The following is a 57671-nucleotide window of genomic DNA, read 5'->3' on the forward strand; positions in this document are numbered from 1 at the left end:
CCTGTCGATCAGGTCGCGGGTCTCGCGCAGCGCCTGGGCCAGGTACCGGCGCGGCACGGCGTACTCCATCTCCAGGAAACGCACGTCGCGGCGGGCCGTGAACACCTTGTACGAGGTGTCCACCGCCTCGGAGTCGCCCAGCGCCGCCGCGCTGATCGCGTTGATCCGCGGGATCAGCGCCGGACGCCGCCCGCCGACGGCGCACGCGGCGCCGAAGACGGTGTTCTCCAGGAACACGTTGTCCAGCCAGTGCTTGAGCGCGCTCGGCGGCCTGGCCGGGCCCGCGTCCCGGTTGTTGGTCTTGACCAGGCAGGCGTCGGTGTGCGGCAGCCAGAAGAAGTCGAGGTGCTCGTTGGCCGAGGTCATCGAGTCGAGCGAGGCGAGCATGTCGGTGAGCGTCATCCTGCGCCGCCGGTTGCGCAGCAGGAACGCGGGCTCCACCCGGAACGTCACGGCCGTCAGCACGCCGAGCGCCCCGAGCCCGACCCGGGCCGCGTCGAACAGGTCCTCGCCGGGCACGGCCGTGACGACCGAGCCGTCGGCGAGCACCAGCTCCAGCTCGGTGACCTGGTCGGCCAGGCCGCCGCTGTCGCGGCCGGTGCCGTGGGTGCCGGTCTGGATCGCGCCGGCGACGGTCTGCTCGGTGATGTCGCCCATGTTGGCCAGGGCCAGGCCGCGCTGGTCGAGCAGCTCGTTCAGCACCTTGAGCGGCGTGCCGGCCTGGACGGTGACGCGGTCCTCGGCGGCGGACCTGATGCCGCTCAGCCTCTCGGGACGCAGCATGATCCCGTCGGTGAGGGCCACCCCGGTGAAGGAGTGGCCCGTGCCCACCATGCGCAGGCGCCGCCCGGCGGCCGAGGCGTCCCGTACGGCCTGGACGACGTCCGCCACGCTCGTGGGGGTGCGCACCTCGGCAGGGGCGCCCGTCTGATTCCCGGCCCAGTTAGTGAAGACCATGAGGCGCCCCTCCGAGCGTCGTTCCGATTAAACGTGAACGATACTCACTTCTGCCAGCCTTCGGGAACCGGGAAAATCTGGCCGGGCTCAAGGTTCTGCCGCTTGATCACGTCGGAGACCGTCACCAGCTGGTACCCCTTGGCCTGCAGGGACTTGATGATGGACGGCATGGCGTCCACGGTCTGCTTGACCCAGTCGTGCATGAGGATGATGCCGTCGCGCTGGGCCACCTCAAGGGTCTTCTTCTTGATGGCCTCGACGTTCTTGCTCTCCCAGTCGTGCGAGCCGGCCGTCCAGAGGACCATCGGCATGCCGAACTCGGTCGCGACGTCGGACACCTGGATGTCGGCCAGCCCGTACGGCGGGCGCAGCAGCTTGGGCTCGACGCCCGCCGCCTTCTTGACCGCGTCCTGGGTCTTCTTGATCTCGCTTCTGATCTCCCCGGCTTCGATCTTGGTGAAGTCCGGGTGCTTGTAGCTGTGGTTGCCCACCTCGTGGCCCTCGGCGACCATGCGCTTGACGAAGGCCGGACGGCTGGTGACGTACTGGCCCTCCAGGAAGAACGTCGCCTTGGCGCCGGTCTTCTTGAGGGTGTCGAGCAGAGTTCCCGCGTACTGGCCGGGCCCGTCGTCGAAGGTCAGCGCGAGGCACTTGACCTGCTCGCAATCGACCTCGGCCTTCTTCGGCGTCTGGGCGAACGCGGGCGCGGGAGCCAGAGTGACGCAAACTGCAGCGATAGCTAGAAGTGAAGTGATTTGTCGGGACATAGCAGAGCTTCCGGTGTGATGGGTGTTGCGAGGGATAACTCCCGACCGTAGCGGATCAACTCTTCACGGGTGAAGGCGCTTCCGGAAGTCTCAGCAAACCCGAACCTCCGACGCCCACGACCGCCGCCAGCAGCGCCGCGCACACCGCGAAACCGAACGCGCTGGACGCGCCGAACAGGTCGGTGAGCCGCCCGCCCGCCCACGCGCCGATCGCCACGCCGAACCCGATCGAGGTGGAGATCCACGCCATGCCCTCGGTGAGCAGGGGCGGCGGCACCAGCCGCTCGGTGAGTGAGAACCCGGTGATGAGCGTCGGCGAGATGGCCAGACCGGCCACGAACGCCACGGCGGCCATGACCCACGGGTCGTCCACGAGCAGGATCGGCACCAGGCCGACCACGAACACGCCCAGCGCGCGGACGAACCGGGCGCGCAACGAGATCCGCCACTGCCGCGAGCCGAACCACAGCCCCGACACCATTGACCCGCCCGCGAACGAGGCCAGCAGGAACCCGGAGACGCCCTTCACGCCGTGCTCCTCGGCGAAGGCGACCATGATCAGGTCCACCGAGCCGAACACCGAGCCGAGCCCGAGGTAGACGCACGCCAGCAGGGCGATGCCGGGGATCAGGATGGGCGTGCCGCCGCCCGTCCTGACCAGCTGCACGGGCGGCTGCGTACGCCGCTGCGCCGCCAGGGCCAGGCAGCCGCCGAGCATGCACACCAGCGCCACCACCAGTCCCGCGTACGGGTTGACCGCCGTGGCGAGCACCGTGACGAGCGCGGGCCCGGTGACGAAGACCACCTCGTCGGCCACGGACTCGAACGCGAAGGCGGTGTGCAGCGTTCCCGTGCCGCCGTGGATGGTGGACCAGCGGGCGCGCACCATCGACCCGATGGACAGGGAGGAGGCGCCGATCAGCAGGCCGGAGACGTACAGGGTCCATTCGGGCAGGCGGAGCGCGGCGCTGAGCATCAGCGCGGCCATCGCCAGCGCGTTGACCACGGAGAAGGGGGCGATCACCCGGTTCTGCCCGAACCTGTCCACGAGCCGCCCCGACAGCGGAGCCGCGATCGCGAAGGCCACGTTGGTGGTCGCGCCGACCGCGCCGGCGGTGGCGAAGGACCCGGTGACGGTGGAGATCAGCAGCACGACCCCGATGCCGAGCATGGACATCGGCATCCGGCCGACGAACCCGGCCAGCACGAATCCTTTGACGCCGGGCCCGTTGAACAAACCCCGGTAAGGCCCGACCACGCTGTTTCCCCCTTACTTGGCGACCCAACGATCGCGCACTGTCTGTCCGGATGGCAACTGAAATTTCCGGCGAGTGGGTTAACGTGTGCCTGATGTCCGGTCTTCCCTCTCTCCGCGCGGTCCTGCTCATGGTCCTCGGCGTGCTCGTGGTCACCGCCGTGGCCGGGGGAGTCGTCGTGCTCGTGGGCGATGACCTGGTCAGAACCGCCCAGGAGCCGGTGCGCAGGCCGATCACCCGCGTGACCCCGGAGGCCGCTCCGCGCCTCGACAAGCTCGTACCCACGACGGCGCCGGTCAAGGATTTCGGACAGGGCGGACCGGGCGTCACCGTGACGCCGCCGCGCGTGCTGGCGATCGCGCCCGGCACGGTCTCCAGGCGGACCAGGCTCGCCCTCGGCGCGCTCAGGCACGTGCAGAAGGCGGCCGTCGTGGACGCCGGCGCGGTCAAGGTCTCCGGCACGTCGCTGAACCTGCTGGCCGTCGACCCCGCCGACTTCCGCTCCTGGACGCCGCAGCCCGTCGCCGACCAGCCGGCCGTCTGGAGCGCGCTGGCCAGGGGCGAGCTGGTCGCCGAGGCCGGCACGATGCGCAAGTACAGCATGATCCTCGGCGCGATGTACCAGGTGGACGGTGGCCCGAGGCTCCGGGTCGCGGCCTCGGCCACGCTCGGGCTCTCCGGCGTGGACGGCCTGGTCAGCGTCGAGGTGGGCAGGTCGCTCGGCTTCGCGAAGGGCGTCGCGGTGCTGCTGCACGGCAAACCGGGCACCATCGGCGAGAGCGGGGTGCGCAAGCTGCTGGGCAAGGGCGCGCAGGTCGTCGTGCTCGACGCGGCCAGCCGCGCCCAGCAGCGGCGGCGGCAGCAGCAACAACAGCAGCAGCCGGTCAACGTCGGCCGGCCGGGCAGCTATCTGGAGCTCTACCAGGCCGCCGCCACCCGCTGCCCCGGCCTGTCATGGACGGTGCTGGCGGCCATCGGCCAGGTCGAGAGCAGTCACGGCCGCAACAACGGGCCCTCCAGCGCCGGCGCCCTGGGACCGATGCAGTTCATGCCCGCCACCTGGAAGCACTACGGCGTGGACGGCGACGGCGACGGCAAGGCCGACATCTGGAGCCCGTACGACGCGGTGCCCGGCGCCGCCAACTACCTGTGCGCCAACGGCGCGGGCAAGGGCCCCGAGAAGCTGCGCAAGGCGATCTGGTTCTACAACCACTCGTGGGACTACGTGAACAAGGTCATGGGCATCGCCGAGGCGTACGCCCGCACCTACGCCTGAGGCCGCCCGCCGGGACGGACCGGACGCGGGCAGCAGGTGAGCGGGCACGGGACGGGCTCGGGCTCGTCCATCAGCTCCCTGACCATGCGGACGAACGCCGGATGGGTGCCGGCCGTGGCCGCGCGCTCCATCGGCAGGCCCAGCTCGGCGGCCACCTGCCGGGCCTCGGTGTCGAGGTCGTAGACGACCTCCATGTGGTCGGAGACGAACCCGATCGGGACCAGCACGACCGAGCCGGCGTCCGTCTTGCGCAGGAAGTCGCACACGTCGGGTTCCAGCCACGGCACCTGCGGGGGGCCGCTGCGCGACTGCCACACCAGGTCCCATGGCTCGTCACGGCCCAGGGCCCGGTTGACCAGCTCGGCGCTCCTGCGGAGCTGGGACTCGTACAGGCCGCCCGAGGGGCCGGCGGTCTCGGCCATCGACACCGGGATGCTGTGGGCGGTGAACACCAGCCTGGCGTCGTCGCGGCCGAGCCGTTCCAGCGCCGCGCGCGTGTGGTCGGCCATCGCCGCGACGAACCCCGGGTGATCGCCGAAGTGCCGCATCTTGATCAGCTCGGGGCCGCCCTCGACGGAGATCCTGGCGATGTCCTCGTAGTACTGGCGGCAGCTCGAATACCCGGCGAACGCCGAGGTGGCGAAGACGGCGGCCCGGCGCACGCCGTCGGCCGCCATGCGCCGCACGGTCTCCTCGCCGAAGGGGTGCCAGTTGCGGTTGCCCCAGTAGACCGGCACGCCCACGACCGGGCGCAGCGCCTCGACCAGCTCGCGGTTCTGCTGGTTGATCGGGCTGACGCCGCCGAAGCCCTGGTAGTGCTCGGCCACCGCGAGCAGCCGCTCGCGCGGGACGCCGCGCCCCCGCACGACGTTCTCCAGGAACGGCAGCACGTCGTCGGGCCCCTCGGGGCCGCCGAACGACAGGAGGAGGAGAGCGTCGTAATCAGCCACGTGTCAAGCCTAGTCAGGAGGCCCGGTGGTCCGCGCCCGAGGGAGCACCGAGCGCGCCGCCTCCCGTGGAGCGGCGGTGACCAGGTAGGTTCGATCGAGTGAGCGCATTCGATGACATTCGTGACTATGTGGCCATTCCCCGGGTCCTCTCCCTGAAGCTCTCGCCTGACGGCTCCCGCCTGATCTCGGTCGTGCAGGCGCTCGAACCCGACGGCAAGTCGTACGGCACCGCGCTCTGGGCGATCCCCGTCGACGGTGAGCCGTACCGCCTGACCCGTTCCGCCAAGGGCGAGTCGGCCGCCGTCTTCACCGACGCGGGGGACGTGCTGTTCACCTCCGCGCGCCCCGACCCCACCGTCAAGGACGCGGCCGACGAGGTGCCCGCGCTGTGGCTGCTGCCGCGCGCCGGCGGCGAGGCCCGCCAGATCGCCACCCGTCCCGGCGGCATCGGCGTCGCCCGCACGGCGGGCGACGTGGTGGTGTTCGCCTCCGACGTGCTCGACGGCGAGGAGGCGACCGAGGACGAGCGGCGCAAGGCCCGCAAGGACGCCGGCATCAGCGCGATCCTGCACGAGGGCTACCCGGTCCGCTACTGGGACCACGACCTCGGCCCGGCCCGCACCCGGCTGTTCGCCGGCCGGCTCGGCGCCGACCGTCTGGAGGACGTGCGCGAGCTGACCCCCGACGCGGGCGAGGCGCTGCGCGACACCACCTTCGAGCTCACCCCCGACGGCTCCACCGTGATCGCCTCCTGGCGCCGGTACCTGCCCGGCGGCGACAACCGCACGGACCTGGTCGCCATCGACGTGGCCACCGGCGAGCGGCGCACCCTGCTCACCGACGAGGCCCACGACTTCGGCGGCCCGATCGCCGTCTCGCCCGACGGCACGCGGGTGGCCTGCGCGCGCGAGCGCATCACGAGCGTGGACGTCTCCGTCCGCGTGGAGCTGTGGATCGCCGACCTGGCCACCGGCGAGGGCCGGGCCTACGCCCCCGGCCTGTTCCCGACGGACGTCGCCTGGGCCCCCGACTCCTCGGCCCTCTATCTGGTCGCCGACCACCAGGGCCGCCGTCCGGTCTTCCGCGTCCCGCTGGCCGGCGAGCACACCAGGCTCACCGCCGACGACGCCGCCTACCTCGGGGTCAACGCCAGCGCCGACGGCACGTACGTCTACGCCCTGCGCAGCAACATCGCGCTCGCCCCCGCCCCCGCCAGGATCGACGTGGCCACCGGCGAGATCGCCGACCTGCCCTCGCCGGCCCCGCGTCCCGAGGTGCCGGGCACGCTGACCGAGATCTCGGCCACCGCCGACGACGGCGCGACCGTGCGCGGCTGGCTCGTGCTGCCCGAGGGCGCCTCCGCCGACAGCCCCGCGCCGTTCCTGCTGTGGATCCACGGCGGCCCGGTCGCGTCCTGGAACGACTGGCAGTGGCGCTGGCAGTCGTGGATCATGGCCCAGCGCGGGTACGCCGTCCTCATGCCCGACCCTTGCCTGTCCACCGGCTACGGCCAGGAGATGATCGACCGCGGCTGGGGCGACTGGGGCCCCCGCACCCAGGCCGACCTCGACGCCATCGTGGACGTCGCCCTGGCCAGGGACGACATCGACAACGAGCGCGTGGCGGCGATGGGCGGCTCGTTCGGCGGCTACATGGCCAACTGGCTGGCCGGGCACACCGACCGCTACCAGGCCATCGTCACCCACGCCGCGCTGTGGAACCTCGACCAGTTCGCCGGCACCACCGACTCCTCCCTGTACTGGCAGCGCGAGTTCGGCGAGCCGGGCTCGGAGCGCTACGACCGGCTCTCCCCGCACCTGGCGATCGGCAAGATCACCACCCCGATGCTCGTCATCCACGGCGACAAGGACTACCGGGTGCCGATCGGCGAGTCCCTGCGCCTGTGGTGGGACCTCCAGCGCTCCGACGTCGAGTCGAAGTTCCTGTACTTCCCCGACGAGAACCACTGGATCCTCAAGCCGGGCAACGTCATCGCCTGGTACGAGACCGTTCTCGCCTTCCTCGCCCAGCACGTGCTCGGCGAGGAGTGGAAGCGCCCGGACTCGGTGGCCTGATGACCGACTTCCTGCGGCTGGCCGAGGACATCGCCCGGGAGGCCGGCGACATGCTGCTGGCCAAGCGGCCCACGATGTCGGCGGACGTCGAGACCAAGTCCAGCCCCACCGACGTCGTCACCGTCCTGGACAAGGCGTCGGAGGAGCTGATCCGCGAGCGCGTCCTGGCGGTCCGCCCGGACGACCGCTTCCTCGGCGAGGAGGGCGGCGAGGCGCCGGGCGTGTCCGACGTGCGGTGGATCGTCGACCCCGTGGACGGCACCGTCAACTTCCTGTACGGCCTGCCGGACTGGGCGGTGTCGATCGCCGTCGAGGTGGCCGGGCAGGTCGTGGCGGGGGTGGTCAACGTGCCGGCGCGGGGAGAGGTGTTCACCGCCGCGCTTGGCGAGGGCGCCTGGCTGGGCGGCGCGCGGCTGCGCTGCAACAGAGAGGTGCCGATGGCCAGGGCTCTGGTCGCGACCGGGTTCGGCTATTCGGCGCCGCGCCGCGAGGTCCAGGGGCGGGTCGTGGCGTCGGTGCTGCCGCGGGTTCGTGACATCCGGCGCGGCGGCTCGTGCGCCATCGACCTGTGCTCGGTGGCGGCCGGGCGGGTGGACGCGTACTACGAGCGCGGCACCAACGCGTGGGACTTCGCCGCGGCCGGGCTGGTGGCGACCGAGTCGGGAGCCCGGCTCGGCGGGCTGCGCGGCCGTCCGGCCGGGCCCGAGTTCGTGCTGTGCGCGGCGCCCGGCCTGTTCGAGGAGCTGCACGACCTGCTCGTGCCGCTGGACCCCGAACGCGACTCCTGACGGATCGGCGCGCATGACGGGACGGCCGGGACCCCATGGGCCCCGGCCGTCGCACACGTCTGTCTAACGCGGCAGCGGGATGCCGTGATCGTCGGCCAGGCGGCGCAGGTCCTCGATCTCGGCGGTGAGGGTGTCGGCGAGGTAGTCGTCGCCGGTGCAACGGGCCTCGGTGAGGCCCTTGTAAGCCTGGTCGAGGCGGCGTTCGATCGTGGTGGTGAACTCGCCCATCTCACCTACTCTCTCAGGGGTTCGATCCGTGCGGGGTGAAGTGGACCCCATTGCCAGTGGATGTCCGGGCAATGGGTGTCCCGACGGCATACCCCGGGTTATCGCCCTCTGAAACATGAATTTCCGCGGCCCCTGCCCGGTCCACCCCTGGACATGCCTTACCGTGCGCTTATCGAGCCTGTAGGCAGAATGAGGCACCGGAACCGGAAAGAGGTGTACCAGGCGTGCGAGTGCTGGTTGTAGAGGACGAGCGGGTGCTCGCCGACGCGATCGCGACCGGGCTGAGGCGTGAGGCCATGGCCGTCGACGTCGCCTACGACGGCGGCGGCGCCCTTGAGCGCACCTCCTACATCGACTACGACGTCATCGTGCTCGATCGCGACCTGCCGGTCGTGCACGGCGACGAGGTGTGCCGCAGGCTGGTCGAGCAGCGTTCGGCCTCGCGGATCCTCATGCTGACCGCCTCCGGCGACGTGGACGACAAGGTGGAGGGGCTCGGCCTCGGGGCCGACGACTACCTGGCCAAGCCGTTCGTGTTCATCGAGCTGGTGGCCCGGGTGCGCGCGCTCGGCCGGCGTTCCGCGCCCGCGCTGCCGCCCGTGCTGGAGCGGGCCGGCATCCGCCTCGACCCGGGCAAGCGGCTGGTCGAGCGCGAGGGCAAGGAGATCGTGCTCACCAAGAAGGAGTTCGCGGTCCTGGAGGAGCTGATGCGCGCCGAGGGCGCGGTGGTCAGCCAGGAGGACCTGCTGGACAAGGCGTGGGACGAGAACATCGACCCGTTCACGAACGTGGTCCGGGTGACCATGATGACGTTGCGGAAGAAGCTGGGCGAGCCTCAGGTGATCGAGACCGTGCCCGGGGTTGGGTACAAGTTGTGAGTGAACGGCCAGAGGGCGGGGCGGGGCCGACGCATCCGATGATCAGCCCCCATTCGGCCAGGAAGGCGACGCGCGTGCAGGAGGCGCCACCCCCGAGCGGGCCGCCGGCCTGGGACGGCCCGCCCCCGCCCGGCTCCGAGACGCCCGTCCGCAGCCCCCTGGAACGTGTCAAGGGGTTGCCGGCCAAGGTCAGCATCCGGTGGCGGCTCACGCTCACCTACAGCGCCCTGGTGTTCGCCGCCGCGGCCGTGCTGCTGTTCGTCGTCTACTCGATCGTGGGCAGGTCGATCGAGAACGCCTGGCCCGACCTGATCACCGACGACCTCGACCCCCTCGACGCCGCCATCATGCAGAACCGGTGGACCCTGGCCAAGGGGCGGGCCGTCAGCAGCGCCCGCGACGCGTTGTTCAGCAGCTCGTTCATGGCGCTGGCCGGGGTCGGCATCCTCGCGCTCATCATCGGCTACTTCGTGGCCGACCGGGCTCTGCGGCCGGTCGCCCAGATGACCAGCGCGGCCCGCAAGCTGTCGGAGAGCACGCTGGCCCATCAGCGCATCGCCCTGCGCGGCCCCAACGACGAGCTGAAGGAGCTGGCCGACACCTTCGACGCCATGCTGACCCGGCTCAACGTCGCCTTCGACACCCAGCGCAGATTCGTGGCCAACGCCTCCCACGAATTGCGCACGCCGTTGACGATTAACCGGACCGTCCTGGAGATCGCGCTGTCGGATCCGGAGGCGTCGGAGGATCTCAAAGCGCTCGGCCGTACGTTGCTGGAAGTCAACGCGCGTAACGAGAAGCTCATCGAGGGGTTGCTGTTGCTCGCCAGGAGCGAACGCGAACTCGCGGTGCGCAAACCGCTCGACGTTCAGGAAGTCGCGCAGACGGCCATGGAACAGCTCGCGCCCTTCGCCGCGGAACAGGGCGTGACCGTTGTGGCCGAACTGGTCAGCGCGCCTACCGTGGGCGACCCGGTGCTTCTGGAGCGGTCGGTCGGCAACCTGCTGGAGAACGCCCTCAAGTACAACCTTCCCGAAAGCGGAAAAGTCTGGATCCGAACGGGAATGGCGGACGGGGGGCTGGTTGTTCAGGTGGCCAACACGGGGCAGCACGTCCCGGCGTACGAGGTGAACAGCCTGTTCGAGCCGTTCAGGAGGCTCCACGCCGACCGCGTGGAATCGGCCAAGGGCTCGGGGCTGGGGCTGTCCATCGTCCGTGCGGTCGTGCAGGCACACGGTGGGAACGTGACCGCTGTGCCACGAGATGGCGGAGGACTTGTGGTGACGATTCGGCTTCCGACACGTTGATCGAGCGCCCCTGTGTGGGCCATGGGGCGCTGACGGGGTGACGTTCCGGTGTGTTCGTCCGCGTGTTGATGTAGTGGGGGCGTCTCGTTCTCGCCGTACATGTGGTTGGATGTGCCGTCGAACACGGTGGTGCATGACGCCAAGGCTGTGGGTTTCGCCATATTTGGCTAACCATTGCCGTCGGCGGCAGGCCCGGACGTGTTGGGAGGTTCGTTGTCCGTTCGTGCGGGGTACCGATGGAAAATCTCCCCGACGGAACGGGCACAAGATGGGCCTCCCGGACGTTAGAAGACGCGCGATGAGCGCGAAGACATATAGATGAGGGGGATGGAGTAAGCACAATGGCTACCGACTACGACAGCCCGCGAAAGACAGACGACGACCTGGGGGAGGACAGCCTCCAAGAACTCCAGGCACGGCGTACCGACAAGTCGTCCGGCAGCATCGACATCGACGAGACCGACCTCGCCGAGTCGCTGGAGCTGCCCGGCGCGGATCTGTCGAACGAAGAGCTCTCCCTGCGGGTGATTCCCCGCCAGGCCGACGAGTTCACCTGCTCACGCTGCTTCCTGGTGCACCACCGCAGCCAGCTGGCCTCCGAGAAGAACGGCCAGCAGGTCTGCCGGGAGTGCGCCGCCTGACCGCTGGAGCGAAGGAGCTCAGGGTGAGGGACCCAAGGAACGACCGAGCCCGCCTGCCCTGAGCGGTCGTGACCAAGTGGACGGAGGCATCGCGTGGCCGAACCTGATAAGGACGACCGGCAAGTTGACGACGGGAGCGCCGACCCCGAGAAGGAGGTCGGCGAGCTCGTCGTACGGCTCACCCAGCCGGGTGAGCTGGAGCCGGCCGAGCGGCGCAGGCTGCTCGGCCGACTGGCGAAGTCCCTGGCCACAGGGGCGAAGAAGGCACGAGCGAGCGGCGCGGGCCGCGGTCGCTGGCTGGCCGAGGTCTTCCTGAGCATCGCGCCCCGCATCCCCATCCGCGACCTGCACACGCTGTCGGAGCACCATCACGGCCTCACCGGCGAGGAGCTCGCCGACGACCTGGTGCGCACCGCCCAGAAGGCCACCATGACGGTCGGGGCCATCGGCGGAGCACTCGCGGCGGCCCAGTTCGCCGCACCACCCCTCCTGCTCTCAGCGCCCGCGCAGCTCGTGGCGGAGACCATCGTCGTCGCCGCGATCGAGGTCAAGCTCCTGGCCGAGCTGCACGAGGTCTACGGCGTCCGCGTCCAGGGCACCGGCACCCAGCGGGCCTTCGCCTTCACCTCCGCCTGGGCCAAACAGCGCGGCATCGACCCCCTCGCCCCCGCATCCGTCTCGCTCGCGCTCGGCGCGGCGTCCAAGGCCGCTCTTCGCAACCGCCTCATGCGTACGCTCGGGCGTCATCTGACCACCTTCGGCCCCTTCCTCACCGGGGCCGTCGCCGGCGGCGCGCTCAACCGCGGCGCGACCGGCAAGCTCGGCAAGGCCATCCGCGCCGACCTGCGCCTCAAGGGCCCGTCGTTGCCGCCGCAGGCTCCCCCTGACGAGCTGACGCCGTAGTCCGGCGCACCGGGACGGCTCAGACGTCCCGGTCGTCCACCACGCGCTTGAGCTTGCCCACCGACCGCTCCAGCGTCTCCGGGTCCACGACCTCGACCTCGACGCTCACCCCGACGCCCGCCTTGACCGCGTGGCGCAGCGCGCGCCCGGCCTCCTCACGAGCGGTCGCGCCCGGCCGCGCCTCGACCCTGACGGTGAGCACGTCGAGCCGGTCCGGCCGGGTCAGGTGGAGCTGGAAGTGCGGCGACAGGCCGGGCACGCGCAGCACGAGCTCCTCGATCTGAGTCGGGAACACGTTCACGCCACGCAGGATGATCATGTCGTCGGTGCGGCCGGTGACCTTCTCCATGCGGCGGAAGGCGGGCCTGGCCGTGCCGGGCAGCAGCCTGGTCAGGTCGCGGGTGCGGTAGCGGATGACCGGCATGGCCTCCTTGGTGAGGCTGGTGAACACCAGCTCGCCGCCGTCCGGGGCCGGTTCGCCGGTGAAGGGGTCGACGGTCTCGGGGTAGAAGTGGTCCTCCCAGACGTGCAGGCCGTCCTTGGTCTCGACGCACTCGTTGGCCACGCCGGGGCCCATGACCTCCGACAGGCCGTAGATGTCGACGGCGTGCAGGTCGAAGCGCTCCTCGATCTCGGCGCGCATGCGCTCGGTCCAGGGCTCGGCGCCGAAGATGCCGATCTCCAGCGAGCTCTCGCGCGGGTCGAGGCCCTGCGCGGCGAACTCGTCGAGCAGCGCCAGCAGGTACGACGGCGTGACCATGATGACCCTGGGCCGGAAGTCGGTGATGAGCTGGACCTGCCGGGCCGTCATGCCGCCGGAGACCGGCACGACGGTGCAGCCCAGCCGCTCGGCCCCGTAATGGGCGCCGAGGCCGCCGGTGAACAGCCCGTAGCCGTAGGCCACGTGCACCACGTCGCCGGGACGCCCGCCGGACGCCCGGATCGACCGGGCCATCACCTGCGCCCAGACGTCGAGGTCGGCCCGCGTGTACCCCACGACCGTGGGCTTGCCCGTGGTGCCCGAGGAGGCGTGGATCCGCGCCACCTGCTCGCGCGGCACGGCGAACATGCCGAACGGGTAGGACTCGCGCAGGTCCTCCTTGGTGGTGAACGGGAAGTGCGCGAGGTCGTCCAGGCTCCGGCAGTCGTCAGGGCGGACGCCGTGCTCGTCGAACTTGCGCCGGTAGAGCGGCACGTTGTCGTAGGCGTGCGCCAACGTCCAGCGCAGGCGTCGCAGTTGCAGGGCCATGAGCTCGTCCCTGGAGACGCGCTCGACCGGGTCGAGCTCCTCGGGGGACGGCGGGGGGACGGGCCTCATCTCAGCTCCCTGCTGCGCCCGCGGAACTCCGCGACCACCCGGCCGCCGGCCCCGCGCACGGTGATGTCGTAGATGCCGCTGCGGCCGTAGCTGGTGCGCTCGGCCGCCTCGGCCACCAGCACGTCGCCCTCGTGGGCGGGGGCGACGAAGGTGATCTCGGCCCCGGCCGCCACGGTCACCGGGCCACGGGTGTTGCACGCGCAGGCGAAGGCGGTGTCGGCCAGCAGGAAGACGTAGCCGCCGTGGCAGAGGGAGTGTCCATTGATCATCTGGCCGGTCACCGCCATCCGGCACACCGCGCGGCCCTCGGCCAGCTCCACCAGCTCGATGCCCAGGGCGGCGGAGGCGGTGTCGGCGTCCATCATGCGACGCGCGCTCTCCACACAGGTCTCCCTTGCTTACTGACCGAATGTTCGGTAAACACTTCACCGTCCTGCCGAGCACTGTCAAGGGAGGGCCGGCGCGGTGGAGCGGTAAGGGCCGTTTGTGGGGTATGTCCTGGTTCATCAGCGGGTCGGCCTCGGCGCGTGAGGAGAGACGATGAGCAAGCCGTTCGCCTCGTCGGCGGATCTCGGTGAGAAGCGGCAGTCCCTTGAGGTGCTGGCGGACGGCGTCTACGCGCTCACCGCCGAGGGCGATCCCAACGTGGGCGCGATCGAGGGCGAGGACTTCCTGGTCTGCTTCGAGGCCCTGGCCACGCCCACGGCCGCCGCCGACTGGCTGGCCAGGCTGCGCGAGCACACCGGCAAACCGGTCAGATACCTCGTGCTCTCGCACTACCACGCGGTCCGGGTGCTGGGCGCCTCGGCGTTCGGCGCCGACGTCATCGTGGCCCACGACAAGACCCGCGAGCTGATCGCCGAGCGCGGCGAGCAGGACTGGGCCAGCGAGTACGCCCGGATGCCCCGCCTGTTCAAGGACCCCGCCTCGATCCCCGGCCTGACCTGGCCCAGTGCCACGTTCAGCGACACCTTCACCATCGACCTCGGCGGCGGCCGGGGCGACCTGGTGCTGGCCCACTGCGGGCGCGGCCACACCGAGGGCGACCTGGTGGCCTGGCTGCCCGAACAGCGCATCCTGTTCGCCGGCGACCTGGTCGAGTCGCAGGCCGCGCTCTACACCGGCGACGCCTTCCACCGCGAATGGGCCGCCGGCACGCTCGACCGCGTCGCCTCGTTCGGGGCCGAGACGCTGGTGGGCGGCAGGGGAGCGGTGGCCCACGGCAAGACCGCGGTCGAGGCGGCCATCACCCAGAGCCGCGACTTCCTGACCGTGATGCTGCGCGAGGTCGGCGCGGCGGGCGGGCTGAAGGAGGCGTTCGAGCGCACCCACCGGGCCCTCGCGCCCCGCTACGGCGGCTGGCCCATCTTCGAGCACTGCCTGCCCTTCAACGTCTCCCGCCTCTGGGACGAGCTCCACGGCGTCGAACGTCCGCGCATCTGGACCGCCGAACGCGACCGCGAAGTGTGGGACGAGCTCCAGTCATGAGACCCGGGGAGTCCGTGCCGCAGGTGATCGTCGTCGGCGCGGGCCCGGTCGGCCAGACCGCCGCGCTGCTGCTGGCCAGATGGGGCATCCGGGTGCTGGTGCTGGACCGGCGCCAGGCCCGCGACGGCGGCGGCTCGAAGTCGATCTGCCAGCAGCGCGACGTGCTCGACATCTGGGCCGCGGCGGGCGCGGGCCGGGTGGCGGAGGAGGGGCTGGCCTGGACCACGGCCCGCACCTACTACCGTGACCGCGAGCTGTTCTCCTGGTCCTTCGACGGCCAGGGCCCGCTGCCGCCCTGCGTGAACATCTCCCAGGCCCGCACCGAGCAGCTGCTCGACGAGGTCATCGCCGACCAGCCGCTGATCGAGGTGCGCTGGAACCACGAGGTCACCGGGCTGGTCCAGGACCCGGCCGGGGTCGAGGTCCAGTGCGGGCAGCGGCTGCTGCGCGCCCCCTACGTGCTGGTCTGCGCGGGCGCGCGGGCCCAGCAGGTACGCCGGTCGCTCGGCGTCTCCTTCGACGGCGAGGCGTTCGACGACCAGTTCCTGATCTGCGACATCCGAGCGGAGCTGCCCGGCTGGGAGAACGAGCGGCGCTTCTACTTCGACCCGGTGTGGAACCCGGGCCGCCAGGTCCTCATCCATCCCTGCCCGAACGGGACGTACCGGATCGACTGGCAGATCGCGCCGGACTTCATCCCAACAAAAGATGATATTTCGCAGAAAATCCGGCAAATCATTGGGGATCGGCCGTACGAGGTGATCTGGCACAGCACGTACCGGTTCCACTCGCGGGTCGCGTCCCGGATGCGGGTCGGGCGGGTGCTGCTGGCGGGCGACTGCGCCCATCTGGTGGCGCCCTTCGGGGCCCGCGGGCTCAACTCCGGCGTACCCGACGCCGAGAACGCGGCCTGGAAGCTGGCCTTCGCGCTCAACGGCTGGGCCGGGCCCGAGCTGCTGGAGTCGTACCACGTCGAGCGGCACGCGGCGGCGCTGGAGAACCTGGAGGTCACCGCCGCCACCATGCGCTTCCTCGCGCCGCGGACGGTCCGGGACCGGGCCAGACGGCGGGAGGTGCTGGAGGGCGGCCTGGTCGCCGAGGTCGATTCGGGACGCTTCGCCGAGCCCTACTGGTACGTCGACTCGCCGCTCACCACGCCCGAGCCGGAACGGCCGTTCCGGGGCCGTCCGCCCAAGGGCGCGCTGTGCGAGCCGGCCCCCGGGGTGATCCTGCCGGACGTGCCGCTGGCGAAGGGCAGACTGCGCGAGTTCTGCCGGGACGGTTTCCTCGTTCTGTTGGGCGATATGTGCGATTCGCGTTTGTTTGTGCAGGTCTTGGGCAAGGTCATTACGGCACCGCTCGCCGTCCGCGAGCTCACGGAGATGGATGCGTCCGGCTCGCTCGCCGAAAGACTGGGCGCGCGGCCGGACGAAGCATGGGTGATCAGGCCAGATGCCCACATCGCCGCGATCATTCCCCGCGGGGGGCCGGACGAGGTCGCGGCCGCCGTGAGCCGCGCCTGCGGCTCTCCTCTACCTGAGCCCTAGGAGGACTGCGTGACCGGCCGTAGCTCGTTTCTTATCGTCGCGAACCGCTTGCCGGTCGATCGCGCGATCGAGCCAGACGGAACGGCCTCGTGGCGCAGGAGCCCGGGGGGGCTCGTGACGGCCATAGCGCCCGTGATGAAGCGCCGCCACGGCGCCTGGGCCGGTTGGCACGGCGCGCCGGACGAGCAGCTCGAACCGTTCGAGCAGGACGGCATGAGCCTCATCCCGATCCCGTTGTCGGCCCGCGAGGTCGAGCTCTACTACGAGGGTTTCTCCAACGCCACGCTCTGGCCGCTCTACCACGACGTGGTGGCGCCGCCGGTGTTCGAGCGGGAGATGTGGGAGACCTACCGCTCGGTCAACGAACGCTTCGCCGCGGCCGCCGCCGAGGCCGCCGAGGAGGGGGCCGTCGTCTGGGTGCAGGACTACCAGCTCCAGCTCGTGCCCGCGATGCTCCGACGGCTCCGGCCCGACCTGCGGATCGGCTTCTTCCTGCACATCCCGTTCCCGCCCGTGGAGCTGTTCTGGCGGCTGCCCTGGCGCAAGGAACTGGTCGAGGGGCTGCTCGGCGCGGACCTCGTCGGCTTCCAGCTTCCCGGCGGTGCCTCGAACTTCCGCAGGCTGTGCCGGCGGCTGCTCGGGCTGCCGTACAAGGGGAACGAGATCTTCCTCGACGACCGGGTGGTGACCACGCAGGCGTTCCCGATCTCGGTGGACTTCGGGCAGCTCGACTCGCTGGTGCGCGAGCCGCAGGTGGTGGCGCGGGCCAAGGAGATCAGGGGCGAGCTGGGCGATCCGGAGCACGTGCTGCTCGGCGTGGACCGGCTCGACTACACCAAGGGCATCGGCCAGCGCCTGGAGGCGTTCGGCGAGCTGCTCAAGGACGGCAGCCTGCGCCCGAACGAGGCGGTCTTCGTGCAGATCGCCACCCCGAGCCGCGAGCGCGTGGACGAGTACCGCAAACTACGCGACGACATCGAGCTGCAGGTGGGCCGGATCAACGGCGAGCACGCCCAGATCGGGGTGCAGCCGATCCAGTACTTCCACCAGTCCTACGGCCACGACGAGCTGGCCGCGCTCTACCTGGCGGCCGACGTCATGGTGGTCACGCCCCTGCGCGACGGGATGAACCTGGTGGCCAAGGAGTACGTCTCCTGCCACCACGACCTCCAGGGCGCCCTGGTGCTCAGCGAGTTCACCGGGGCGGCCGACGAGCTGCGGCAGGCGTACCTGGTCAACCCGTACGACATCGAGGACGTCAAGCGCCAGATGATCGCCGCCATGCGGGCCACGCCGCACGAGCTGGCCCGCCGGATGCGCACGATGCGCCGCCGGGTGGCCACCTACGACGTGGACCGCTGGGCGAGCGAGTTCCTCAGTGCCCTTGAGACACCTGCTTCACAGACTTCCACGCGTCGTAACGCTTCTTGGCGGTCCGGTTGACCACGATCTGCGCCACGGACATCCCGACGCCGGTGAGGATCGCGTAACCGATCGCCTCACCCATGCTGACCTCGGGCGAGTCGTCGTCGAGTGGCGGCTCCTTGCCGGTCGCCTTGACCCAGACGAACCCGAGCAGCTTTCTCATCCCCCAAGCGGTCGCCATGCCCACCAGACCACCGATGACACGCCAGGCGATGTCGGGTTTGTCCTCCGCCATGCCAACTCCCTTCCCCTATGTAACGAACACTAGTCTCTAACGCTTGCCGTCCCCCCGAAGCCGTACCATAAGGAGGCATGACTCAACAGCGACTACGCCATGCATCCATGCCGGAAAAGCCGACCCTCGACGGCTTGGAGCAGGTATGGGTAGCTCGCTGGCAGGAGGAGGGCACCTACCGCTTCGACCGCACCCGGCCGCGCGAGCAGGTCTACTCCATCGACACGCCGCCGCCCACGGTGTCCGGCTCCCTCCACGTCGGTCATGTCTTCTCCTTCACCCACACCGACATCATGGCCCGCTACCAGCGGATGATCGGCAAGTCGGTGTTCTACCCCATCGGCTGGGACGACAACGGCCTGCCCACCGAACGGCGGGTGCAGAACGTCTACGGGGTGCGCTGCGATCCGTCGCTGCCGTACGACCCCGACTTCGTTCCACCGGACAAGCCCGGCAAACGTGAGATCTCCATTTCGCGGCGCAACTTCGTGGAGCTGTGTCACCAGCTCACCGCCATCGACGAGAAGGCGTTCGAGGAGGTCTGGCGGCGGGTCGGCCTGTCGGTCGACTGGGACCTGCTCTACACCACGATCAGCGACGAGTCGCGCGCGGTGTCCCAGCGGGCGTTCCTGCGCAACCTCGGCCGCGGCGAGGCCTACCTCGCCGAGGCGCCCACGCTGTGGGACGTCACCTACCGCACCGCGGTGGCCCAGGCCGAGCTGGAGGACCGCGAGTGGCCCGGCTCCTTCCACCGCGTCTCCTTCTACGGCGAGCGCGGGCCCGTCTGGATCGAGACGACCCGGCCCGAGCTGATCCCGGCCTGCGTCGCGCTGGTCGCCCACCCCGACGACGAGCGCTACAAGCCGCTGTTCGGCACGTCCGCGCTCACGCCGCTGTTCGGCGTCGAGGTGCCGATCCTGGCCCACCACCTGGCCGAGCCCGACAAGGGGTCCGGCATCGCGATGATCTGCACGTTCGGCGACATCACCGACGTCACCTGGTGGCGTGAGCTGCACCTGCCCACCCGGCCGGTCATCGGCTGGGACGGCCGGCTGCTGCCCGAGCCGCCCGACGGCGTGGACGCCGAGCCGTACAAGGAGCTGGCCGGCAAGACCGTCCACAGCGCCCGCGAGCGCATCGTGGAGCTGCTGCGCGAGTCCGGCGACCTCGACGGCGACCCGCGCCCGGTGCAGCGCGCGGTGAAGTTCTACGAACGCGGCGACAAGCCGCTGGAGATCGTCACCACCCGCCAGTGGTACATCCGCAACGGCGGGCGCGAGCAGGCGCTGCGCGCCCGGCTGCTGGAGCGCGGCAGCGAGCTGGCCTGGCACCCGCCGCACATGCGGGTGCGCTACGACAACTGGGTCGAGGGCCTGACCAGCGACTGGCTGATCTCCCGCCAGCGGTTCTTCGGCGTGCCGTTCCCGGTGTGGTATCCGCTGGACGAGTCCGGCAACCCGGTCCACGACGCGCCGATCCTGCCGGTCGAGGAGTCGCTGCCGGTCGACCCGTCCTCCGACGTGCCGCCCGGCTACACCGAGGAGCAGCGGGGGGTGCCCGGCGGCTTCATGGCCGACCCCGACGTCATGGACACCTGGGCGACCTCGTCCCTGACGCCGCAGATCGCCGGCCGCTGGGCGACCGACGACGACCTCTACCGGCGTGTGTCCCCCTACGACCTGCGGCCGCAGGCGCACGAGATCATCCGCACCTGGCTGTTCTCGACGGTGGTCCGCTCCCACCTGGAGTTCGACGCGCTGCCGTGGAGCGACGTGGCGATCTCCGGCTGGATCCTCGACCCCGACCGCAAGAAGATGTCCAAGTCCAAGGGCAACGTGGTCACCCCGCTCGACCTGCTGGAGCAGCACGGCTCCGACGCGGTCCGCTACTGGGCCGCGAACGGCCGCTACGGCGTGGACACCACGTTCGACGTGGGCCAGCTCAAGATCGGCCGGCGGCTGGCGATCAAGATCCTCAACGCCTCGAAGTTCGTGCTCGGCCTGGCCGGCAGCGAGGGCGAGGTCACCGAGCCGATCGACCTGTCAATGCTGGCCGCCCTGTCCGACATGGCCCGCGAGGCCACGCAGGCGTTCGAGTCCTACGACCACACCCGCGCCCTGGAGGCCGTCGAGCGGTTCTTCTGGTCCTTCTGCGACGACTACCTGGAGCTGGTCAAGGCGCGGGCCTACGAGTCCGGGCCGGCCGCCGCCTCGGCGCACGCGGCGCTGCGGCAGGCCCTCGACACGCTGCTGCGGCTGTTCGCGCCGGTGCTGCCGTTCGTGACCGAGGAGGTCTGGTCGTGGTGGCGCGAGGGCTCGGTGCACCGCGCCGCCTGGCCGGCCCCCGAGCGCGGCACGGGCGATCCGGCGGTGCTGACCGTGGCCTCGGAGGTGCTGCGGCGGATGCGCAAGGCCAAGTCGGAGGCCAAGTCGTCGATGCGGGCCGAGGTGTCCAGGCTGACCGTCTCCGGTCCCGAGGCCGACCTCGTCCGGCAGGCCCAGGACGACCTGTGCGCGGCGGGCAACGTCGAGGAGTTCGTCCTGACCGGCGGCGACGAGCTGACGGTCGAGGTGCACCTGGGCTGAACCGCGGCGGCGCCCGCCTCGGACGGTGAGGGGCCAGGTCCCTCACCGTCCCGGCGGGCGTCGCCGGGCCCGGTGTGTCGCCGCCTGGGCGGGCCACTTCGGTACCCGGGCGTTTTATCGGTGCGCATCCTCGGCGCGGACGTGCCAGTCTTGAACACGTGCAGATCGACCGCCCCACCACACTCGTACCGCCCGTGCTGGCCAAGATGGCCGCATGGTGCGGGTGCCTGATCCTCGTCGGCGTGGTCGTCTACTTCTTCGTCCAGGCGATCGCCCGGCTCACGTTCGTGGCGCTGCCCGTGGCGATCGCGCTGCTGCTGACCGCGCTGCTGTTCCCGCTGACCAAGAGCCTGCGACGGGCGGGCCTGCGGCCCATCTACGCCACCTGGCTGACCATGCTGGTCGCGCTGGCCGTCCTGGCCGGCACCGGCTGGCTGGTCGGGGCGCGGGCCAGCGAGGAGTTCCCCAACCTGGTCACGCAGGTGCAGGCCACCGCGCGCTCGGTCCAGGAGTGGCTGATCACCGGCCCGCTGCACCTGAAGCAGGCCCAGATCACCGGGTACGTCGACGAGATCGCCACGATGGTCAACGCCCAGCGCACCGCCATCACCGGCACCGTGCTGTCGGCCAGCGCCGTCGCGATCGAGGTGCTCGCGTCCATCGTGCTGCTGCTCTTCGTCACGTTCTTCCTGCTCAAGGACGGCGACCGCATCTGGTCGTGGTTCCTGCGCGCCTTCGGCTCGATGTCGCCGCGGGTCGACCGGGCGGGCCGGGCGGCCTGGACCACGCTCTCCCACTACGTCCAGGGCACCGTGGCCGTGGCCGCCGTGCACGGCCTGATCATGGGCATCGTGCTGGCCGGCATGGGGGTGCCGCTGTGGGCGCCGCTGGCCGTGCTGATCTTCTTCGCCAGCTTCATCCCGATCGTCGGCATCTTCTTCGCCGGCACCGTCGCCACCCTCGTCACCCTCGGCGCCAAGGGCCTGGTCTACGCGCTGATCTTCCTGGGCATCCTCATCGTCGAGCAGCAGCTGGAGAACCACGTGCTCCAGCCGCTGATCGTGGGCCGGGCGCTCAACTTCCACCCGCTGGCGATCATCCTGGTGCTGTCCGTGGGCGGCATCCTGGCGGGCATCGCCGGAGCGGCCGTGGCCGTGCCGGTCGCGGCGGTGATCTACCGGGCGCTGCCGGAGCTGCGCCACAAACCGCCCGCCCTCCCGCCCCCGCCCGAGCACGGGCCCCCGGCAGGGGAGCCGCCGTCCGGCGACGCGCCGGCGGGCGGGCGTCCCGCCGAGGAGCCGCCGTCCGCGCCCGGCGGGCCGTCGGAGGGTGATGACGTGGGGCAGGCCGGGCGGTACCGATCCGGTGTCGAGGGCGAGTCCGGGGGCCGCAGCGAGTAACCTCGTCACCCGTGACGCGTTCCTCCCTCACCACCCCGCCGCCGGACGCCTCGGCGCCCGCGGCCCATCCCGGCGCCCCGGCGCCGGGCAGCTCCCTCGGCTCCCACTACAGCCGCTGCTTCGGCTGCGGCCACGGCCACCCGACCGGCCTGCACCTGAAGGCGGCCACGCCCGACGGCGTCACGGTCGAGGCCGAGTTCACCGTGGGGGAGGCCCACCAGGGCGCGCCGATGCTCGCCCACGGCGGCGTGCTGGCCGCGGCGATGGACGAGGTCATCGGAATGTCCGTCTACCTGTTCCACAAGCCCTATGTGACGGCACGGCTGGAGACCGACTACCTTCTCCCCGTTCCCGTGGGCACGACACTCCACCTGCGCGCCTGGTGCAACGGGATCACGGGCAGGAAGGCGTACCTTGAGGCTGAGGGGCGCATCGGCGCTCCCGACGGACCGGTCGCCGTCCGCGCGGCAGCGCTGTTCATCGAGGTGAGCATGGAACACTTCGCCGAGCACGGCGATCTCGCGGCGATCGCCGCCGAACACCAGGACTTCGAGGTGAACCCGTGAGCGACGTGGAGGTCCTCATCCAGCGGCTCGACACCGGGCTGCCGGTGCCGTCCTACGCCCACCCGGGCGACGCCGGCGCCGACCTCTACGCGGCCGAGGACGTCGAGCTGCTGCCGGGCGAGCGGGCCGTGGTCGGCACCGGCGTCGCGATCGCGCTGCCCGACGGCTACGCCGCGTTCGTGCACCCGCGCTCCGGCCTGGCGGCCCGCCACGGCGTCACGCTCGTCAACGCCCCCGGCACGGTCGACGCCGGCTACCGGGGCGAGATCAAGGTGACGCTGATCAACACCGACGCCAAGGAGCCGTTCCGCCTGCGGCGAGGTGACCGGGTGGCCCAGCTCGTGGTCCAGCGGGTCGAGCGCGCGGCCTTCTACGAGGTCGAACGCCTGCCCGGCTCGGTGCGCGGCGCCAACGGATTCGGATCGACGGGCCGCTGAAGCGGCGGTCCGGGAAGAAGCCTGGGGCCACGGCCCCGCGAACAGGGAGAGTGAGGAACGTGTTCCGACGTCGTCGTCGTGAGCAGCCGGAAGCGGTGGCCGAGCAGGAGTCGGCGGCCCCCACCCGTGAGTCCGGCCCGTGGGACGCCGACGAGCCCCACCCCGACACCGACAGGATCGACCTCGGCGGCCTGCGGCTGCCGCACAACCCCGACTTCGACGTGCGCCTGGCCTCGCTCGGCGACCAGCACGTCGGCGTCGTCGTCCTGTACGAGGACAGCTCGCTGCAGCTCCAGGCCCTGGCCGCGCCACGCTCGGCCGGCCTGTGGGACGAGGTCAGGACCAAGATCATGGCCCAGGCCCAGACCCTGGAGGAGCGGGAGGGCCCGTTCGGCGTCGAGCTGGCCGGGGAGGTCGCCATGGAAGGCGGCACCAGGGCGGCGCGCTACATCGGCGTCGACGGCCCGCGCTGGTTCCTCCTGGCGGCCATCACCGGCCCGGGAGCCTTCGACGAACGGGTCTCCGGGGCGTTCATCGACTTCGTCAAGGACGTCGTGGTCGTGCGCGGCGACGAGCCGATGACCCGCGAGGAGCCCATCACGCTGAGCCGTCCGCAGGAGCGGCAGGCCGGGGAGCAGGAGGAACGGCCGGCGTTCAGCCCCTTCAAGCGCGGTCCGGAAATCAGCGAGACCCGCTGAGTGTTACATTTGCGGGCACTCGCCCGGGCCCGTCCGGCGACATTCCCAAGACCCCCCATCGGCTATTCGCTGACGGCTTACCATCACATAGGCTGAACCATCATGAGTACGGCAGAGCCTCCGAAACGCGGGGGATTGCGGGGCTTCTTCAGTCGGCTGGCCACGACCCAGTCCGAGATCGAGGCCCAGGAACTGCGGGAAGACGCCGACGAGGTCGGCGCGACGCCCATCGTGTCGTGTGGCGGGCGCCGCAGATTCTGTGTAGCGGGTACGCTACGTACGGTGACACTGCGTCCGAGGGGCGGCGCTCCCGCCCTGGAGGCCGAGCTGTACGACGGGTCCGACGTGATCGACCTGGTGTGGCTCGGCCGCCGCAAGATCGTCGGCATCGAGCCGGGCCGCACGGTCAAGGCCGAGGGCCTGGTCAGCATGCAGGACGGGCGCAAAGTGATGTTCAATCCGCGATACGAACTGCGCCCAGGGAGTTGATCAGGTGAGTGCTGAGGCGGAAGAGGTCGCGCACGAGACCGTCGAGGCGGCGGTGCGAGCCCAGCTCGCCAAGGCTTTCGGTGGCGTCCGCGGCATCATCGAGGCCGCGGTGCCGACGATCGCCTTCACATTGTCGTGGATCTTCACCGAAGACCTGAAGAAGTCGCTCATCATCAGCATCTCGCTGTCGGTGCTGCTCCTGCTGGCCCGGGTGATCCAGCGGTCCACGCCGCAGTTCGTGATCAACAGCCTGATCGGCATCGCGATCGGCGCGTTCTTCGCCAGCCGCTCCGGCGACGCGAAAGACTACTTCCTGCCCGGCATCCTGTGGAACGGCGCGTACTCGGTGGGCATGCTGCTGTCCATCGTCACCCGCTGGCCGGTCGTGGGCTTCCTCATCGGCTCGGTCACCAACGACCCGGTGGGCTGGCACAAAGACGCGGGCATCGTCCGTCTCTGCACGCGGCTGACCTGGCTGCTCATGCTGCCGTGCGTGGTGCGGGTGGCGGTGCAGGGCCCGGTCTACCTGTTCGGCGGCGGCGACCAGGCGGTGGCCGCGCTCGGCCTCGCCAAGATCGTGATGGGCTGGCCCCTGCAGGTGGCGGCCCTGGCCGCGATGCTCTGGCTCCTCGGCCGCGGCCGCACCCCCATCAAGCCCCCGGTCGCCCCGGCCTGACCCGCCGGGGCTTGCTCCCGGTCACCGAACCAGGCACCTGGCACCTTACGAGCGTTGACGCACGACAGCCGAAGCAGTGAGCCTGGAGATGACCACGTCCTCGCTGCCCGACTGGGTCTTCCCGCCGCCGGGAGGCTTCGTCGCAGAAGACCTCGATGACCTTCCGGATCTGCCTGCGCACACCGAGTTGATCGACGGAAGCCTGGTCTTCGCCCGTGCTCAAGCGTCCTTTCACGCGGTGATCGTCGACCTTCTCGCTGCCGGCCTGCGCGGAGCCGCTCCCCCGGTGAGCCCGTCGTCTACGTCTACGAGCGCGACCCCGCCACCCGCGCCTACGCGCTCACCGGCATCCACCACGACAGGCTCAAGCTGACCGTCCCCTTCGACCTGGACGTCGACCAGAGCGGGATCCACCGCCTCTGACCTCTTGGCCCGCCAGGATGCTCGCAGCTCCACGGGCAAGGGCGCCTGCGTGCTGCTAAGGCGAGGGGCCGTGCGGACCTCCATCCCATCCGAAGCGCCGCTGAAGGTCGCCGCAGGGGGGCGAAAAGGGCGGGGCGGCCACGTTCGTTCTCACCGCGACCGAGCTGGGGCTGGTGGCCACCATCAACACCGCGGGCCGGCCGGGCAGGGGCCAGGTCGTGGGGGTTGTGGGCGGCAGGAGGGTTCGGGGGGTTCGGGGGCGTGGGAGCCTGGATGGGGTGAGGGGGAACTGGGTGGGTCGGGTGGTGGCGTGGGTGTGGAAGGCGCTGGGCGGGCGTGTTCGCTGGCGGGTGTTGTGGCTGACCCATGCCACCTTCATGGTCGGCGTCACCGGCCTCGTACGCGACGCCGACGGACGCGTGCTCGTGCTGCGCCACCGCCTGTGGCAGGAAGGGCGGCAATGGGGCTTCCCCACGGGGTTCGCCAAGAGGGGCGAGACCTTCGAGGGCACGGTGGAGCGCGAGGTGTTCGAGGAGACCGGCCTGAGTGTGCGCACGGGCCGGTTGTTGCGCGTGCGCAGCGGGTTCGGGCTGCGGGCCGAGGTGGCCTACGAGGCCGTGCTCGTCGGCGGCACGCTCAGGATCGACCCGCTGGAGATCCTCGAAGCCCGCTGGGTCGCCCCCGACGACCTGCCCGAGGGCCTGCAGGCCGCCCACCGCGACCTGCTCATCCCGAGTACGCCCACCCCGACCACCGACTGACCGCGACCACGATCACGGGCCCCTCGGGCGGCCGGTCGCGGTACTGGTGGTACTTGTCGGCCAGGGATTCCAAGGCCCACAAGCCGTCCTCGTGCACGGTCGCCGTGCCGTCGGCGCGGGCCCACCACAGCCTGGTCCAGTCGTCCTCGTAGTGGTCGGCGAGCAGGCTGACCCGCGGGTTCGCCCGGATGTCGCGCAGCCGTCTCAGGTCGTACGTGCTCTTCGGCTTGTGGTCGACGGCGGACACCACGGTGTCACCCAGGACGGCGAAGGTGACGGGCACCAGACGCGGCACCCCACCCGCGTCGGCCGTCGCCAGGCGGGCGACGCGGGCGCCGGCGAACAGCGAGCGGGCGCGGGCGGCGTCCAAGACCGGGCTCAGCGCTGGGAGAGCAGGTGGGCGAGCTCCTCCTCGACCTCCTGGCTGGCCACGAACAGCAGCTCGTCGCCGGCCTCCAGGGGGTCGTCGGCGGTCGGCACCAGCACCCGGCCCTCGCGCAGGATCGCCACCAGCGCGGAGTCGACCGGCCACGGCACCGACCCGGCGCGCTGGCCCACGACCGGCGCGTCCTCGGCGAGGGTCAGCTCGACCAGGTTGGCCTGGCCCTGGCGGAACGTCATCAGCCGCACCAGGTCGCCGACGCTGACCGCCTCCTCCACCAGGGCGCTCAGCAGCCGCGGCGTCGAGACGGCGACGTCGACGCCCCACGACTCGTTGAACAGCCACTCGTTGTTGGGGTGGTTGATGCGGGCCACCACGCGCGGCACGCCGTACTCGGTCTTGGCCAGCAGCGAGACCACGAGGTTGACCTTGTCGTCGCCGGAGGAGGCCACCACGACGTGGCAGTTGCTGAGCCCGGCCTCGTCGAGCGAGGCGATCTCGCACGCGTCGGCGAGCAGCCACTCGGCGCGCGGCACGCTGTCGATCTTGATCGCCCGCGGGTCGACGTCGATGAGCAGGACCTCGTGGCCGTTCTCCAGCAGCTCGGAGGCGATGGAACGGCCCACGGCGCCCGCGCCGGCGATGGCGATGCGCATCAGTCGTCCTCTTCCGGCGCCGCGGCGAGCACCTTGTTGATCCGGTCCATGTCGTTCTCCGCCGCGATGACGTGGAGCAGGTCGCCCTCCTGGACCACGGTCTCGTCCGTGATGGTCAGGGCCTCGCCCATGCGGTTGATGAAGGCCACGCGGGCGCCGGCCCGGCTCTCCAGGTCGACGACGCGGGTGGCGATCCAGGCCGGGTTGGTGGCGACCTCGGCGAGAACGACCGTGCCCGTGGGGTCGCGCCACAGCGGCTCGGCGCCCTCGGGCAGGATGCGGCGCAGGATCTGGTCGGCCGTCCAGCGGACGGTGGCCACCGTGGGGATGCCCAGCCGCTGGTAGACCTCGGCCCGCCGGGGATCGTAGATGCGGGCCACCACGTTGTCGACGCCGAACGTCTCGCGGGCCACCCGCGCGGAGATGATGTTGGAGTTGTCGCCGCTGGAGACGGCGACGTACGCGGTCGCCGACTCGATCCCGGCCTCGGTGAGCACGTCGCGATCGAAGCCGACGCCGGTCACCCGCCGCCCCCGGAACCCCGCGCGCAGGCGGCGGAACGCCTGCGGGTCGCGGTCGATGATGGCGACGGAATGGCCGCTGTCCTCGAGGATGTGGGCGAGGGTCGAACCGACCCTGCCGCATCCCATGATCACTATATGCATACTCCCCCGCACTTCGCGGTCGGCCGGTTGCTCGACACCAGTATGGCCCGATGGGGGAGCGCCGCGTTTAGGGCATCGGCATGCGGCTAGCATCTCGTTACGTGGCGAAGGTAACGGATCTTGTCAAACGCGTGCTCGTGGGGCGCGCCCTGCGAAGCGGGCAGCTCCACGAGCAACTCCTGCCCAAACGCATCGCCCTGCCGGTCTTCGCCAGTGACGCTCTGTCCTCGGTGGCCTACGCCCCGCAGGAGATTTTGGTCATCCTGTCGCTGGCGGGCGTCTCGTTCTATTCCTACAGTCCCTGGATCGCCGTCGCCGTCGTGGTGGTGATGCTGACGGTCGTGGCGTCGTACCGGCAGAACGTGCACGCCTACCCCAGCGGCGGCGGCGACTACGAGGTGGCCACCACCAACCTCGGCAAGAACGCGGGGCTCACCGTCGCCAGCGCCCTCATGGTCGACTACGTGCTGACCGTCGCCGTGTCGGTGGCCAACGGCGTCGACTACGTCGGCGCGACCATCCCGTTCGTGGCCGACCACCGGCCCGCGATCGCCATCATCATCGTGATCCTGCTCACCGTGGTGAACCTGCGCGGCATCCGCGAGTCCGGCGCCGCCTTCGCCGTCCCCACGTACGCGTTCATGTTCGCGGTGATCGGCCTGGTCGCCTGGGGCGGCATCCGGCTGCTGGTGTTTGGCGACGAGCTTCGGGCGCCCAGCGCCGGGTTCTCCATCCGGCCCGAGCAGGCGAACCTGGCCTCCTTCGCCGCGGCCTTCCTGATCCTGCGCGCCTTCTCCTCCGGCTGCGCCGCGCTGACCGGCGTCGAGGCCATCAGCAACGGCGTGCCCGCCTTCCGCAAGCCCAAGAGCAAGAACGCCGCCACGACCCTGCTCATGATGGGCCTGATCGCCATCACCATGTTCGGCGGCATCATCGCGCTCGGGCTGGCCTCCGGCGTGCGGGTGGCCGAGCCGAGCGTCGTCGCCCACGACCTGCTCAGGCCCGACGGCACGCCGGTCGGCGACGGCTACTACCAGCAGCCGATCATCTCCCAGGTGGCCGACGCGGTGTTCGGCGGCGGCTCGCTGCCGTTCGTGGTGATCTCCGCGGTGACCGCGCTCATCCTGTTCCTGGCCGCGAACACCGCCTTCAACGGCTTCCCCGTGCTCGGCTCGATCCTCGCCCAGGACCGCTACCTGCCGCGCCAGCTTCACACCCGCGGCGACCGGCTGGCCTTCTCCAACGGCATCATCATCCTGGCGCTCGGCGCCTGCCTGCTGCTGTGGGGCTTCCAGGCCGACGTCAGCCGGCTGCTCAACCTCTACATCGTCGGCGTGTTCGTCTCCTTCACGCTCAGCCAGATCGGCATGGTCATCCACTGGACCCGTCATCTGAAGACCGAGACCGACCGCCAGGTCCGCCACCAGATGCACCGCTCCCGTGTGATCAACTTCTTCGGCGCCATCATGACCGGCCTGGTGCTGATCGTCGTGCTGCTGACCAAGTTCCTGGTCGGGGCGTGGATCGTGGTCATCGCGATGCCGGTGCTGTTCCTCATGATGAAGGGCATCCGCCGCCACTACGACAAGGTCGCGGCCGAGCTGGAGATCACCGACGACTACGAGCCCGCCATGCTGCCGGCCCGCAACCACGCGATCGTGCTCGTCTCCAAGATCCACAAGCCCACCATGCGCGCGCTCGCCTACGCCCGCGCCACCCGTCCCTCCTCGCTGGAGGCGATCACCGTGGGCGTCGAGGGCGACGAGGCGCGCCGGCTCCAGGAGGAGTGGGAGCGGCTGGGCATCCCGGTGCCGCTCAAGATGCTCGACTCGCCCTACCGCGAGATCACCCAGCCCATCCTCGACTACGTCAAGACCCTGCGCCGCCGCTCGCCGCGCGACGTGGTCACCGTCTTCATCCCCGAGTACGTCGTCGGCCACTGGTGGGAGCACCTGCTGCACAACCAGAGCGCGTTGCGGCTGAAGGCCAGGCTGCTGTTCAAGCCGGGCGTCATGGTGACCAGCGTGCCCTGGCAGCTCCACTCCTCCGACCGGCTCAAGGGCCGCCCCGAGCCGTACGCGCCGGGCGCGGTGCGCCGTCCCTGGCACCAGACCGTCAAGGACGAAGGCGAGATCAAGGCGCGCTGACCAGCGTCCGCAGCCGCCAGGTGTCGGACGCCGTCCAGCCGCGCGGCGCGGCGACGGCGGCCCACCCGTCCACGATGTTGGCGCCGTAGCGGTGGCCGTGGCCGGGCGGCACGGACATCGCCGCCGTCATGTCCACCAGCACCTGCCAGAACGTCACCAGCGGGAACCAGTTCATCTGCGGGTTCACCCCGGGCCCGCGCTCGCCCTCCAGCCAGGCGGGACGGTGGTAGATGAGCGTGGGCGACCACCACACGACGGGATCGGTGGCGTTCTGCAGGTAGACCACGCGGGGGAGCGGCCACGGGCCCTTGGGACGTGACAGGTCGGCCGGGTGCTGGGCGAAGCGGGCCGTCCTGCCGTCCTGGTAGACGGGCCGCCAGATGGGGGTTCCGGGGTCGCGGTGGGCGGTGAGGTGGTTCCAGACGGGGTTGGCGTTCGGCGGGCCGACGAACAGCGCGCCGTCGGTCCGGGTGGCCAGGTCGGCCAGGTCGCGGAAGGAGTTCTCCAGCTCGTAGGAGCCCAGGCTCTCGCCGGCGACCAGCAGCCGGGGCCGGTGGGCGGGCGGGAGCCGGTCCCACCTGGCGCGCACCGCCTCGAACAGGGCCCGGCCCGCGGCCGCCGCCTTGTGCCTGTCGGCCAGGAACGACACCCAGCTCGGCAGGTAGGAGTACTGCACCGCGACCATGGCGGTGTCGCCGTTGTACATGAACTCCAGCGAGTCGGCGATGTGCTGGTCGACCCAGCCGGTGCCGGTCGTGCCGAGCACCGCGAGCACCGGACGGCCGAAGCCGCCCGTCCGCTCCAGCTCCCGTACGGCCACCGCGGCCTGCTCCTGGGGCGAGGTGGTGGCGTCGAGCCCGACGTACACGCGGATGGGCTCGGCGGCCGGACGGCCGGAGAAGGCGGCCAGCTCCGTGACCGTGGAGGCGGTGGCGGTGAAGCGGCGGCCCTCGCGGCCCAGGGAGTCCCAGGTCACCAGCGAGCCGGGGCCGCCGGACACCTTGGCCGAGTCCGGCCTGCGCACGCCCGGGTGGGTGCCCTCGTTGGCGACCGAGGAGACGTCGCTCATCTTGCTGAGGAAGCCGGAGAACAGCACGTCGTCGGCGAACAGCGCGACCATCGAGGCGACGATCAGCACGCCGACGACGTGGCCCACGTACGCGGGGACGTACCGGTCGAGCCAGTCGATCAGCTTGCGGCCGGCCAGCCGTACGAGACGGGACAGCAGCAGGAACAGGGCGAACAGCGTGACCGCCACCGCCAGGATCACCGGCGGGAACCAGGTGATGCGGGTGTCCATGCCCATGAGCGCCCGCACGTCGCGCTGCCAGTCGATGCTGTACCACAGCGCCACGACCGTCAGCCCGCAACAGCCGCCGACCATGATCTGCCAGGCGGCCCGCCGCCCCCGCTCCGGCAGCCGGTACGGGATCACCGCCCGCCCGAGCGCGCCCGCCGCGGCCCCCACCCCGTAGCCGAGGATGCCGGTGACCGCGCCCATCACGCCCTGGAACAGCCACGTGCGCGGCAGCAGCGAGGGTGTCAGCGAGGCGCAGGCGAACAGCACGGCCAGCAGCGTGCCCCCGAATCCGAGCCGCCGGCGCACCACCCGAGTCCTGTCCATCATCACCCACAGTAGTGACTCAAGTCCGGAAAGTGGTCGTCCGGGGCGCGAGGCGGGGCACGCGGACGCCGCCCGTGGCGGCTCACCATAGGGTGGGGGTGTGGAACAGGCATCTCTGGAGTTGACGGTCGGTCCGGTCGCGCATGGCGGCTGGTGTGTGGCGCGCCATGAAGGGCGGGTGGTCTTCGTCCGGCACGCGTTGCCCGGCGAGCGGGTGATCGCCGACGTGACCGAGGAGACGAGCCGGTTCCTGCGCGCCGACGCCGTGGAGATCCTGGAGCCCTCGCCCGACCGCGTCGTCCCGCCCTGCCAGTACGCCGGCCCCGGCCGGTGCGGCGGCTGCGACTGGCAGCACGCCACGCTGGAGGCGCAGCGCCGGCTCAAGGCCCAGGTCGTGGCCGAGCAGCTGCACCGCCTGGCGGGCATCGAGCGCGAGATCCTCGTGGAGGAGGTGCCCGGCGCCAAGGACGGGCTCGGCTGGCGCACCCGCGTGCAGTTCGCCGCCACCCCCGCAGGCGAGCTGGGCTTCCGCCGGCACCGCTCGCACGAGATCGAGGTCGTCGACGCCTGCCTGATCGCCCACCCCGAGGTCGAGGCGGTCGCGGCCGAAGACCACGACTGGCCCGGCGCGGCGGGCGTCGAGGTCATCGCCTCCGCAGGCGGCGACCGTGCCGTGGTGGTCTCCCCGCGTCCGCGGCGCAGCGTGAGCGTGCCCGACCTCGACGCGCCCGCCTCGATCCTGCTCGACCAGGGCAAGGGCCGCTCGGTGCCGCGCCGCGGCTCCGGCGTGCTCCACGAGCACGTGGGCGACCGCGAGTTCCGGGTGGCCGGCAGCGGCTTCTGGCAGATCCACCCGGGGGCGGCCGAGACGCTGCTCGACGCGGTGCTCGCCTACGCCGCGCCCGAGCCGGGGGAGTGGGCCCTCGACCTCTACTGCGGGGTCGGCCTGTTCGCGGCCGGGCTGGCCGAGGCGGTCGGGCCGGAGGGCGCGGTGTTCGGGCTGGAGTCCGACGCGGCGGCCGTCCGCGACGCCCGTGCCAACCTGCGCGACCTCCCGCAGGCCAGGGTCGAGCGCGGCCGGGTCGAGGAGGCGCTCGACCGGTTCCAGATCGAGCGCGCCGACCTCGTGGTGGTCGACCCGCCGCGGTCGGGCCTCGGGCGCGAGGTGGTGGAGCGCGTCGCGGGGCTGGAGGCGCTACGCATCGTCTACGTCTCCTGCGACCCCGCGACGCTGGCCCGAGACCTCAAGTGGCTGGGCGAGCTGGGCTACGATCTGACCGATCTGCGGGCCTTCGACGCCTTCCCGATGACCCACCACGTCGAGTGCGTCGCGCTGCTGGTGAAGCGCTGATCTGTGGCCCTGACCAGCGCCTGGTCAAGAAACGCCCGGTCACCGGTTCTCGGTGGCCGGGGCGTCTGTCCGAGTCGATGCCCGGCTCGGCTTCGGTCGCGGTCATTTTTTCGCACGGAACATGATCGCCTGCACGAACTTTCCTAGCTGGAATGTGACGGTGGACATCATGGTCGATATCTCCGCCATCATCTCAAGTGTGCTGCCGCTTATTGCCGGCTGAGAATACAGAGTCATTCGATAGCGAGAACTGCACTTGTAACACATGCCGGATTTTGCTCTCCCGCCCCAGCCGATGGTGCTCAGATTGGGATATGACTCGCAGTACAGGGTGACCGAGGAGCCCGTTCCCTTCCTTCCGTCGTACAGGCGGCCGTTCGCATAGGGGTGGCAGCCCGACGGGAGAGAGGCTTTTGACGCGACATGCGGTGCCGTGGAGGCGCCCCAGCGCTGGGCCGTCGTCGTTGCGGTGCGCGAGAAACCTCCCTTGGCGAGGAGGTCGAGGTCCGCTTCGCGTTCGGTGGCGAAGCAGGTCAGTGGCCCGCCGGCGAAGTCGTGGCAGTGTGTTTGGCCTAGCGTCTGTTCGAGGCGTTTGAGGGTGAACTGTCGTCCTCGGTAGAGAACCATGGTCTGCTCTGCGCCACTGGCGCGCCAGGCCTTCGCCTCCTTGGAGGACGACGCGGAAACGGGGGCCTGACCCGTGAGAATTGTTGCGAGCAGCGGCATGATGCTTACCGAAATGATGAATTGTAATCGCCTTTGCACGACTCTCCCCTTCGGTCTCACGATAATGGGAGCGTAACCAGCGATGGAGACGCGGACAAGGGCTGCTCTTCTATATTCTAGCTATATAACAATCGGGTCGGGCTGTGCGGGTGGACTGTTGGAATTTGATCTCAACAACCCGCCTCGGAGGGCTGTGACGGCGTAAAAACGTCAATAGATCATTTTGCGCGGGTGTCTTCATAGCGATGGTGTTGCTGAGGCCACCGGAGCTCGGCGGCCGCCCATTCGGCTGCGTGAACGTGAAGCCCCATTCGCCGGCAGTGTCCTTCCGTGGGGCTGTCGCTCAGTGCAGCGAAGAGTGGCACTCCACCGTGAGGACCAACCGGATGTCCCCGTACGTCGCTCCCGGCCGGCCTCGAACCGCCGGGCGAGCCCGGGTCCCTTCCATGTGTCGCCGCGCCCTTTATGACGATTTCCGCAATCGGCTGTGCACTCTCCGTGAACTAGATGCATACCTGGAACGTCACACGAAGGTCTCGCTCGCTTCCCCCTGGAGTTGATCAATGGGCTACCCGACCCAGCCGCCGCACGACCCGTACGGCCAGAACCCCCGGCAGCCCCACGGCTCGGGCCCGCAACACCCTCAGCAGCCGCACGGGTACGGCTACCAGCAGCCGACCCAGCCGCCTCCGCCCAGGCGCAGCAACATCGGCCTCATCCTCGCACTGGTCATCGGGGTGCCCCTGCTGCTGCTCGGCGGATGCGCCGCCATCGTCGCCGTGCTGGGCGACAGCACCAGCAGGGACAGGATCGTCACCGAGGCCGACTCGCCCAACGCCGGCACGCCGGCGCCAAGCACCGCCTCGCCGAAGAAGGCCGAGCCGTCCACTGCGAGCCTCGGCGAGGCGATCACCCTGGAGGGGTTCGAGGGGTTGAAGATGGCCGTCACGCTCACCAGGCTGGTCGATCCGGCGACAGCGGGCCAGTATCAGGCCCCGAGGGCAGGCCACCGGCTCGTCGCCGTCCAGCTCACCCTCAAGAACGTAGGGCCCACGGTCTACAGCGACTCGCCGACGAACGGCGCGGTTCTGATCGATGCCGATGATCAGCAATACCAGTCGTCGTTCCAGGACGTGCGGGAGGGGCAGGGCTTCGGTGGCCTGGCCACGATCGACAACGGCGACAGCCGGAAGGGCATGATCGTGTACGAGGTGCCGAAGTCGGCGAAGGTGGTCAGGTTCCAGTTCGCGCTCGACAGCGGCTTCGCCGATCAGAAGGGCGAGTGGACCCTCAGCTGACCCGACATGCCGCTCGCGGGGCGCTGACGGCAGTCGCCCGGCCAAGGCGTGACCTCATCGTGACGGTTTGTCGGAACCTCGGGAGGGTGAAGCTGTCTATCGTGCATCCATGGTCGCCTCCGGAGGCACGGGCCGCTCAGGATCGGACAGGCCGCCGATGACACCGCTCGCGATGAGCCATCGGCACCTGCCCGGCGTGACCGTGATCGAGGTGCGCGGTGAGGTCGACGCCACCAACCACACACGATTACGGGAACACGTCCGGCAGGCCAGGGCGCGTCCGGGCGACCACGTGGTGTTCGACCTGAGCGCGATGACGTTCATGGACAGCTCGGGGCTGCACGTCCTGCTCGCCTGTCACCAGGAGGCGCTGGAGCACGACGCGCGCGTCCACCTCGCCGCCCCGCAGGGTGCTCCCGCCCGGCTGCTGGAGATCACCGGGGTCGACGCGCACCTGCCGGTCCACACGACCGTCGACGCCGCCGTGGCCGCCGCGGTCACGGCCGGTCCGCCCTCCTGAGCCTCTGGTCCGAGCCTTTGGTCGCGTCCGGCGAGACCAAGGACGGACGCGCCGCGCGGGGAGGCGTCCCTAGCGTCGGGGCATGACGCACACCACCCTCGCCGGGCGCGTGCAGGAGATCGACGCCGTACGCGGTTTCGCGCTGGCGGGCATCCTGGTCGCGAACATCGGCTTCCTGGCCGACCCCGGGTACGCGCTGTCGGGCGCCATGCCCGCCCCTGACGGGCCCGTGGCCCTGGCCGTCACCGCCTTCGTGCTGACGAAGTTCTACATCATCTTCTCGTTCCTGTTCGGCTACTCCTTCACGCTCCAGATGCGGGCGGCCGAGCGGGCGGGGGCGAGCGTACGGGCCAGGACGCTGCGCCGGTGCCTGGCCCTGTTCGTCATCGGCGTGGCTCACGGCCTGTTGTTGTGGATCGGCGACATCCTCACCCTGTACGCCGCGCTCGGCGTGGTCCTGCTGGCCCTGCGCGGGCTGAAGCCCAGGACGGCCGTCATCGCCGGTTCCTCGATCATCGGCGTGCTGACCCTGTTCTGGCTGGCGCTCGCCTGGCTGTCGACCCTCGACCCGGCCGCCGGGCAGCCCGTACCGGCCGATCCGGCCGAGGCGGCCCGCGTGCTGGGCCTGGCGACCGGCGGCCCGCTGGACTTCCTGACGATGCAGACCGAGCTGTACCCGCCGCTGGTGACCATGATCTGGCTCTTCCAGGGGCCGGCCGCGCTGGCCATGTTCCTGTTCGGGCTCGCGGCCGGCAAGTCCAGGCTGCTGGAGGACCTCGGGCGCTGGTCGCACCTGCTGCCCCGCGTCCAGTGGGTGGGCTTCGGCGTCGGCCTGCCCGGCGGCCTCCTGTACGCCTGGACGTCGGGCCGGAACGGCGCGGTGGAGCTGGTCGGCGGCGCGGTCAACACGATCACCTCGATCCTGCTGGCCGCCGCGTACGTCGCCACCCTGCTCCGGGTGATCGGCCGGTACCCGGCGGTGGGCCGCGTCCTGGCCGCCCCGGGACGGGTGGCCGCCTCCAACTACGTCGGCCAGTCCCTGCTCATCGCCCTGGTCTTCACCGGGTACGGCCTCGCGCTGGCGGGCCGGCTGTCGCCGATCGCGGTGATGGGCGTCGCCCTGGTGATCTACACCCTGCTGGTGTGGGCGAGCGGACGCTGGCTGCGCACCCACCGCCACGGCCCGGTGGAGTACGTGCTGCGCCGGGTCACCAACTGGCGCTGAGGGTCAGAGCCAGCCCATGCGCTGGGCGGTGCGGATCGCCTCCAGCCGGTTCTGGGCGTTGAGCTTGGTCATCGCGCTGGACAGGTAGTTGCGCACGGTGCCCTCGGTGAGATGGAGCTCGCCGGCGATCCTGGAGATCGTCGCCCCGTCGCCCGCCAGGCGCAGCGCGTCGCGCTCCCGCTCGGTCAGCGGGCTGTCGCCGGCCGCCATCGCGGCGGCTGCCAGCTCGGCGTCCAGGTAGCGGCCGCCGGCCATGACCTTGCGGATCGCCATCGCCAGCTCCTCGGCGGAGGCGTCCTTGCCGAGGAATCCGCTCACGCCGGCGGCCATCGCCCTGCGCAGGTAGCCGGGGCGGCCCAGGCTGGTCAGGATGACGATCTTGCACTGCGCGCTGATGTGCTCGGCGGCGCTCAGGCCGTCCATGCCGGGCATCTCGATGTCCAGCACGGCCACGTCGGGGCGGTGCTCGGCGACCGCGGCCACGACCTCGTCGCCCCGGCCCACCTGCGCCACGACCTCGATGCCGTCCTCCAGGTCGAGCAGGGCGGCGATCGCGCCGCGGATCAGGTGCTCGTCGTCGGCGAGCAGCACGCGGGTGGTCATGCCGGCACCGCCGCGCGCAGCAGGTAGCCGCCGTCGCCCGTCGGCTCGGCCCGCAGCACGCCGCCCGCCGCGCCGACCCGCTGGGCCAGGCCCGCCAGCCCGATGGCCGCGTGCTCGCCCACCGGGCCGCTCACCCCGTCGTTGGACATCTCCAGAACCCCGTTCTCGATCGTGATCGTGCAGCGCTCGGCCTTGCTGTGCTTGAGCACGTTGGTGGCGCCCTCGCGGACGACCGTGGCGAGCAGGGTGCGCGCCTCCGGGGCCAGCGCCGCGGTCTCGGCCCGTACCGTGCAGCGGACCTCGGCGGCCTCCAGCACCGCCCGGACGCTGGACAGCACCTCGTCCAGGTCGAGCGCCCGGTAGTTCTGCACCACCGCGCGCACCTCGCGCAGCGACCGCCTGGCCAGGTCGCGCACCTCGAACATGGTGCGCTCGGCGGCGGCCGGGTCGGCCGGCAGCGACCCGGCGGCCTGGGCGGTCCTGGCCGAGACGTCGGCCAGGCTCTGCCCGAGCAGGTCGTTGAGGTCGCGGGCGAAGCGCAGCCGCTCCTCCGAGACCGCCAGCCTGGCCCTGGCCTCCTGCCCTTCGTGCGCCTCCTTGGCCACCCGCCACAACCACAGGTTCGCCAGCACGCCGCCCACGCCGATCGCGGTGAACATCGCCAGGACCACGACCGCCATCAGCATCTCCATGGGCATGCCCATGGTCAGCGCGAGGACGAGCGCGAGCACGGCGATCCAGCCGACGGACAACCAGACGATCGTCCGCCGGCGGACATAGGGGGCGAGCATGGCCAGCCACACCGGTATGGCGTACAGGACCGTGCAGGCCGAGAGGACCAGGGCGAGCACCCCGGAGACGGCCAGCAGCGCCGTCGGACGCGGGCCGCCGCGCACGGCGATCCGGAACGGCCGCGTGGCCAGCGCCATGAAGACCAGCAGCAGCACCCCGGCGACCACGAACGCCTGCCAGGGCAGGTCGACCGACTGGGCGAGGATGTACAGGTTGTAGAAGCCGGTCGCGGAGACCAGCAGGATGATGTCGGTGGAGTAGACGATCAGCCAGCGGACCTTGTCCAGCCGGGTCGGCCGCCTCATGCGGGCACCGCCGCGCGCAGCAGGAACTCGCCGGTGGGCGTCGGGGCGGCCGAGAACGAGCCGCCCGCCGTGGTCAGGCGCTCCGACAGGCCGCGCAGGCCACTGCCGGGGGCCACGGGGAGATCCTTGACGCCGTCGTTGCGCATCTCCAGCACGCCGCCGTCGATCGTGATCGCGCAGGTGGTGGCCGAGCTGTGCTTGAGCACGTTCGTGCCGCCCTCGCGCACGACCCACGCCAGCAGCGCCCGTCCTGCGGGGGACAGGTCGGCGGCCCTGGTCTCGATCAGGCAGCGCGCGCCGGCCGCCTCCAGCGCGGCCCGTACGCCGGCGAGCTCCGCGTCCAGGTCGAGCGTGTGGTAGCCGTCCACGGCCAGTTGCACCTCGGCCAGCGAGCCCTGGGCCAGCCGGCGCACCTCGTCCATCTCGGCGAGGGCTCTGGCCTGGTCCTTGGCCGACAGTTTGGCCGCCAGCTCGCTCTTCAGCGTGATCACCGACAGGCTGCGGCCGAGCAGGTCGTGCAGGTCGCGGGCGAAGCGCAGGCGTTCCTCCGCGATGGCCAGGCGGGCCTTGGCCTCCTGGCCGTCGTGGGCGTCCCTGATCGTCCACCAGAGCCAGCGCCACAGCAGCGTGGCCGCGACCAGCAGGACGCAACTGACCACCTCGGTGATCAGCGTGCCGACCCAGGACCGGTCGGTGATCAGTGTGACGTACGCGCTGACCAGGCCGGTCACGGCGGCGCCCAGGCAGGCCGTGGCCCACAGCGGCAGGTAGAGCGCGGCCACCGACACCCACAGGACGCCGGCCTCCAGCCAGGTGCTCATGTCGGCCAGCTCCTGGTGCGGCAGCAGCAGCACCGAGCCGGCCGCGAACGCGCCGGACAGCAGCAGCCTGGCCGTGGGCCGCGGCCGGCCGTCGAAGGCGGCCCGCAGCAGCAGGGGGAACAGCGTGAACTGGCCCACCAGGCAGGCGATCGTGAGCAGCGCCCGCGGGACGGTGATGACGCCCCGCGCCGCGAAGATGACGACCAGGGTCACGAACACCACGCCCAGGAGGGTGATCATGGCGTCCATCCAGTAGATGAGGATCTTGCGCGCGCCCTCGGCCCGGTTCGCCACCGTCTCCCTCACCCCCTGGATTTGTGCGAAATCCTATGTCAGGAGTGGGTAAGCCAGAGAATTCGAGATACGTCCGGTTTGGGAGGTTTGCCGCGCAGCGACAGCCAGGCCAGCCCGTGCCGGACGGCGTAGTCCGACAGTTTGCGGGCCTCGGTCTCGTCCAGATCGCCGGCCCTGGAGAGCACCGGGGTCAGGGCCAGCCGCTCCCACACCTGCTCATCGGCGGGCCCCTTGTCTGGCAGGGCGTAGGCCCGTGCGAGCTGACCGGCCGCCGCCCGCACGGCCGATCCCAGCCTGCGCAGCCGCCCCTCCGGCCCGCCGCGCGGCTCCATCTCGGCCAGCAGCTCGACCGTGTCCACCCGGGCGCCCTCCCGCCGGGTCGTGCGCAGCATCGCCAGGTCGGCCGCGTCCAGCCCGTCCGGCTTCAGACGCAGGGTGAAGCTCACCCGCAGCGGCCGTTCGCCTTGCAGGGCGCGCAGCGCCCGCGCCCTGCGCAGCACGGCGGCCGGGTCGGCGGCGTCGCGGATCTCGAAGCCCGCCGCGGCGGCCCCGAGCGCGCCGACCGCCCTGCGGTAGGCGGTGGCCAGGCCGCCGGGCCTGGTGCAGGTGGCGGCCGGATCCTGCCCATCGGGGCCGCCGAACACCGGGAAGGCGTCGCCGCCCGCCGCCCGCAGCCGCCCGAGCCCGGCGGCCACCGGATCGCCGCCCGGTCCGTCCCACCGGACGAGGCAGCCGTCGCCGCCCGCGACGAGATGGCCGAGCGCGTACCGGCGGACGCCGCTGCCGCGCGACTCGGCGGCCAGGTCGAACTCCGGTTCGCGGGCGGTGTCGACGAACCCCACGAACGAGCGCGGCGGCTCCCGCACGGCCACAGGCGGCCGCGGCGGCGCGAAGCGGGCGGCGGCGGCGGACGGCGGCGCCGGGCTGGCGCCCGCGGGCAACATCCGGATCGCCAGGCACGTGGCCCCGGCCAGCGCCAGCGCGGCCAGCACCGCCAGGGGACGGGGGAGTGTGCCGGACTCTCTTGCCTTCCGCGACATATGCCACCCATCGTGATTGATCGGCTACTTTCAGCGGTTGATGGTGAAGGTAGCAAGCCTTCGCCGGGTGGCGGGGGGCTTTTCCGGCCGCCGTCCGATGTGGGCGGATAATGAGCCTCATGAAGCTGCGGATCTTCACCGAGCCCCAGCAGGGCGCCACCTATGACGACCTGCTCGCCGTCGCCCAGGCCGCGGAACGCCTGGGGTTCGACGCCTTCTTCCGGTCCGACCACTACCAGCGCATCGGCCCCGGCGACCCCGGCGCCGGCTCGACCGACGCCTGGGTGACGCTCGGCGCCCTGGCCAGGGAGACGTCCACGATCAGGCTCGGCACGCTGGTGACGCCGGCCACGTTCCGGCTGCCCGGCCCGCTGGCGATCACCGTGGCCCAGGTCGACCAGATGAGCGGCGGCCGGGTCGAGCTGGGCTTCGGCACCGGCTGGTTCGACGGGGAGCACTCCGCGTACGGCATCCCGTTCCCGCCGCTCGGCGAGCGGTTCGGCCGCTTCGAGGAGCAGCTTGAGATCGTCACCGGCCTGTGGACGGCGAAGGACTCCTACTCCTTCGAGGGCCGCTACTACCGGCTGGTCGACTCGCCGGCGCTGCCCAAGCCGGTCCAGCGGCCCCGTCCGCCGGTGATCATCGGCGGCTTCGGCGCCAAGCGCACGCCCCGGCTGGCGGCCGAGTACGCCGACGAGTACAACGTGCCGTTCCGCACCCTGGCCGACACCGGGCAGGCGTTCGCGCGGGTGCGCGAGGCGGCCGACGCGGCGGGCCGCGGCCTGATCCTTTCGGCGGCGCAGACCGTCGTCGTCGGCGCCGACCAGGCCGAGATCGAGCGGCGCGCCGCCGCCATCGGCCAGGACCCCGGCCTGCTGCGCGAGGGCGGGCTGTGCGGCACCCCCGACGAGGTGGTGGCCAAGCTCGGCGCGTTCGCCAAGCTCGGGGCCGAGCGGGTCTACCTCCAGGTCCTCGACCTGGCCGACCTCGAACACCTGGAGCTGATCGCCGCAGAGGTGTTGCCGCACGTGTAATTCCGTTGGCGGTGCTTCGTCCAGCTACGGCACACTTGGGGCGTGCTGTTGACGATCACGACCACCGCCACGCCGGCCACCGACCTGGGCTTTCTCCTGCACAAGCATCCTGAGCGCGTGCAGGAGTTCGGCCAATCGTTCGGCACGGCCACGGTGTTCTACCCGGAGGCGGGCGAGGAGCGCTGCACGGCGGCCCTCCTGCTGGAGGTCGACCCGATCGCGCTGGTCCGGTCGCGCGGCCGCAACTCGCCCGACTTCAGCCTGTCGCAGTACGTCAACGACCGCCCGTACGCGGCCTCGTCGCTGCTGGCCGTCGCGCTCGCCGACGTCTTCCGCACCGCGCGGGCGGGCCGCTGCAAGGCCCGTCCCGAGCTGCCGGGCACCGCGTTGCCGCTGGAGATCCGGGTGCCCGCGCTGCCCTGCCGGGGCGGCCCCGAGCTGGCCCGGCGGCTGTTCGAGCCGCTGGGCTGGACGGTGGAGGCGCAGCCACTGCCGCTGGACGAGGGCTTCCCCGAGTGGGGCGAGTCCCGGTACGTGCGGCTCACCCTGAGCGGCACCGTGCTCCTGGCCGACGCGCTCAACCACCTCTACGTGCTGCTCCCCGTGCTGGACGACGGCAAGCACTACTGGATCGCGTCCGACGAGATCGACAAGCTCGTCAAGGCGGGGGCGGGCTGGCTCGGCGAGCATCCTGAGCGCGGCCTGATCACCCGGCGCTACTTCGGGCGGCGCTGGTCGCTGGCCCGCGCCGCGCTGGCCAGGCTGGCCGAGCTGGGCGACGAGACCGAGGAGGAGCTGGAGCCGGCGCTCGCCGAGGAGGCCCCCGCCGAGGAGACCGCCGCCGACGAGGCCGCCGCCGCCTTCACCGCCGACGCCGCCGCTTCCGACCCTGCCGCTGCCGACGTTCCGGAAGCCGGACCCGAGGGGGAGGCCGCGCCCGGAGGGCCGCCGGAGCCGAAGGCGCGGCCGCTCAACACGCTGCGGCGCGAGGCCGTGCTGCGCAGGCTCGAAGAGCTCGGCGCGACGAGCGTGATCGACCTGGGCTGCGGGCAGGGCGAGCTGGTCGCCGCGCTGCTGGCCAGGCCCAGGTTCGCCCGCGTCGCCGGCATGGACGTCTCCTCCATCGCGCTCACCATCGCCGCCCGCAAGCTGCGCCTGGACCGCATGCCCGACGCCAAGCGGGCCCGGCTCACCCTGTTCCAGGGCGCGCTGACGTACACCGACAAGCGGCTGGCCGGCTACGACGCCGCCGTGCTCATGGAGGTCGTCGAGCACGTCGACCCGCCGCGGCTGGCCGCGCTCGAACGCGTCGTGTTCGGCCGCGCCCGGCCGGAGCACGTGCTCGTCACCACGCCCAACATCGAGCACAACGTGCGTTACGAGTTCCTGACCGGCCTGCGCCACCCCGACCACCGCTTCGAGTGGACCCGGGCCGAGTTCGCCGCCTGGGCCGACCGGGTGGCCGCCCAGTACGGCTACCACGTCGCCTTCGAACCCGTCGGCGAGGACGACCCCGAGGTCGGCCCGCCCACCCAGATGGGAGTCTTCACCCGTGATCAGCGTTCCTGAGCTGTCCCTCGTGGTGCTCGTCGGCGTCTCCGGCAGCGGCAAGTCCACCTTCGCGCGCCGCCACTTCAAGCCCACGCAGGTCATCTCCTCCGACTTCTGCCGCGGCCTGGTGTCCGACGACGAGAACGACCAGGCCGCCACGCCCGCCGCGTTCGACCTGCTGCACCACATCGTCGGCGTCCGCCTGTCCAGGGGCCTGTTCACCGTCGTGGACGCCACCAACGTCCAGTACCCGGCCCGCAAGAGCCTCATCGAGCTGGCCAGGCAGCACGACGTGCTGGCCGACGCCATCGTGCTGGACACGCCGGAGGAGGTCGCCGTCGAGCGCAACGCCGCGCGTCCCGACCGCGACTTCGGCCCCGGCGTCGTGATCCGCCAGCGCAAGGAGCTGCGCCGCTCGCTGTCCAAGATCTCCGCCGACGGCTTCCGGCGGGTGCACGTGCTGCGCGGCCTGGAGGAGATCGACAACGCCGAGATCACGTACGAGAAGGCGTGGTCGGACCGGACCGAGCTGACCGGCCCGTTCGACATCATCGGCGACGTGCACGGCTGCCGCTCGGAGCTGGAGACGCTGCTGCGGAAGCTGGGCTGGCAGGGCCTGGCCCACCCCGAGGGCCGTATCGCCGTGTTCGTCGGCGACCTGGTCGACCGCGGGCCCGACACGCCGGGCGTGCTGCGCCTGGTCATGGACATGGTCGAGGCGGGCACCGCCATCTGCGTGGCCGGCAACCACGAGCAGAAGCTCGTGCGCGCGCTGAACGGCCGCAAGGTCACGGTCGCCCACGGCCTGCGCGAGTCGCTGGACCAGCTCGCCGCCGAGCCGCCCGAGTTCGGCGAGCGGGCCAGGACGTTCATGGACGGCCTGCTCAGCCACTACCGCCTGGACGGCGGCCGGCTCGTCGTCGCGCACGCCGGGCTGAAGGAGTCCTACCACGGCCGCGCCTCCAAGCGCGTACGCGCCTTCGCCCTGTACGGCGACACCACCGGCGAGACCGACGAGTACGGCCTCCCGGTCCGCTACCCGTGGGCCGACGAGTACCGCGGCCGGGCCATGGTCGTCTACGGCCACACGCCCACGGTCACCCCGGAGTGGGTCAACAACACGATCTGCCTGGACACCGGCTGCGTCTTCGGCGGCCACCTGACCGCGCTGCGCTACCCCGAGCGCGAGATCGTCCAGGTCCCGGCCGAGCAGGTCTGGTACGAGCCGGTCAAGCCGCTCGGCGGGCCCGCCCGCGAGCCCGGCATGCTCGACGTCGGCGACGTGATCGGCACCCGGCACGTCGAGACCCGCTTCGGCGGCCGGGTCAAGGTGCTGGAGGAGAACGCGGCCGCCGCGCTGGAGGTCATGAGCCGGTTCGCCGTCGACCCGAGCTGGCTGGTCTACCTGCCGCCGACCATGGCGCCGCCGGAGACGTCCAGGCTCGACGGCTATCTGGAGCACCCGCACGAGGCGTTCGAGGAGTTCGCCGCAGCGGGGGTGAGCGAGGTCGTGTGCGAGGAGAAGCACATGGGCTCGCGGGCGGTCGCCGTGCTGGCCAGGACGCCCGAGGTCGCCGCCGCCCGGTTCGGCGTGGCCGACGGCAGCGCGGGGGCGGTGTTCACGCGTACCGGGCGGCCGTTCTTCCGGGACATGACGCCGCTGGTCGAGGCGCTGCGCGCGGCCTGCGAGCCGCTGTGGGAGGAACTGCGCTCGGACTGGGTCGTGCTCGACTGCGAGCTGCTGCCCTGGTCGGCCAAGGCGGGCGAGCTGATCAGGTCGCAGTACGCCTCCGTCGGCGCCGCCGCGCGGGCCGCGCTGCCCGAGGCCGTCACGGCCCTGGAGGCGGCGGCCGGACGCGGGCTCGACGTGGGCGGGTTGCTGACCCGCACCCGGCGCCGCTCCGCCAACGCCGCCCTGTTCCGCGACGCGTACGCGCGCTACTGCTGGCCGGTCGACGGGCTCGACGGGATCAGGCTGGCGCCGTTCCAGATCCTGGCCTGCGAGGGGCGGGCCACGGCGCTGGAGCCGCACGCCTGGCACCTGTCCACGCTGGCGCTGCTCGACTCGCCGCTGATCGCCCCGACCAGGAACGTGACCGTCACGCTCGGCTCGCCGGAGTCCAGGGACGCGGCCACCGCCTGGTGGGAGTCGCTGACCGCCGCCGGGGGAGAGGGCATGGTGGTCAAGCCCGCCACGTACGTGCCCGGCCGGGTGCAGCCCGGCGTGAAGGTACGCGGCCGGGAGTACCTGCGGATCATCTACGGGCCCGACTACACCGAGTCCCTCGACGTGCTGCGCCGGCGCTTCCTCGGCAAGAAGCGCTCCCTGGCGCTGCGCGAGTACGCCCTCGGCCTGGAGGCGTTGTCGCGCCTGGCGGACGGCGAGGCGGGCTGGCGGGTGCACGAGCCGGTCTTCGCGGTGCTGGCCCTGGAGTCCGAGCCGGTGGACCCGCGCCTGTGACCGCCCGGGCCCTCTCCAAGGAGACGACATGACCGCCGACCGTCACCGTCCGGGTTACGTCCGGCGCAGGCTCGGGCGTGCGCTGCTGGGGTACGCCCTGGCGCTGGTGGCGGCGGTCGTCGTGATCGCGGTCTTCTGGCTGACCCGGTCCTGATGCCCGGTTTGCGGCAAGGTTGGGTAAGCGCCGCGCTACACAGGTGATCTCCGGGTAGGTCCCCGATCACGGGGAAGGGACCTGTATGGCAACTCGGTACACCCATCAGGAGCATCTGGGCCACGTCGTCTTCATCACCGCGGCGGCGGCCATCGGCGGCTTCCTGTTCGGATACGACAGCTCGGTCATCAACGGCGCGGTCACCGGCATCCAGCGGCACTTCCAGGTGGGCGCGGTCCAGATCGGCTTCGTCGTGGCCATCGCGCTGCTCGGGTCCGCGCTCGGGGCCTGGATCGGGGGCGGGCTGGCCGACCGGTGGGGGCGTACCCGGTCGATGCAGGTGGCCGCGGGCCTGTTCACCGTCAGCTCGATCGGGCAGATGTTGCCGTTCGCGATCTGGGACCTGGGGTTGTGGCGGGTCATCGCGGGCTTCGCGATCGGCATGGCCTCGGTGCTCGGTCCGGCCTACATCGCCGAGGTCGCGCCGCCCGCCTACCGGGGGAGGCTGGGCTCGTTCCAGCAGCTCGCCATCGTGCTCGGCATCGCGGTCTCGCAGCTCGTCAACTACCTGATCGCCGAGCTCGCGGGCGGCGACGTCAACAACCACCTGTGGGGGCTGCAGGCGTGGCAGTGGATGCTGGGCGCCTGTGCCGTTCCGGCCCTGCTGTACCTGCTGTTCGCCTCCACCATCCCCGAGTCGCCGCGCTACCTGATCATGTCGGGGCGGTCGAGGAAGGCCCGCGAGGTGCTGGCCGAGGTCGAGGGCGACGACGTGGACCTCGACGCCCGGATCGCCGAGATCCAGCACGTGCTGCGGACCGAGCGCGTGCCGGGGCTGAAGGACCTGCGCGGGAGCGCGCTCGGCCTGCTGCCGATCGTCTGGATCGGCATCATCCTGTCGGCGTTCCAGCAGCTCGTCGGCATCAACGTGATCTTCTACTACTCGTCCGTGTTGTGGCAGTCGGTGGGCATCAACCAGAGCGACTCGCTGCTGATCAGCTTCTCCAGCTCGATCATCAACATCATCGGCACGTTCATCGCCATCGCGCTGGTCGACCGGATCGGGCGCCGGCCGCTGCTGCTGATCGGCTCGGCCGGCATGACGATCGCGCTGGGCACGGCGGCCTGGGCGTTCAGCGCGTCGCGGGAGATCGGCGGCGTGGTCTCGCTGCCGAGCCCGCAGGGGCCGATCGCGCTCATCGCGGCCAACGTGTTCGTGCTGTTCTTCGCCCTGTCGTGGGGGGTGGTGGTCTGGGTCCTGCTCGGCGAGATGTTCCCGAACCGCATCCGCGCCGCCGCCCTCGGCGTCGCCGCGGCCGCGCAGTGGATCGCCAACTGGCTGATCACGGTCTCGTTCCCGGCGCTGTCGGAGTGGAACCTGCCGCTCACCTACGCCATGTACGCCCTGTTCGCCCTGCTGTCATTCCTCTTCGTCACCAAATGGGTCAAGGAAACCAAGGGCCGCAGACTCGAAGAGATGGGCTGACCACGCCGCGGAGTGGACTAACCTCCGGCACGTGCTTGTCGACGTGCTCGGCCCCCGCCTGAACGTGCTCTTCTGCGGCATCAACCCCGGCCTGATGTCCGAGGCCACCGGCCACCACTTCGCCCGGCCCGGCAACAGGTTCTGGCCCGCGCTGCACCTGTCCGGCTTCACGCCGCGCCTGCTGGCCCCCGCCGAGCAGCACCTGCTCCCCTCGTACGGGCTGGGCATCACGAACATCGTCCCCCGGGCCAGTGCCAAGGCGTCGCAGTTGAGCAGGGACGAACTGGTGGAGGGTGGCCGGGCGCTGGCGGAGAAGGTGGCGGAATCGGGGCCGCGGGTGCTGGCCGTCCTGGGCATCTCGGCGTACCGGACGGCCTTCGAGCGGCGCAAGGCGGTCATCGGACCCCAGCCCGAGCAGGTCGGCGAGGCCCGCGTGTGGGTGCTGCCGAACCCGAGCGGGCTCAACGCCCACTGGACCGTGACCACGATCGCGGAGGAGATGGCCCGCCTGCGGGCCTCGCTGGACCGGCCGCACTCCGGATAGGCCCGGCGAGCGCCGCACGGCCGGTCGCTGAACTGCGCTTGCGGACGGATCCAAGTGACGCACAAGCGTTGATCGCTAGACACGTGCCCGGTTCGTTGCGTCTTCGCACTGGGGGGTCTGGTGGCAAGCCGGCGATTGTCGCGTGTCTCATGCGCATTGGCGTTACTCACGGGTCTGGTGGCGGCCGTGCCGCCGCCGGCCGTCGCGTCCGCACAACCGGACGCCGAGACGGCGGCCTTGTTGTCCGCGGTGGAACGCTTCTCCACCGCGAGCGGCGGCCTGGCCGCGGTCGGGCCGATGGGCGAGCAACTGCCGCTCGTCGGCCTGGTGCCCGGCGGCGAGGACGCCCTGGGCCTGGGCGACCTGTTCCAGGTGGCCGTCCACGACAAGCTCAAGAACCTGACGGCCCTGGACGACCTCCAGGACGAGTACGAGCTGTCCGGCCCCCGCGCCGGCAAGCTGCTGGCCAAGGCGAGCACCCAGGGCGGGATCAGGCGGCTCGACCTGACCCTCGACGTCACCAGGACGGTCGCCGGCCGCCCGATCTCCATCGCCAGCGCCCAGCCGAAGGTCTCACTGACCACCTCGGGCGGCGTGGACGTCACGCTGAAGCTCACCGCGAAGCTGCCCTTCGCCTACGACCCCGCCACGAAGTCCGCCTGGCTGGGCAAGGACGCCACGGTCACCGTGCGGGCCGACGGCAAGCTCGCCGCCGGGGCCAGGCCGACCGCCGCCTTCGGCATCCTCGGCGTCGACCTTTCGGCGGCCTCGGCGCTCTCCTTCACCGCCGAGTTCACCGCCACCGCCGCCGACCCGGACGGCAACGGCAGGCTGGACCCGGGCGAGCTGGGCTCCGAGAGCCTGTTCACCTTCGCCCGCAAGGGCTCGGCGACCGCCAAGCTCCAGGTCACCGCGCAGCCGTTCGCCGGCGCCCCGGTCGAGGGGGCCACCGCGACCATCGACGTGAGCTGGCCCGACCTCGCGACCGGCGGCCCGGCCGTCACCGTCACCCAGGCCGACCTGGACCGGCTCGACCGCTTCCAGACGCTCACCCCGAAGGACCTGCTCGACGGGCTGACCCACCTGGCCAACGCGATCACCGCCGCCCAGCGCGCCCGCTGGGACGGGCAGGGCGACCTCGACCTGCCGTTCATGCGCGGGTCCCTGGCCGACGCCGTGCAGGTGTCGGAGGCGATCCACGCTTTCGCCGCGGCCAGCGTGGACCGGAACACCGGCCGGCCCACCTTCACCTCGATCCAGGACCTGTTCGCCGCGCTCGGCAAGGCCCGCGGCCTGCCCGGAGGCGCGATCATCAAGGTCGCCGACGCCGGCTACGACGACGCCGCCAAGAAGATCGCCTTCACCCTCGTCGTGGACCGGACCGTGAACCCCACGCCCGAGCCGCTCAACCCCGCGGGGCAGACCGTCAGCGGGACGGGCACGGGCGTGACGTACACGGCCAAGACGCTCAAGCACGCCGGGCAGAAGTGGACGCCGGGGCAGTTCGCCGGGCGTACGGTCACCGCGGGCGCGTCCAGCGGCATCGTGGCCGACAACACCGCCGACACCGTCACCCTCGCCGAGCAGGGGTGGCGCGGTGGTGTGCCCGCCGCGGGCGCGCCGTACCGGATCTCCGCGAGCGACCCGATGATCGGGCAGGTCGCCTTCGGCGACACCTTCAAGACCGCCGCGGGGCTCGACCGCGCCAACGCGACCGCCGCGGTGGCGGGTGTCATGCGCGGCTACCACGCCTCGGCCACGGTCGTGCTCGACCTCGGCGACCCGGTGACCGGCCAGGGGTGCGCGCAGCGGCCGGACGGGCAGCAGAAGGCGTGCCCGTACAAGCACGTCAACGCCGACGGCAGCGCCACCGTGGTGAACGAGCTGCCCAGGGCCGCCGACCGGATCATGTTGCGGACCGGCCGCGACCTGTTCGGCGCCCGCGTGTCGGTGCTCTCCTCGGTGAACGTCAACGCCGTCGCCGGCTACCTGGGCGTCCAGATCACCGGCGACCTCACCATGGGCAGCAGGAACGACGGCGACCTGGTCAAGGTCGGCCTCAAGGACCTCGGCGACGTGCCGCTGACCCGGCTGTTCGAGCGGCTGGCGAGCAAGCCGGGCGACGTCCTGACCTCCCAGGTGGACGCGGTCGCCAAGGCGCGGCTCACCCTGGGCGTGCCGGGCCTGGCCGACTTCTTCGGCGGCAAGGTCTCCGGCGAGGTGGAGATGCCGGACATCGGCAAGCCCACCACCGTCACGTTCAGCGGCTTCGACCAGATCGGCAGGGTCAAGGACTTCGCCTTCGATCCCGACAACCCGCAGGCGCTGTTCGGCGCGCTGATCAAGTCGCTGGGCGCGGTGGCCGCGTACCTCGACAGTGTCAAGGGCAGCGGGCCGGTCGGCGAGGCGATGACGGCGAAGGTGCCGCTGCTCGGGCGTTCGCTGTCCGAACTGGTGGCCTCCGAGGAGATGGGCTCGGGCCCCGGCGTCGTCTACGGCGACGGCGCCTGCGGCAACGAGAACGCCTACGTCACCGACCCCTCGCGCACGTTCACGCAGGCGCACATCGGCCGTCGGGTGGCCGTCGGCACCCGCGTGCTGACCGTCGCGACCGCGTGCGGCGAGCACACGCTGTCCTTCGCCGAGAAGTTCGGCCAGGCCGTTCCCGAGGCGGGCGCCGCCTACGCGCTGCGCTCGCCGCTCAGGGACGCGATCGACCGCCTGACCGCCGCCCCGCCGGACACCGTCCAGGCGCTGGTGGCCGAGCTGAACAAGGCGCTGGGCGGCCAGGCGCACATCGGCTACGAGGACGGCGCGCTGCGGCTGTCGCTGGCCTACGACAAGAAGGCGGCCGTGAAGGAGCCGCTGCGCTTCGCGTTCGGCGAGAGCAGCCTGGTCGCCGCCAAGGGCTCGGCCACGCTCGACGCCGCCGTCGAGGGCGAGGTGCGCCTCGGCCTGCGCGTGGCGCTCAAGCGCGACTTCGACCCGGCCCGCGACCTGCTCATCGAGACCGACTCCGGCCTCGAACTCCAGGCGAAGGCGCAGCTCGACGGCACGGTCAAGGCCGACGTCGGGCCGCTGCCGCTGGCCGTGGGCAAGGAGGGCGACGACCCGCTTCAGGCCAGGCTCGGTTACGGCGTCAGCCTGCGCTACGGCGGCGAGGCGCAGGACGCCGTCACCCCCGCCGCGTTCTTCTCCGGGCTCGACCTGGCCCTGAACGAGACGAGCGAGCCGGTCGCCTGCGACCGCGACCCGCACCGCGACGACACCGACCTGGCGCTGTGCGCCGTCCTGCCCGCCTACCTCAACGGCGCCCCGCTGACCGCGGACGGCAAGCACGCGCTCGTGCTGCGGCTGCCCAGGTCCGCCCCGCTGGCCGAGATGTTCGACCTGACCAGGAAGCTGCCCGGCGACGTGAACCGGCTGGAGCTGCCCTCCTTCGACTTCTCGACCCTGCCTCCCGGCCTGGAGCTGGACTGGACCAACCTCGGCGACGGCATCGACCGATACCTCACCGCGCTGGAGACCGGCATGCGCATGGCCTCCGGCCAGGGCCGGCTGCCCATGGTCGGCGCCGACCTCCAGCAGGGGGCCGACTTCGTCGGCGCCAAGCGTCAGGAGATCAAGGCCGCCCTCGCGAAGCTGCCCAACGGCGGCAAGGTGCCCACCGGCGGCGACCTGCGCAAGTGGTACAACGACGAACTCGCGCCCAAGGTCGGGCCCGGCGTGCAGCCCGTGATCACCTGCGTGCAGGCGCCCGTCCCCGACCCCGCCAAGCCCGAGGCGTGCGACGCGGCCAAGGGCGCCGAGCTGACCGGCATCGCGTTCAAGGTCAGCATCGGCAGGGGCGACGTCGATCCCGAGCAGGGCTGCGTCAAGGACTGCCTGGGCGTGGAGCGGCCGCTCGACATCGGCGTCCCGGGCCTCGCGCTGCGGCAGGGGGCGGGCAAGGGCGTACGGGCCGAGCTCGGCTGGCACGCCGAGGCCATGGTGGGCCTGGACCGGACCAGCGGCTTCTACCTCGACGCCGGCGAGGCCAACCGCCCGCGGGCGACCGTCGGCGTGAACGTCTCGCTGCCCGAGGAGATCAACGCCAGGCTGGCGATCCTCGACGTCACGCTCAAGAACCGCGAGCAGAACGCTCCCGACCTGTTCGCGGGCGCCTTCACCATCGGGCTCAAGCCCGTCGGCCGGATCGGGCTGGACCAGCTCGCCGACGCCACCGGCCTGGTGGAGACCTCCGTGCACGCCAAGGTCGCGGTGGACTGGCGTTTCAAGGTGACGGCCGGCTCGGCCATGTTCCCCGGCCTGTTCGGCGACTTCGACCTGGACTGGGACCTCACCAAGGGCGGCTCCCCCGACCCGGCGAACCTGAACATCGCCTTCAACAACGTGAACCTGGAGGCCGGCGACTTCTTCCGCAGCGTCCTCGGCCCGGTGGTGACCCAGGTCAAGAAGGTCACGGACCCGGTCAGACCGGTGATCGACCAGCTCTACGCGCCCATCCCCGTGCTGTCGGACCTGAGCAAGGCCGCGGGCGGCGGCGAGGTGAACCTGATGACGATCGCCAAGAAGTACAACACGGTGGCGGGCGGCGGCACGACCAAGTTCATCGAGCGGATGATCGAGGTCGGCAGGCTGGTCTCGGCGCTGCCCGACTGCCAGGGCGAGCTGCACATCCCCATCGGCAGCTTCACCGTGGCCGGCGACCGCGCGCTGAACACCGAGAACTCGCCCGACGTCGCGGACTCGCTGATCAAGGACATGGCCCCCGCCACGGACGACCTGTTCGCGGCGCTCGACCAGGGCGCCAGAACGTGCGGGAAGGGCAAGGCCGCCGTCGCCGACGCGCAGGGGCCCATGGAGCACTCCGCCAAGGCGGGCTTCAGCTTCCCCGTGCTGCAGAACGCCGGACGGTCGATCTTCAGCCTGCTCATGGGCAAGGACGTCGAGCTGGTCGCGTTCGACTCCGGGCCGCTGCGGCTCGGTTTCTCCTACAGCCAGTCCTTCGGCCCGGTCTGGTCGCCGCCGCCCATCATGGTGGTCATCTCCGGCACCGCCGCGGTCGAGGCTCACATCAGGGCGGGCTTCGACACGTACGGCATCCGCAAGGCGATCGAGCAGCGCAAGCTCGACCTCCAGGTCCTGGACAGCCTGTACCTGAAGACCACCGACGACCAGGGCAGACCCCTGCCCGCGATCACCCTGACCGGACGGCTGGAGGCGGGCGCGGCGGTCGACGTGGTGCTGGTCAAGGCGGGGGTGAGCGGCGGCGTCTTCCTCACCGTCGCCATGAACTGGCTCGATCCCACCAACGACGGCAAGTTCAGGTTCTCCGAGTTCGCCGACGTTCTGCTGCGCAACCCGCTGTGCCTGTTCTCCCTGGACGGCGAGCTGAAGGTCTACCTGAAGGCCTGGGTCGAGGTGGGCATCTCGATCTTCAAGAAACGGTTCGACTGGACGATCGTCGAGGCCAAGCTCCTCGACTTCTCGGTCAGGCCGAAGTGCGACGAGGACCCGCCGAAGCTCGCGACCGTCGCAGGCGACGCCCTGGTGCTGCACGTCGGACCGATGCGCAAGGCCAGGGGCGGCAGCACGGCCAAGCCGGGCGACGACGCCGAGCAGTGGACCGTCAGCCAGCTCCCCGGCGACGAGGGTTTCGTGGTCAGCGCGCTGGGAGTGCGCGAGGAGCACCGCAACGCGGGCCTGACGCGGGTGCTGGCCGACGGCCGCGGCGCGAAGGGCGCGCTGCGGCTGGTCTTCCAGGGGTACGGCGACGACACCGCCGGGCCGCGCCCGTTCGACCGGACCGTCGTGGCGTTCGGCGGTGACGGCGACGACATGATCCTGGCCGGCGCCGGCCGGAACGTGATCGACGGCGGCAAGGGCGACGACCAGATCACCAGCGGCGACCAGTACGACGGTCCCGCCGCGATCGTGGCCGGCGGCCCCGGCGACGACTACGTCACCATGGGCGGCGCGGGCGGCTGGGTGGCCGGTGACGGCCACCTGACCCCCGCCACCCGCAAGGTCGGTGACGTGCAGGTCGCCGACTGGACCGCCGAGGATCTGCCCGGCACGCCCGCCGACGGCTCGTCCGACGGCGCCGACCGCATCGCGGCCGGGCTCGGCGAGAACCGGCTCTATGGCAACGGCGGGAACGACACCATCGCCGTGGCCTCCGACAGTCCGCTGGCGACGACGGACGGTTCGCCGCGTTTCCGGGCGCAGCCGAGCCTGTTGGTCGGTGGACCCGGTGCGGACACGTTGACCGGTGGTTCGGCGGCTGACGAGATCTACACCGGGCCGCGTGAGGAGTTCGGCCGGGACGAGGCGGGCCCCGCCGATTCGGGGCCGAACTACGTCGACACCGGCGCGGGCGCGGACAAGGTGTTCGGCGGTCAGGCCGTTGATCTGGTCGCCGGCCACTCGGCTCCGGGTGAGGTCGTGAAGATCATCGGTGGTGGCGGGGACGACGTGCTGGCGGGTGGTCACGGCAAGGACGAGATCTTCGGTGGTCCCGGTGACGACTGGGTGATCGCCGAGCCGTCCGACGTCGGTGAGGCGCAGGGGCGTGACGACTTCGGTCCTGCCCGGCAGGTGCGTCATCTGCCGCTGCCGGCGGGCGTGCAGCCCTCGGCCAAGCGGCTGTCCGGCGGCGACGGGAACGACCACGTCGTCGGCGGCGACGGAGGCGCGACCGTCTTCGGCGACCGCTGGCGGGACGAACCGTGTGAGGAGCACGACGGCGCCGCCGACGGCCGGGACCTCGTCCTCGGCGGCGCGGGCAAGGAGATCGTGTCGGCCGGTGGCGGCGCCGACCGGGTCGAGGCCGGTGGCGGCCAGGACCGGGTCTGCGGCGAACGCGGCGACGACCGCCTGGCCGGCGGCTCGGGCGACGACCAGGTCGCGGGCGGCTCGGGCGACGACACGGCGCTCGGCGACGACGGCGATGACGAGGTGACCGGCGGCTCCGGCGACGACACCCTGTACGGCGGCGCTCACGACGACACCGTGGTGGGCGAGTCCGGGCAGGACCGTCTGTTCGGCGGCGAGGGTGACGACCTGGTCATCGGCGGCACGCGTACGGCGGGCAAGGACGACAAGGGCGACGTCCTGTACGGCGATGCGGGAGCGGACCGGCTGATCGGCGACAACGGCGACGCCGGTGGCCCGTTCGACCTCGACGGCACCCCGGAGGAGGCCGGCGGCCCGGACGTGATCCACGGCGGCGACGGCGCCGACGCGGGGTACGGCGGGATCGGGTCCGACGAGGTGCACGGCGACGCGGGCGACGACCACCTGGAAGGCGGCGTCGGCGGCGACAAGGTGTACGGCGAGGCCGGGGAGGACGAACTCGTGGGCGGCGCTTCGGGCCCGTACCCGGACGGCGGCGACACACTGCTGGGCGGCGAAGGCCCGGACGTGATCACCGCCGACAACGCCCTCCTGACCATCTCCCTCCAACCCCCGACCTCGACGCCGACTCCGAGCAGCACCGCAACGCCGTCGGCCACGGCCACACCGTCTGGGACGTCCGCATCCGACATGGACGCGGCTACTTCGGTGGCCGCGCGGCCGGGGCAGGCGGTTACGCACCGGGTGAAGCTGCTCGCGGGTGGCTTCGGCCCCGACGTGGCCGACGGCGGTGCGGGCAACGACGCGATCTTCGGTCAGGGCGGCCCTGACCGGCTGCGCGGCCAGGAAGGCGACGACTACGCCGAGGGCGGCGCGGGCGTGGACTGGGTCGAAGGCGACCAGGGCAACGACGACCTGGTCGGCGGCACCCACACCACCACGGCGGACGACGCCGCGGACGCCCTGTACGGCGGCCCCGGTGACGACGTCATCGCCGGCGACAACGCCGTGGTGACCTTGACGGGCACCCCGGCCAGCGCCACCGTCCGCCTGGGCTCGTCGGGCACCCCGATGACCCCACGCGCGGTCACCCTCCTGAGCGACGGCTCTGGCGGGGATCGTATATCGGGTGGGGCCGGAGTCGACGTCCTGTGGGGGCAGGGCGGGGATGACCAGATGTCCGGTGGGGGTCAGGGAGACTACGCCGAGGGCGGTGAGGGTGCGGATCAGATCCGTGGTGACCTGCCGTTGTCGGCCGAGTCCACCCGCACCACCAGCCACCCCCTGCCCGACCCCGGCTGGAAGGGCGACCCCAGCGGCCCGGCCGACCTGGAAGGCGACGACACCCCCGGCCAGGACGACCTGATCGGCGGCTCGGCCAAGCAGGCCGCCGCCGACCAGGCCGACGCGATCGAGGGCAACGGCGGCGCCGACGTCCTGCTCGGCGACAACGGCTCGCTCATCCGCACCCTCACCGGCAACACCGAGAAGGTGTACACCGAGCGTTACCCCGCAGGCCAGGCACCCGCGGACGCCACCCGCGTCCGCGGCCACGACCCGGCACTGCCCGGCGACTCCACCAGGTTCTGCACCCAGGCCCAGACCACCTGCGAGCCGGCCGGCTCCTCCGGCCCCGACCACCTGTACGGCGACGACGGCGACGACGCGCTGTGGGGCCAGGACGGCGACGACGAACTGCACGGCGGCCAGGGCGACGACGACCTGTTCGGCGAACTGGGCGACGACACCCTGTACGGCGGCCCGGGCGAGGACGCCATGCTCGGCGACCGGGGCGGCGTGCTGAATGAGCGCATCGACGCCTCCGACGCCCAGCGGCTCGGCTTCACCGTCAGCCTCAACGCGCCGCCGAAGGAGACCTACAAGGGCTTCCAGGCCGGCACGTACGACCGCCGCACCGACCTGCTGCACGACACCGACGGCGACACCTGGACCCAAGCCGCCATGCCGCACGACGGTTTCGCCAAGGGCGGCGACGACCGCCTGCGCGGCGGCCCCGGACGCGACAGCATGCACGGCGGCGCCGGCGACGACCTGGTCAACGGTGACAGCGGCGGCGACGAGGTGTTCGGCGGCGACGGCGCGGACGTCATCTGGGGCGGCAAGGGCTGCGACCCGGTCCTGGACGCCGCCACCCCGGACTGCCAGTCCGGCGGCGCGTTCGACCCGGCCGCGCGCGGCACCGGCGACCGTTTCGTGGACCACGTCTTCGGCGGGGCCGGCGCGGACCTGCTCGACTACAACCCGCGCGGTTCGTACCCCGGCTCGTGCGCCCCCGGCAAGATGCCGGAAGGCGAGCTGACCACGGTGGTGGACCCGTGCGCGTGGTTCCGGATGACCGACAAGGACAACGCCGACACCACCGACGACCAGCACCACCAGGGCGTGGACTGGCAGTACGGCGGCGCCGACCGCGACGTGCTCCAGGGCGACCGCACGGCCAACGGCCCCAACCCCGGCGACAAGATGATCGACTGGAACGGCGGCTTCAACCTCTACACCCACTGCGGCCCGGCCAACGGCGGGCACAACATCGTCCGCCAGCACTCCCCGGCGATGCTCGACTTCCTGGCCAAGGTGGCCTGGGGCTCGGGCGCCGGGCGTGCGGCGGGCGACCCGTCGGGGACGCGGGAGGTGGCCGTCCCGGCCTCGGGCGACAGCGGTTCGCCCTATCCCACCTCACCCGGACACTTCGACTCGCCCGTGGCCTGCGCGGGCTGATCAGGAGACATGCCGATGTCACGCCGTCTGATGGCGACCATCCTGGCGGGGGTGCTGGCGGCCGTGGGACTCACCACGGCCCCGGCCCATGCCGCCGCACCCGGGCGGCCCCCGTGCGACCCGGGGGACTGCTTCACCGTCGAGGTCTCGCTCGACCGCGCCCCCGTCGTCGGGCAGAGCGCGAGACTCACGGTCATGGTGACGCCGAAACAGGACATCCCCGACGCCACCACGATCATCGAACTGCCGGAGACCATGCGGTGGGCGACCCCGCCCGCCGGGCTCTCCCGTGCCGCCGCGACGATCGGCCGCAGCCCGGTG

The 57671-nt window shown here is 71.4% G+C and carries 48 protein-coding genes and 1 pseudogene (2 of these 49 running past the window's edge); 32 read left to right on the plus strand and 17 right to left on the minus strand.

Features of this window, described 5'->3' with window-relative positions; genetic code table 11:
* The 3 genes in view from ACWCSU_RS07325 to ACWCSU_RS07335 are tightly spaced (at most 55 nt apart) and all read right to left on the minus strand, a layout consistent with a single transcriptional unit that may run on beyond the window.
* Positions 1 to 957: the 5' portion of a D-arabinono-1,4-lactone oxidase gene (locus tag ACWCSU_RS07325; protein WP_449934204.1), read on the minus strand. 321 nt of this gene lie to the left of the window's left edge; only the first 957 of its 1278 coding nucleotides appear in the window; the start codon lies at positions 955 to 957; its stop codon lies beyond the left edge, outside the window.
* A gap of 44 nt (positions 958 to 1001) precedes the next feature.
* The gene (locus ACWCSU_RS07330; protein ID WP_357697918.1) at positions 1002 to 1724 is read right to left on the minus strand and encodes a polysaccharide deacetylase family protein; all 723 of its coding nucleotides are present in this window, start codon (positions 1722 to 1724) and stop codon (positions 1002 to 1004) included.
* Between the two features lie 55 nt (positions 1725 to 1779).
* The gene (locus ACWCSU_RS07335) at positions 1780 to 2982 is read right to left on the minus strand and encodes an MFS transporter (protein WP_449934206.1); all 1203 of its coding nucleotides are present in this window, start codon (positions 2980 to 2982) and stop codon (positions 1780 to 1782) included.
* Between the two features lie 92 nt (positions 2983 to 3074).
* Here ACWCSU_RS07335 and ACWCSU_RS07340 point away from each other — a divergent pair, with 92 nt between their 5' ends.
* On the plus strand, positions 3075 to 4256 hold the full coding sequence (locus ACWCSU_RS07340; protein ID WP_449934208.1) for a lytic transglycosylase domain-containing protein: 1182 nt from the start codon (positions 3075 to 3077) through the stop codon (positions 4254 to 4256).
* Here ACWCSU_RS07340 and ACWCSU_RS07345 read toward each other — a convergent pair.
* Positions 4247 to 5206: a ferrochelatase gene (locus tag ACWCSU_RS07345; protein ID WP_357697924.1), complete on the minus strand. Its 960-nt coding sequence runs from the start codon at positions 5204 to 5206 to the stop codon at positions 4247 to 4249. The genes ACWCSU_RS07340 and ACWCSU_RS07345 overlap by 10 nt on opposite strands.
* Positions 5207 to 5304: 98 nt before the next feature.
* Between ACWCSU_RS07345 and ACWCSU_RS07350 the strand changes: the two genes are divergently transcribed.
* Together ACWCSU_RS07350 and ACWCSU_RS07355 are read left to right on the plus strand one after the other, a co-directional pair.
* Positions 5305 to 7281, plus strand: a complete 1977-nt coding sequence (locus ACWCSU_RS07350) for a prolyl oligopeptidase family serine peptidase (protein ID WP_449934211.1) — start codon at positions 5305 to 5307, stop codon at positions 7279 to 7281.
* A complete protein-coding gene (locus ACWCSU_RS07355) occupies positions 7281 to 8069 on the plus strand; it encodes an inositol monophosphatase family protein (protein ID WP_449934213.1) in 789 nt (262 codons plus the stop codon). The genes ACWCSU_RS07350 and ACWCSU_RS07355 overlap by 1 nt, the downstream gene beginning before the upstream one ends.
* Positions 8070 to 8132: 63 nt before the next feature.
* On the opposite strand, the gene ACWCSU_RS07360 is transcribed toward ACWCSU_RS07355, so the two are convergent.
* On the minus strand, positions 8133 to 8297 hold the full coding sequence (locus ACWCSU_RS07360; RefSeq protein WP_357697930.1) for a hypothetical protein: 165 nt from the start codon (positions 8295 to 8297) through the stop codon (positions 8133 to 8135).
* A gap of 224 nt (positions 8298 to 8521) precedes the next feature.
* On the opposite strand from ACWCSU_RS07360, the gene ACWCSU_RS07365 reads away from it, so the two are divergent.
* The 4 genes from ACWCSU_RS07365 (at position 8522) to ACWCSU_RS07380 (ending at position 12026) form a co-directional block, all read left to right on the plus strand.
* Positions 8522 to 9175 (plus strand): response regulator transcription factor, encoded by a 654-nt coding sequence (locus ACWCSU_RS07365; RefSeq protein WP_357697932.1) that lies wholly within the window; start codon positions 8522 to 8524, stop codon positions 9173 to 9175.
* Between the two features lie 38 nt (positions 9176 to 9213).
* Positions 9214 to 10482, plus strand: coding sequence for a sensor histidine kinase (locus ACWCSU_RS07370; protein ID WP_449934764.1), 1269 nt, complete (start codon positions 9214 to 9216; stop codon positions 10480 to 10482).
* A 341-nt stretch (positions 10483 to 10823) separates the two neighbouring features.
* On the plus strand, positions 10824 to 11123 hold the full coding sequence (locus ACWCSU_RS07375; RefSeq protein ID WP_020542847.1) for a DUF4193 domain-containing protein: 300 nt from the start codon (positions 10824 to 10826) through the stop codon (positions 11121 to 11123).
* A 93-nt stretch (positions 11124 to 11216) separates the two neighbouring features.
* Complete coding sequence (locus ACWCSU_RS07380; RefSeq protein ID WP_449934216.1) at positions 11217 to 12026, plus strand: hypothetical protein; 810 nt, start codon at positions 11217 to 11219, stop codon at positions 12024 to 12026.
* A gap of 19 nt (positions 12027 to 12045) precedes the next feature.
* Here ACWCSU_RS07380 and paaK read toward each other — a convergent pair whose 3' ends face one another.
* A complete protein-coding gene (gene paaK, locus ACWCSU_RS07385) occupies positions 12046 to 13344 on the minus strand; it encodes a phenylacetate--CoA ligase PaaK (protein ID WP_449934218.1) in 1299 nt (432 codons plus the stop codon).
* Positions 13341 to 13709, minus strand: a complete 369-nt coding sequence (paaI, locus tag ACWCSU_RS07390) for a hydroxyphenylacetyl-CoA thioesterase PaaI (RefSeq protein ID WP_364090313.1) — start codon at positions 13707 to 13709, stop codon at positions 13341 to 13343. Before paaI ends, paaK begins: the two co-directional genes overlap by 4 nt.
* Before the next feature lie 175 nt (positions 13710 to 13884).
* Between paaI and ACWCSU_RS07395 the strand changes: the two genes are divergently transcribed.
* From ACWCSU_RS07395 to ACWCSU_RS07405, 3 genes are read left to right on the plus strand one after another with little or no spacing between them, the layout of a single operon-like run.
* Positions 13885 to 14832: an MBL fold metallo-hydrolase gene (locus ACWCSU_RS07395; RefSeq protein ID WP_449934220.1), complete on the plus strand. Its 948-nt coding sequence runs from the start codon at positions 13885 to 13887 to the stop codon at positions 14830 to 14832.
* Positions 14829 to 16379: an FAD-dependent monooxygenase gene (locus tag ACWCSU_RS07400; protein ID WP_449934222.1), complete on the plus strand. Its 1551-nt coding sequence runs from the start codon at positions 14829 to 14831 to the stop codon at positions 16377 to 16379. The genes ACWCSU_RS07395 and ACWCSU_RS07400 overlap by 4 nt, the downstream gene beginning before the upstream one ends.
* Before the next feature lie 9 nt (positions 16380 to 16388).
* Positions 16389 to 17822, plus strand: a complete 1434-nt coding sequence (locus tag ACWCSU_RS07405) for an alpha,alpha-trehalose-phosphate synthase (UDP-forming) (protein ID WP_357697943.1) — start codon at positions 16389 to 16391, stop codon at positions 17820 to 17822.
* On the opposite strand, the gene ACWCSU_RS07410 is transcribed toward ACWCSU_RS07405, so the two are convergent.
* Entirely contained in the window at positions 17755 to 18039 is a 285-nt protein-coding gene (locus tag ACWCSU_RS07410) for a DUF4235 domain-containing protein (protein WP_125646414.1), read from the minus strand. The genes ACWCSU_RS07405 and ACWCSU_RS07410 overlap by 68 nt on opposite strands.
* 107 nt (positions 18040 to 18146) lie before the next feature.
* On the opposite strand from ACWCSU_RS07410, the gene valS reads away from it, so the two are divergent.
* The 9 genes and pseudogenes from valS (at position 18147) to ACWCSU_RS07455 (ending at position 26074) form a co-directional block, all read left to right on the plus strand.
* Entirely contained in the window at positions 18147 to 20624 is a 2478-nt protein-coding gene (valS, locus tag ACWCSU_RS07415) for a valine--tRNA ligase (RefSeq protein WP_449934225.1), read from the plus strand.
* 158 nt (positions 20625 to 20782) lie between these two features.
* Positions 20783 to 22024: an AI-2E family transporter gene (locus ACWCSU_RS07420; RefSeq protein WP_449934227.1), complete on the plus strand. Its 1242-nt coding sequence runs from the start codon at positions 20783 to 20785 to the stop codon at positions 22022 to 22024.
* Between the two features lie 11 nt (positions 22025 to 22035).
* On the plus strand, positions 22036 to 22590 hold the full coding sequence (locus tag ACWCSU_RS07425; RefSeq protein ID WP_357697949.1) for a PaaI family thioesterase: 555 nt from the start codon (positions 22036 to 22038) through the stop codon (positions 22588 to 22590).
* Entirely contained in the window at positions 22587 to 23027 is a 441-nt protein-coding gene (gene dut / locus ACWCSU_RS07430) for a dUTP diphosphatase (RefSeq protein ID WP_449934229.1), read from the plus strand. Before ACWCSU_RS07425 ends, dut begins: the two co-directional genes overlap by 4 nt.
* 59 nt (positions 23028 to 23086) lie before the next feature.
* The gene (locus tag ACWCSU_RS07435; RefSeq protein WP_357697952.1) at positions 23087 to 23725 is read left to right on the plus strand and encodes a DUF3710 domain-containing protein; all 639 of its coding nucleotides are present in this window, start codon (positions 23087 to 23089) and stop codon (positions 23723 to 23725) included.
* Between the two features lie 282 nt (positions 23726 to 24007).
* Positions 24008 to 24214, plus strand: a complete 207-nt coding sequence (locus ACWCSU_RS07440; RefSeq protein WP_443151147.1) for an OB-fold nucleic acid binding domain-containing protein — start codon at positions 24008 to 24010, stop codon at positions 24212 to 24214.
* Between the two features lie 4 nt (positions 24215 to 24218).
* Positions 24219 to 24890, plus strand: a complete 672-nt coding sequence (locus tag ACWCSU_RS07445) for a DUF3159 domain-containing protein (RefSeq protein WP_449934233.1) — start codon at positions 24219 to 24221, stop codon at positions 24888 to 24890.
* 88 nt (positions 24891 to 24978) lie between these two features.
* Positions 24979 to 25313: pseudogene (locus ACWCSU_RS07450) on the plus strand (hypothetical protein).
* Positions 25314 to 25606: 293 nt separating this feature from the next.
* Positions 25607 to 26074, plus strand: a complete 468-nt coding sequence (locus ACWCSU_RS07455; protein ID WP_357697956.1) for an NUDIX domain-containing protein — start codon at positions 25607 to 25609, stop codon at positions 26072 to 26074.
* On the opposite strand, the gene ACWCSU_RS07460 is transcribed toward ACWCSU_RS07455, so the two are convergent.
* From ACWCSU_RS07460 to ACWCSU_RS07470, 3 genes are read right to left on the minus strand one after another with little or no spacing between them, the layout of a single operon-like run.
* Positions 26040 to 26444: a TIGR03668 family PPOX class F420-dependent oxidoreductase gene (locus tag ACWCSU_RS07460; protein ID WP_357697958.1), complete on the minus strand. Its 405-nt coding sequence runs from the start codon at positions 26442 to 26444 to the stop codon at positions 26040 to 26042. The two genes, ACWCSU_RS07455 and ACWCSU_RS07460, sit on opposite strands and share 35 nt — an antisense overlap.
* A gap of 8 nt (positions 26445 to 26452) precedes the next feature.
* Positions 26453 to 27112 carry a potassium channel family protein gene (locus ACWCSU_RS07465; RefSeq protein ID WP_357697960.1) on the minus strand — a complete coding sequence of 220 codons (660 nt, stop codon included), beginning with the start codon at positions 27110 to 27112 and terminating at the stop codon, positions 26453 to 26455.
* Complete coding sequence (locus ACWCSU_RS07470; RefSeq protein WP_364090144.1) at positions 27112 to 27777, minus strand: potassium channel family protein; 666 nt, start codon at positions 27775 to 27777, stop codon at positions 27112 to 27114. Before ACWCSU_RS07470 ends, ACWCSU_RS07465 begins: the two co-directional genes overlap by 1 nt.
* A 101-nt stretch (positions 27778 to 27878) precedes the next feature.
* Between ACWCSU_RS07470 and ACWCSU_RS07475 the strand changes: the two genes are divergently transcribed.
* The gene (locus ACWCSU_RS07475) at positions 27879 to 29924 is read left to right on the plus strand and encodes an APC family permease (RefSeq protein ID WP_357697964.1); all 2046 of its coding nucleotides are present in this window, start codon (positions 27879 to 27881) and stop codon (positions 29922 to 29924) included.
* Here the strand turns inward: ACWCSU_RS07475 and ACWCSU_RS07480 are convergent.
* Positions 29911 to 31551 (minus strand): alpha/beta hydrolase, encoded by a 1641-nt coding sequence (locus ACWCSU_RS07480; RefSeq protein ID WP_449934237.1) that lies wholly within the window; start codon positions 31549 to 31551, stop codon positions 29911 to 29913. The genes ACWCSU_RS07475 and ACWCSU_RS07480 overlap by 14 nt on opposite strands.
* A 97-nt stretch (positions 31552 to 31648) precedes the next feature.
* On the opposite strand from ACWCSU_RS07480, the gene ACWCSU_RS07485 reads away from it, so the two are divergent.
* A complete protein-coding gene (locus tag ACWCSU_RS07485; RefSeq protein ID WP_449934239.1) occupies positions 31649 to 32899 on the plus strand; it encodes a class I SAM-dependent RNA methyltransferase in 1251 nt (416 codons plus the stop codon).
* A 102-nt stretch (positions 32900 to 33001) separates the two neighbouring features.
* Here ACWCSU_RS07485 and ACWCSU_RS07490 read toward each other — a convergent pair whose 3' ends face one another.
* On the minus strand, positions 33002 to 33625 hold the full coding sequence (locus tag ACWCSU_RS07490) for a hypothetical protein (protein ID WP_449934241.1): 624 nt from the start codon (positions 33623 to 33625) through the stop codon (positions 33002 to 33004).
* 563 nt (positions 33626 to 34188) lie between these two features.
* Between ACWCSU_RS07490 and ACWCSU_RS07495 the strand changes: the two genes are divergently transcribed.
* The 3 genes from ACWCSU_RS07495 (at position 34189) to ACWCSU_RS07505 (ending at position 36668) form a co-directional block, all read left to right on the plus strand.
* Positions 34189 to 34923, plus strand: coding sequence for a DUF4352 domain-containing protein (locus tag ACWCSU_RS07495; RefSeq protein ID WP_449934243.1), 735 nt, complete (start codon positions 34189 to 34191; stop codon positions 34921 to 34923).
* A 172-nt stretch (positions 34924 to 35095) separates the two neighbouring features.
* Positions 35096 to 35443 (plus strand): STAS domain-containing protein, encoded by a 348-nt coding sequence (locus tag ACWCSU_RS07500; protein WP_357697969.1) that lies wholly within the window; start codon positions 35096 to 35098, stop codon positions 35441 to 35443.
* Positions 35444 to 35525: 82 nt separating this feature from the next.
* The gene (locus ACWCSU_RS07505; RefSeq protein WP_449934245.1) at positions 35526 to 36668 is read left to right on the plus strand and encodes a DUF418 domain-containing protein; all 1143 of its coding nucleotides are present in this window, start codon (positions 35526 to 35528) and stop codon (positions 36666 to 36668) included.
* Between the two features lie 3 nt (positions 36669 to 36671).
* Here ACWCSU_RS07505 and ACWCSU_RS07510 read toward each other — a convergent pair whose 3' ends face one another.
* From ACWCSU_RS07510 to ACWCSU_RS07525, 4 genes are read right to left on the minus strand one after another with little or no spacing between them, the layout of a single operon-like run.
* On the minus strand, positions 36672 to 37271 hold the full coding sequence (locus ACWCSU_RS07510) for a response regulator transcription factor (protein ID WP_357697972.1): 600 nt from the start codon (positions 37269 to 37271) through the stop codon (positions 36672 to 36674).
* A complete protein-coding gene (locus ACWCSU_RS07515) occupies positions 37268 to 38368 on the minus strand; it encodes a sensor histidine kinase (protein WP_449934247.1) in 1101 nt (366 codons plus the stop codon). The genes ACWCSU_RS07510 and ACWCSU_RS07515 overlap by 4 nt, the downstream gene beginning before the upstream one ends.
* The gene (locus ACWCSU_RS07520; protein WP_449934249.1) at positions 38365 to 39495 is read right to left on the minus strand and encodes a sensor histidine kinase; all 1131 of its coding nucleotides are present in this window, start codon (positions 39493 to 39495) and stop codon (positions 38365 to 38367) included. The genes ACWCSU_RS07515 and ACWCSU_RS07520 overlap by 4 nt, the downstream gene beginning before the upstream one ends.
* Before the next feature lie 26 nt (positions 39496 to 39521).
* On the minus strand, positions 39522 to 40523 hold the full coding sequence (locus ACWCSU_RS07525) for a hypothetical protein (RefSeq protein ID WP_449934251.1): 1002 nt from the start codon (positions 40521 to 40523) through the stop codon (positions 39522 to 39524).
* Between the two features lie 119 nt (positions 40524 to 40642).
* Here ACWCSU_RS07525 and ACWCSU_RS07530 point away from each other — a divergent pair, with 119 nt between their 5' ends.
* The 8 genes from ACWCSU_RS07530 to ACWCSU_RS07565 form a co-directional block, all read left to right on the plus strand.
* Positions 40643 to 41557, plus strand: coding sequence for an LLM class F420-dependent oxidoreductase (locus ACWCSU_RS07530; RefSeq protein WP_357697980.1), 915 nt, complete (start codon positions 40643 to 40645; stop codon positions 41555 to 41557).
* 42 nt (positions 41558 to 41599) lie between these two features.
* Positions 41600 to 43126, plus strand: coding sequence for a 3' terminal RNA ribose 2'-O-methyltransferase Hen1 (locus ACWCSU_RS07535; protein ID WP_449934253.1), 1527 nt, complete (start codon positions 41600 to 41602; stop codon positions 43124 to 43126).
* Positions 43110 to 45569 carry a polynucleotide kinase-phosphatase gene (locus ACWCSU_RS07540; protein WP_449934255.1) on the plus strand — a complete coding sequence of 820 codons (2460 nt, stop codon included), beginning with the start codon at positions 43110 to 43112 and terminating at the stop codon, positions 45567 to 45569. The genes ACWCSU_RS07535 and ACWCSU_RS07540 overlap by 17 nt, the downstream gene beginning before the upstream one ends.
* Before the next feature lie 28 nt (positions 45570 to 45597).
* A complete protein-coding gene (locus tag ACWCSU_RS07545; RefSeq protein WP_364090115.1) occupies positions 45598 to 45723 on the plus strand; it encodes a hypothetical protein in 126 nt (41 codons plus the stop codon).
* Between the two features lie 85 nt (positions 45724 to 45808).
* Positions 45809 to 47209, plus strand: coding sequence for a sugar porter family MFS transporter (locus ACWCSU_RS07550; protein ID WP_449934257.1), 1401 nt, complete (start codon positions 45809 to 45811; stop codon positions 47207 to 47209).
* Positions 47210 to 47240: 31 nt separating this feature from the next.
* The gene (gene mug, locus ACWCSU_RS07555; protein ID WP_449934259.1) at positions 47241 to 47753 is read left to right on the plus strand and encodes a G/U mismatch-specific DNA glycosylase; all 513 of its coding nucleotides are present in this window, start codon (positions 47241 to 47243) and stop codon (positions 47751 to 47753) included.
* Between the two features lie 156 nt (positions 47754 to 47909).
* Positions 47910 to 57350 carry a calcium-binding protein gene (locus tag ACWCSU_RS07560; RefSeq protein ID WP_449934261.1) on the plus strand — a complete coding sequence of 3147 codons (9441 nt, stop codon included), beginning with the start codon at positions 47910 to 47912 and terminating at the stop codon, positions 57348 to 57350.
* Between the two features lie 15 nt (positions 57351 to 57365).
* Positions 57366 to 57671 carry the 5' portion of a hypothetical protein gene (locus ACWCSU_RS07565; protein WP_449934263.1) on the plus strand. 1941 nt of this gene lie beyond the right edge of the window, so 306 of the gene's 2247 nt are visible here — the first part of the coding sequence; the start codon lies at positions 57366 to 57368; its stop codon lies beyond the right edge, outside the window.

The organism is Nonomuraea sp. NPDC001699, from assembly GCF_053596455.1.

Excerpts from the sequence above, each read along its gene's own strand:
- ACWCSU_RS07550 (WP_449934257.1), top strand. The coding sequence starts at position 45,809 with ATGGCAACTCGGTACACCCATCAGGAGCATCTGGGCCACGTCGTCTTC.
- ACWCSU_RS07340 (WP_449934208.1), top strand. The coding sequence starts at position 3,075 with ATGTCCGGTCTTCCCTCTCTCCGCGCGGTCCTGCTCATGGTCCTCGGC.
- paaK (WP_449934218.1), bottom strand. The coding sequence starts at position 13,344 with ATGAGGCCCGTCCCCCCGCCGTCCCCCGAGGAGCTCGACCCGGTCGAG.
- ACWCSU_RS07465 (WP_357697960.1), bottom strand. The coding sequence starts at position 27,112 with ATGCGCATCGCCATCGCCGGCGCGGGCGCCGTGGGCCGTTCCATCGCC.
- valS (WP_449934225.1), top strand. The coding sequence starts at position 18,147 with ATGCCGGAAAAGCCGACCCTCGACGGCTTGGAGCAGGTATGGGTAGCT.
- ACWCSU_RS07500 (WP_357697969.1), top strand. The coding sequence starts at position 35,096 with ATGAGCCATCGGCACCTGCCCGGCGTGACCGTGATCGAGGTGCGCGGT.
- ACWCSU_RS07510 (WP_357697972.1), bottom strand. The coding sequence starts at position 37,271 with ATGACCACCCGCGTGCTGCTCGCCGACGACGAGCACCTGATCCGCGGC.
- ACWCSU_RS07525 (WP_449934251.1), bottom strand. The coding sequence starts at position 40,523 with ATGTCGCGGAAGGCAAGAGAGTCCGGCACACTCCCCCGTCCCCTGGCG.
- paaI (WP_364090313.1), bottom strand. The coding sequence starts at position 13,709 with ATGATGGACGCCGACACCGCCTCCGCCGCCCTGGGCATCGAGCTGGTG.
- ACWCSU_RS07400 (WP_449934222.1), top strand. The coding sequence starts at position 14,829 with ATGAGACCCGGGGAGTCCGTGCCGCAGGTGATCGTCGTCGGCGCGGGC.
- ACWCSU_RS07530 (WP_357697980.1), top strand. The coding sequence starts at position 40,643 with ATGAAGCTGCGGATCTTCACCGAGCCCCAGCAGGGCGCCACCTATGAC.
- ACWCSU_RS07355 (WP_449934213.1), top strand. The coding sequence starts at position 7,281 with ATGACCGACTTCCTGCGGCTGGCCGAGGACATCGCCCGGGAGGCCGGC.
- ACWCSU_RS07505 (WP_449934245.1), top strand. The coding sequence starts at position 35,526 with ATGACGCACACCACCCTCGCCGGGCGCGTGCAGGAGATCGACGCCGTA.
- ACWCSU_RS07375 (WP_020542847.1), top strand. The coding sequence starts at position 10,824 with ATGGCTACCGACTACGACAGCCCGCGAAAGACAGACGACGACCTGGGG.
- ACWCSU_RS07515 (WP_449934247.1), bottom strand. The coding sequence starts at position 38,368 with ATGAGGCGGCCGACCCGGCTGGACAAGGTCCGCTGGCTGATCGTCTAC.
- ACWCSU_RS07330 (WP_357697918.1), bottom strand. The coding sequence starts at position 1,724 with ATGTCCCGACAAATCACTTCACTTCTAGCTATCGCTGCAGTTTGCGTC.
- ACWCSU_RS07490 (WP_449934241.1), bottom strand. The coding sequence starts at position 33,625 with ATGCCGCTGCTCGCAACAATTCTCACGGGTCAGGCCCCCGTTTCCGCG.
- ACWCSU_RS07470 (WP_364090144.1), bottom strand. The coding sequence starts at position 27,777 with ATGCATATAGTGATCATGGGATGCGGCAGGGTCGGTTCGACCCTCGCC.
- ACWCSU_RS07395 (WP_449934220.1), top strand. The coding sequence starts at position 13,885 with ATGAGCAAGCCGTTCGCCTCGTCGGCGGATCTCGGTGAGAAGCGGCAG.
- ACWCSU_RS07545 (WP_364090115.1), top strand. The coding sequence starts at position 45,598 with ATGACCGCCGACCGTCACCGTCCGGGTTACGTCCGGCGCAGGCTCGGG.
- ACWCSU_RS07480 (WP_449934237.1), bottom strand. The coding sequence starts at position 31,551 with ATGATGGACAGGACTCGGGTGGTGCGCCGGCGGCTCGGATTCGGGGGC.
- ACWCSU_RS07370 (WP_449934764.1), top strand. The coding sequence starts at position 9,214 with ATGATCAGCCCCCATTCGGCCAGGAAGGCGACGCGCGTGCAGGAGGCG.
- ACWCSU_RS07495 (WP_449934243.1), top strand. The coding sequence starts at position 34,189 with ATGGGCTACCCGACCCAGCCGCCGCACGACCCGTACGGCCAGAACCCC.
- ACWCSU_RS07360 (WP_357697930.1), bottom strand. The coding sequence starts at position 8,297 with ATGGGCGAGTTCACCACCACGATCGAACGCCGCCTCGACCAGGCTTAC.
- ACWCSU_RS07410 (WP_125646414.1), bottom strand. The coding sequence starts at position 18,039 with ATGGCGGAGGACAAACCCGACATCGCCTGGCGTGTCATCGGTGGTCTG.